Genomic DNA, 57,671 nt, shown 5'->3' with positions numbered 1-57,671 from the left:
TGCGCTTAAATCCATGATGAAGTAATAGATATATGCAAGATCGTCTTATTAGCGGAACAGAAAAACCTGAAGATCATTTTGATCGTGCCATTCGTCCGACCTCATTGGCTGACTATATTGGTCAGCCTGTGGTTCGTGAGCAAATGGAAATCTTCATTGGTGCAGCGCGTGGTCGTGGTGAAGCACTAGATCATACCTTGATATTCGGCCCTCCTGGTTTAGGAAAAACCACGTTGGCCAATATTATCGCAAGAGAAATGGGCGGTAATTTAAAATCAACTTCTGGCCCTGTATTGGAACGTGCGGGTGACCTAGCTGCCATGCTGACCAATTTGGAAGAAGGTGATGTGCTGTTTATTGACGAGATTCATCGTCTTTCACCCGTGATCGAAGAGATTCTCTATCCAGCCATGGAAGACTATCAACTCGATATTATGATTGGTGAGGGCCCTGCTGCTCGTTCAATCAAGCTCGATCTACCCGCCTTCACTTTAGTCGCTGCCACAACACGTGCAGGTCTACTCACCTCTCCGTTACGTGACCGTTTTGGGATTGTACAGCGTTTAGAGTTCTATTCAGTTGAAGACCTGACCCATATCGTGACGCGTTCAGCTAACTTGATGGATGTCCCGATTACCAAAGAAGGCTCAACAGAGATTGCCCGTCGTGCCCGCGGCACCCCACGTATTGCCAACCGTTTATTACGTCGTGTGCGTGATTATGCGCAAGTGAAAGGTACAGGCGAAGTGACTCAAGATATGGCACAACGTGCTTTAGACATGCTTAATGTCGATAAAGCTGGTTTAGATACACTCGATCGTCGTTATCTCAGTATGTTATTGGAACGTTTTGAAGGCAGACCAACAGGTGTGGAAGCTTTGGCCGCAGCCATGGCTGAAGATAGTGGAACGCTTGAAGATGTGATTGAACCCTATTTAATCCAGCAAGGTTATGTGATGCGTACTGCACGTGGCCGTATTGCAACCAATATGGCGTATTTACAATTTGGGATGACGCCACCTGAGTCATAGTCGGATAAATAATGAATCCAACTGCTGATGAGTTACAACTTATAGAAAGAATCAAAGCATCGTATCATGATGTTATTTCTGATTTACCGCCTATCGAAGTATTACCTAGATATATTAAGTTCTCGGAATATAGCCAAGAGCAAAGACATTGTTTAGATGCGCTTATTAAAGCTCACTCTGCATTGTCACTCTCTTACCAACTTATCGATTCAAAACAACAGGCTGTTTCCCTTTCGAGTGAGCAGCTTGAACAATTCAACATCACTTCATATCTGGACTGGTCACTCACAACGCTTTCCTTTGACCTTACGAACGCTGCAATCTTTATTTCTTTATGCTTTCAAGATGATCTAAAGTAGATTGTCGAGACACACCGCCCACCTCGCAAACCTATATTGACCTTTAAAAACTTGGCAATTTTATTGATCAGTTGGTGTATGCTCGGCATTTCCTTTTACTTATTTAACCAAGCTCCTGAATGGTTAGTATTTATCATTTTTGCAGTTGGTTTTTTAGGTTTATGCATGCTATACGACAGCGTGAAAGATTATATTCAATACAATAAAGTAAAAGATGATCCGCTAAAAACCTTGATTGTTGCAGGTTATTTTGCCGAACATTTAGAAGATTACGCAACGCGGACTTTAATCTTAGATAAAAACTCAAGCAAATAGCTTGCTTGATCTGTTGTGCCATTTGCCCCAAAAATCAATATGCTAAACTGCGACATTCATCAACACCTCGTTTCAAGAATGGATTTTTATCATGGCAAATCATTTTGAGTTCAACATTCGCGTTTATATCGAAGATACAGATGCAGGCGGTATCGTTTACCATGCCAATCATATCCGTTTTATGGAGCGTGCCCGTACCGAATGGCTACGTGCAGCTGGTGTTGATCACTACTGGCACCAAAAAGATTACAGCTTCGTTGTACATCAAATCGCTGTTAAATATGTACGCCCAATATTAATGGATGATTTAATTACCGTTACAGCACGTGTTATTTCGTGTAAAGCCGCATCTTTTGTGTTGCAACAAAATATTTATCGTGGTGAAATCTTGCTGGCTTCAGGTGAGGTTGTGTTGGCATGTTTAAACAAAGAGTTAATGCCACGTAGACTTCCTGATGAAATTCGTGATCTGATTCAAAAAGAATTAGCACAGGACTAAAATAAACTTTCGGCACAGCAACTTATGGCAACTAACTTAGAATCTTCCCTGCATATTTCTGACCTAATTTTACAAGCAAGTCCTGTTGTACAACTGGTCATGCTGATCCTGCTACTCTCTTCAATTTATAGCTGGTATCTGATTGCCAAATTATATATGGGCTTTAAAAAAGCAGGACAAGAGGATGAGCATTTTCAAAAAATGTTCTGGTCAGGTGCCGAATTAAACACGCTTTATAATAATGCACAATTGAACTCTAAACGTCGTGGTCTAGAAGATATTTTCTACCAAGGCCTAGGTGAGTTCTTTAAGTTGCAAAAACGTAAAGCAGACACCAATCAAACCATCGAAGGAACTGAACGTATCCTGCGTGTTGGTTTAAGCCGTGACCAAGGTGGTTTAGAAGTCGGCTTGGGTGCACTTGCTAGTATTGGTTCAGTTGCACCTTATATCGGCTTATTTGGTACGGTATGGGGGATTATGAATGCCTTTATCGGCCTTGCTGCCGTTGACCAAGTGACTTTGGCAACAGTTGCACCTGGTATTGCAGAAGCCCTCATTGCAACTGCGATTGGTTTATTTGCAGCAATTCCTGCGGTACTTGCGTTTAACCACTTTACCGCTAAAGGTGAATCAATCTATTCAGATCGTGCTTTATTTGCAGAAGAAATGGTTGCCCTATTACAGCGTCAAGCGATTGGAACGACACAGGAAGATGCATAATGGCGATTCAACGATCTGGACGCTTTGAGCGGATTAAAAAACCGCTCAAAAGTGATATGAATGTGGTTCCCTATATCGACGTCATGTTGGTGTTATTGGTCATTTTTATGGTGACCGCCCCCATGATTACCAGCGGTATTAAAGTAGATTTGCCACAAGCCAATAATCAACCTATCGAATCAAAAGATATGCCAGCAATGGTGACTTTAGGTAAAGATGGCAATATCTACCTTGAGTATAAAGAACATAAAAGTAGTGAACCACTTTCACTTGAACAGCTCGAAACTGTGTTAAGCGAAGCTCAAGTACAAGCTGAACAAGAAAATAAGAAGTTGATGGTATTAGTCAATGGAGAGGAATCTCGTCCATATGGTGAAGTTGTCGCTCTTATGTCTAGTTTACAAGAAGCTGGTCTTACTCAAGTCGGCTTACTCACGAAGTCTTTAAAATAAGCTATGAAAAAATTTCAAGAGCCACCTTTTAAGCAAAATGCGATTGCGCTGGGTTTTACCCTCGGTGTTCATGCAATCGCAATTGTTGGCTTGTTGTTTTTAGGCTTGAGTAAACCCCCTGAAGAACCTAAAAAACTGACCACTATTTTGGTGAAGCCAGAAGATTTACCACAGTCATTACAACAACCCGAACAACAAGTCTCTGCTGAACATCAGGCAGAAGAAGTGCAAAGCCCTATCGTGGATACAACACTTCCTGAAAATATTCCTGTAACACCTCCGCCGCCAACTGCACAACAACTTGCGGCTGAAAAGCAAAAAGCTGAACAGGCACAGCAAGCCAAACTTGCTGAGCAAAAACGCAAAGCAGATGAAGCTGCTCGTGCACAGCAAGTTGAAGAACAACGTAAACTTGCAGATGCTCAAGCACAGAAACAACGTGCGGACGCTGAAGCGAAACACCAAGCAGAAGCAGATGCGAAGCGTAGAGCTGAACAAAATGCCAAAGCCGAGGCTGAAGCCAAAGCACGCCAAAAAGCGGAACAAGATGCGAAATTAAGACAGCAAAAAGCTGCTGAAAATGCAAAACTTCAAGCGCAACAGGATGCCAAGCGCAAAGCTGAGGCAGATGCCAAGGCGCGTGCTGAAGCAGATGCAAAACGTAAAGCTGAGGCTGACGCGAGAGCAAAAGCCAACGCAGATACGAAGCGTAAAGCAGAAGCTGATGCCAAGGCACGTGCTGAAGCCGATGCAAAACGTAAAGCTGAGGCCGACGCGAGAGCAAAAGCCAACGCAGATGCGAAGCGTAAAGCCGAAGCTGATGCCAAGGCTAAAGCTGAGGCCGACGCGAAACGCAAAGCAAATGCTGATGCCAAAGCAAAAGCTGACGCAGATGCGAAACGTAAAGCCGAGGCCGATGCGAAGGCAAAAGCTGACGCAGATGCTAAACGTAAAGCAAATGCAGATGCCAAGGCAAAAGCTGATGCAGACGCGAAACGTAAAGCCGAGGCCGATGCGAAGGCAAAAGCTGACGCAGATGCTAAACGTAAAGCTGAGGCTGAAGCAGATGCCAAAGCTGCAGCCGCTAAAAAAGCTGAGCAGGAAGCTGCCCAGAAAAAAGCGGATGCAAAACGTGTTGCTTCAACTGCGAAACGTGATTTCGAACAAAAAATCTATCGTGCGTGGAATATGCCATCTGGCTCATCGGGTCAGCGTGCGAGTGCTCGTGTGACTTTAAGCGATAGCGGTGCCGTACTTTCTGTCGTTGTAACAGCGAGTGACCCAGACGTTAAGGCGAGTGTCGAAGCTGCGGTAAGAGCTGCTGCTCCTTACCCGATGCCAGATGATCCAACCGCCCGTCGTGAAGCAAGAAGCTTTACTTCAAGTTTTACTGCAAAATAGTAATGAATAGTTAACGTTACATGCTTTTAATAGCACAAAGCATGTAACTATGTTAAATAATCAACAGCCACAAAAATACGAACGCAAGTAATTGTAACTATGGACAAGACTCGTAAACACCTCCTCTCTTTAGCAGTATTTGCTGCGATTAGTACAGTTGTTCCAACAGCAACTTTCGCACAATTACACCTCGAAATTGCTAAAGCACCTGAACAAGCACCTAAAATCGCGATCATCCCATTTGCAAATGACAATGCGATCTATCCAATTGTGGAAAGCGACTTGAATCGTTCAGGTCGTTTTACCAGCGCATCTCAAAATTTGCCGGCTACTGCAAGCCTTAATCAGGTTCAAGCGGGTGATTGGCAGAATGCCGGTGTGCCGTATGTTGTCGTTGGACAACTTAAGGCGGTTGATGCCAATACTTTTGAGATTCATTACCAGTTATATGATGTACAGAAACAACAATACTTACTCAATGAAGTACTGACTGTACCAAGCTCACGTGTACGCCAAGCAGGCCACCTGATCAGTGATACCATCTATCAAGCTTTAACAGGTATTGCTGGTGACTTTAGTGGTCGTATTGCTTATGTATTGCGTAATCAAGCGACACCTGCCCAACGCTATACATTACAAATCGCCGACACAGATGGTGAGCAACCTAAAACAGTATTGTCATCACGTGATCCTATCTTATCTCCAGCTTGGACACCTGATGCTAAGAAAATTGCTTATGTATCATTTGAAACCAAACGCCCTGCAATTTACTTACAAGACTTAGCCACGGGCCAACGTGAAGTTTTAGCGAGCTTCCGCGGTCTAAATGGCGCTCCAAGCTTCTCTCCAGACGGAAAATCGATGTTATTCACTGCATCAATGCATGGTAACCCAGAAGTTTATCAAATGGATTTAAGCACACGTCAAGTACAGCGCATGACCAATGACTCTGCGATTGATACTGAAGCACGTTATTCTCCAGATGGTAAATCATTTATCTTTACTTCTGATCGTGGTGGTTCACCACAGATTTATCGCTATAGCTTTGATGATAGTTCTGTAAAACGCTTGACCTTCAAAGGTGCGTTCAATGCACGCGGTACTTTGAGTGCTGATGGTAAAAAGATTGCTTTAGTACATCGTCCAAGTGGCAGTAACTACAAAGTTGCAATCCAAGATATCAATACTGGTATCACCAATATTCTGACACCGACAAGTTTAGATGAATCACCGAGCTTCTCACCAAATGGACAGATGGTGGTTTATGCAACACGTGAAGGTAGTCGTGGTTTGTTATCCGTCATGTCGACTGATGGCCGTTTCCGCATGAATTTACCAAGCGAGCAAGGTGAAGTTCGTGAACCAGCTTGGGCACCAAAATAAGTTTAATCGATTGGAGAATCATATGAACATTAAATATCTAACGCTTCCACTGATTGCTGCAACACTTGTATTTACAGGCTGTGCAAGCCGTAAGCCTGCCGCTGAAATTACTACTGGCACAAATCCAAATGGCTCAACCACAGTCAGCACAGATGGTTTAAGTGAAGATGCAGCATTAAATGCGCAAAACTTGGCTGGTGCATCTTCTAAAGGTGTCACTGCTGCAAATAAAGCATTCTTGGCAAAACGCGTGGTGCACTTTAACTTTGATAGCAGTGATTTATCGAATGAAGATTATCAAACCCTACAAGCACATGCTCAATTCCTAGTTGCTAACGCTAACTCTCGTGTTGCTCTGACAGGCCATACGGATGAACGTGGTACGCGTGAATACAATATGGCACTTGGCGAACGCCGTGCAAAAGCAGTTGAAAGCTTTTTGATTACCAACGGTGTAAACCCACAGCAACTTGAAGCAGTTAGCTACGGTAAAGAATCACCGGTGAATGCAGGTCATGATGAAGCGGCGTGGAAAGAAAATCGCCGCGTAGAAATTAACTACGAAGCAGTTCCACCACTATTAAAATAATTGTGGTTTCGCTGTAAATAAAAATGCTCACTTCATGTGAGCATTTTTATTTCATTTATTAAGACGAAGATTGAGCATCAGGCTTGTTTTGCATTGATTCAATCAAATCGTGCTTATTAAACTCTTTATATTCTGGCTTAGCTTCATACTCTTTCCATGCATCCTTCACATTTTCTTTGGAAATCGTATCTAAGCTAATCGGCTCACTCGGCGTGGGCGTTGCCTCAAAATTCTTGGTTGACATCGGTAGCCTCCAAACATCCTGTTTAGTATCTATGCAACATAGCATGTAATGCTGCACTTGTAATCATAAAAGCAACATAAATAAAGTAAGATAATTTTTATTTTCGGACGATCTCATCTAGAATACCCACATTCTTTTTTTATCAATTTTTGACACGGCCAAATCGGAGCTATTCAATATGTCAAACCTTACTTTGACCCAATACCTAGAACAACAAAATGGGAATTTGACTCCAGAGTTGGCACAAGTCATCGAAACAATTGCGGCTACATGCCAAACCATTGATCAGGCACTTCAAAAAGGTGCTTTAGCTGGTATTTTGGGCAGTGCAGGCAACGAGAACGTTCAAGGCGAAACACAAAAGAAATTAGATGTTATTTCTAATGATTACCTGATTGATGCTTTAAAAGCACACCCACAAGTGGGTGGTTTGGCCTCAGAAGAGCTAGATGACTTCACCCCTGCCCAAGAAAATGGTAAATATCTAGTTTTGTTTGATCCACTCGATGGTTCAAGCAATATCGACATTAACATGTGTGTCGGTACAATTTTCTCTATTCTTCCTGCAAAGAATTCTGTCACTCAATCTGCAGACTTTATGCAAGCTGGTACAGCGCAAGTTGCCGCAGGTTATGTGCTTTATGGCCCGTCAACCATGTTAGCACTTACAGTGGGTGCAGGTGTTGCGTTCTTTACTTTTGACCCAATAACACAAAACTTCTTGCTAACGACAGAACAAGTGCAAGTCACAGCAGATACACAAGAGTTTGCAATTAACTCGTCGAATCAACGTCACTGGGAAAACCCTGTAAAACGTTATATTGACGAACTTTTAGCGGGTAAAACATCAGTCCGTGAAAAAGATTTTAATATGCGTTGGGTTGCATGTATGGTAGGTGATATTCACCGTATCTTATGTCGTGGCGGTATTTTCCTTTACCCTTACGATTTAAAAGACCCAAAAAAAGCAGGTCGCTTACGTTTGATGTATGAAGCAAATCCAATGAGTATGTTGATCGAACAAGCTGGCGGTGCATCAACGACAGGTCGTGCGCGTATTATGGACATCCAACCGACTGAACTACACCAACGTGTTCCTGTGATTATTGGCTCTAAAAACGAAGTGGAACGCGTAACAAGCTACCACTAATTAATTTTATAATCAGGGCATTATAAAATTATGATGCCCTTTTGGATGTTTATCTTATGGCGGTTATTTTCCTAGAATCAAAAGACAATGCAAAAATTAAACATTTGCGTGGTCTGATCGAGCTCAATAGTGCTCGAAAAAAACATCAGCAAACCGTTCTAGAAGGTACACATCTGTGCTTGGCTTGGTTACAACAGCAGAAAAAAATCTTTTCTTTATTTACCACTGAACAAGCATTAGAACACTCAGATTTACAAGAGGTGATCGAACTCCACCAAGGTCACATCTTCGTTATAAGTGAAGTCCTGTATAAGGATTTAAGTACATTAGGCACAACCCTGCCTTGTCTCGCGATTGTTGATCTACCCAAAACCGCTGCCACTATTGATTTTAAGGCCGATACTTTAATTCTAGAAAATGTTCAAGATCCTGGAAATGTAGGTACACTACTCCGCTCTGCTGCCGCTGCAAACATCAAGCAGGTGATTTGTACACAAGGTTCAGCTGCACTTTGGTCTCCACGTGTGCTTCGTGCAGGTATGGGTGCTCATTTTAGCCTTCAATGTTTTGAAAACTTCCAGCTCGCAGATATTCTTCCAAAATTTCAAATTCCAGTTTTTGTGACCAGTTCACATCGCTCAACCAGTTTATATAGCCAAGATTTAACTCAAGCGTGCGTCTGGATTTTAGGCAATGAAGGTCAAGGTGCAAGTGACTATGCACTTGAGCATGCTCAGGCAGTGGCGATCCCTCAACCTGGTGGACAAGAGTCCCTCAATGTCGCCATTGCAGGTTCTGTATGCTTCTTTGAAATGGTTCGCCAACGTCAGTAAAAACGTTAAATTATTTTAAATACGATTTTTTTACTGAGAAAATCAATTACACTACTAAAAATAATTGCTTAAGTTGTCAACGCGCCCACCATTTTCAACGTTATATGATTAATGAATTGGAATTAATGGTGGGTATCCATGACAGGATTTTCCATCTCTATGGATTTAGCACCGAAACAGGCTCGAACTGAAAACAGTACTGATCGTAGTACCGTTGAACAACGTCTGCGTTTTTTCATGCAAGACGTTACAGGTCGTGCCTTGGTTATGATGGAAAGTGCAACGCAAGGACAACAAGGCATTGCAATGGATTTAGTGCAAGAAGCATTTATTTCATTGCACAAGTCATATGCAGATAAAAGTACTGAAGAATGGTACCCCCTGTTCTACACCATATTAAATAACAAACTTCAGGATTGGCGACGTAAAGAAGCTCGCCGTGCGAGTCCATTTTCATTATTTAAAAAAATTAGTTTAGATGATGACGAAGAAATCATTGATGTTGTGGATGAATCGACCCCTAATCCGTTTGAATTTCTTGATCAAGAAGTCACGATGGAGGAAATTCAAGCTGCAGTCAATCAATTACCCGTCCGTCAACAACAAGCATTTATGCTAAGAGCGTGGGAAGGTTTTGATACGATGACCACAGCACAAATTATGGATTGCAGTGAAGGCAGTGTGAAAACACATTACCACCGTGCAATTCAGGGACTCCGAATTGCTTTAGAGCATTTAAACCCGCATACGGGAGGATCATCAGATGAAAAAAGATGAGTTCACTAAACAGGTGACTTCCAAACTTGACCAACTTGCGAAAGAACAGCACCACAATAAAATGATGGTGATGAATCATGTTCTCGATACTGTACAAAAGAAACCAACCTCTTATTACAGTGTTTGGAAAATGACTGGTTTTGCGTTTGCTGCTGCCCTCATGGGGATTGTGGTTCTGCCTAGTTCGTTGCAATTGGCAGATCAACCACAAAACCAAGTTGTAGTGAATCCAAAACTTTCACCGCAAATGGTTGAAGATATGGAAATGTTATTGGTCTTAGGTGAGGATAAAGTTCCACATGGCAGCTAAAAAATTAGCACTTGTTGTGTGTACACTCGGCTTATTACAAACCAGTTTTGCAGGTTCAGAACGTTTTTGGGTATTTTCCAAACCGAATAAACCAGCAACGGAAGAAGCATGGGATGACTTATCACCTGAGGAGCAACGCGTTTTAATCAAGCGCTATCAGACATTAAAAGAAGTACCGACCAATCAAAGCTCACAGCTTCAACAACGAATGGAGTGGTTCACGCAATTACCTGAAGAAGAAAAACAGAAAATGCGTGATGTATGGCAAAAAATGAGTATGCAAGAACGTAACATTCTTCGTAAACGCATGCTAAATGCCAGTAGCGAAGAGCGTGTAAATATCAGAGAAGAATACCTTAGTAAATACGCCGAACATTGAGTTTTAAATTTATAAGAATAAAAAAATAGCGCCTATTTAGGCGCTATTTTTACCTTTAGTCTACTTATTTTTAAAGCGGCGATAGGCCAATAGCCCCAATAAACCAAATACTGCATAGAAACTCATGCTCCCCCCGCCACTGCTCGCAGAACGAGTATCATCAGTCGTGGTAGCTGTACTAATGGTTCGCACAGTCGCTGAATTTGATGATATACCATCAGCATCATAAACTTGATAGTTAAATGAGAAGTTAAATGGGTTAAATGCATTGACTTCCTGAACGTAAATATTCCCACCGTAGCAAGTCTCTTTTTCATCTGGCGCAGGGCAAGCACCTTTACGATCAGCGGTAATACTTAAATCTTTGGTCGGAACATTCGTCAAACGAATTGGTAACTCAACCCCTTCTTCATTTTTCCAAAACTGAGATTTATTTGGATTCTTTTCTGGTCCAGCACCACCTTCACCCATATCACCATTGTCATTGGCAAAGTTTAATAAATTCAGGCTGAGTTTTTGCTTTTCTTTATATTTAAAAGTCAAGGATGTATCTGCTGCAACTGGTGCAATATTTGCAAAAGCTGCTTTCAATAAACCCGATGACGTAACATTAGAATTCACTTTAGAAGTAATTGTGTATTTACAGAAGTTTTTATCACCCGCCTGTGTAATCTCATCATCTTTGCGATAAATAAGGATCTGTTGCAGATCTGAATTCCAATTACATACTAGACCTTCATCTGGTTGAATATTCTCCACTGAATCACTAATTTGTCCAGTTCCCAAAGCCTCCACCTTAATAATATAATCATCTTGATTAAAGAACTTTAATATATGAGATCCATCAGCTTGCTCTATTTCTTCTGGTAATGGTAATTTATAGTTGCTTAGATCAACATAAATAGCACGATACTTTAAATTTCCTTTAGTCCCATCCAACAACCTCTTATATTGGGCTAAACGAGATTGATAGTAAGTTAAAAAATCAGGATCATTAGGATTTTTTACTAGATCATTAAAGAAATCATATTGTGCTTGATAACCTGAAATCAATTTACTAAGAGAAGTGTTAGTCAAATCTTCTATGTCACCCGCTGTAAATTTCATTAACTCTATAGAGCCAATATCACAGCTATTGCGCGCATCAGGATCGTAATAGAGCGTTCCATCTGTAATTCTAGCCAAACCACGCTGATCTGTAGAAGTACACCCTGTTTTGTCTATATCTACTAAATCTGTCTTTGTGCGATTATCTTTAGGATAATATATTGGTAAAAAAACTGTATATGCTGATGGGGCCTGAAGCGGACCTAATAAAGTACTAAAAGAAACCCCTCCCACATCAATATTAGTAGTATTTTCCTTTAATGACTCCTCAGGTAAATCACATTTATTACTACCTGTTCGCGAAATAGCATTATTTTGGATAGTTAACTTAACCTTTTCCTGCTTTTCTGCATCACCTAACAAATAACGACAAGCATAAGAATTATTATCACCATTATATGCAAGAATATTAAAATTTAATCTTTTAGTGCCTATTTTATCATACAAAAAAGTGGTAAATGATTGATTTTCAACAATTGTATTGCTAGTTAATATCAGACTACTTAAATTACTTAAAATACTTGAATCAATATTAGACTCAGTACCCGCTCTAGTATCACCAGAAAACTTAATTAAATTACCGATAGCCATATTGGCACTATTCTTAGCAATGGTATTTGCACTCATAGTAACATCAGGCTCTCCACAGAACTCCAGCATACTTCTTGAGCCATCAGAACCGTTACCAATAAGACTGTTCGCTGTAATATTTATCTCGCGTTTAGAATAACCTAAATCATTCTTACAACTCATTGATAGTACACTACCAATTTCTGCTTGGTTTCCTTGAATCAAACTATTGGTTAATGTCAATGATGCGGAAGGTCCAGCCAAGAAAATTGCGCCACCTTCTTTTGCTTTTGAGCCTAAGATCTGTGCATTCTGCAATAATAAATTCGCCCCAGCATAAATTGCTCCACCGCGTTCTGCAGTGTTTCCGCCAGACAAAATCAAACTATTCAAAGATAGGTTCTTTGCTCCCAAAGTCGTATTAAAAATACGAGAGTTTTCCGCTTTAATTGTCGTTTTTAATGCTGTCTGTGCAGGATATTGATTCACAATATCATTTGTTAAAACATTCTTTTCCTGCCAATTTACTGGATTTGCTCCTAAAATAGAGACATTCACATTAGGTGTTAACTCTCTTTTCAGATTATAAACACCTGCCTCCAATTGAATAACTTTTTGTGTGGTTGATAGAGTATCTGTAACAATACATCCACCATAAGATTTACGGGTTTCTGCAGTTACTAATGCTTCTCGTAGCGAACAAGCATTCATATTTTCATTATCTTCATCAGCAAACGTTGTAACCTTAATCGGTGTGCTGCTCGTTGCAGCAAGTAATGGCATTGTCGCCATGACCATTGTTGCCAATAATGTTTTTTTATAATTTTTCATCTCATCATCCCTGATTATGATTTAAAACGACGCAATCTAATTAAACCCAATAATACAAAAATTGCTCCTACACCAAAGGCTCCACCACTTACATTAACTGTTTTGCTTTGGAAGTTGTTTGGTGGATCTTGTACAACGGTAGCAGGAATATCAATATAATAATTAGATTCATCGTTGAAGCGAGTTGTTGTCGTCATTATTCGAAGATTAAATTTGTCAGCACCATGCCAATCGCTATCAGGTACGTAAGTTACATTGCCGTCCTGATCAATGGTTAACTTACCTTTTGATGGTGTCTGAGTTTGGACTACTTCCAAACAACCTGGCTGCCATGGTTGCCCTTTTGAATTTGTTTCTCTTTTAAAAATAAGTTTACAAGATTCAGGATCTAACAACTCCCCATCCTGTAAATTATTAGCAATACTAAACTTTGCAACTTGTCCGTATAGAATATCCTGACCTACAATTTGAATATCACTGCGATCTACCATGAGCTCCAATGCCCCTAAATCACACAACTCATCATAGCCACTCCGACTCTTCCCTCGTTGATCAGCAGACTCACAACTAGCTAAACTAAACGTTGAACCATCACTATAAATTCGCCCTTTATTTACAATCAAAGAATCAGATAGTTTATTATAAGACATCAATAAACGTGGCTTAAAAAAGCCTAACATTTGATCCTTTGGTGTATAGTAAGGACACAATAAACCTTCTACAGATGGAATATCACAGGTCTGCTTCTCATCTACATCACCAGCTATTAATTTATTATTTCCTAACATGAAGTTAGGTAGTGAATCTTTCGCATTCCGATCACATTCAGTTTCTGTTAGATTACTTTGTACAACAGTTTCATCATTTGTAGCCGCACTACAATTATTTTTCCCATTCGCAACAATAATACTATTTGAAATATAAGAACTTGCCGCCTCAGTTGTTGTTGTCTCACCATTACTAGTCGTTGTTGACTTCCATTTAGGAGATTGTAAATATAATCCAGCAGCATTTTTGATCATCGTTACATTATTAAAAAACATCCCTTCGCGAATATTTGCTACATAGCCACCTTTATTATGAAAAATTGTACTATTCTTAATCCCAGCAATACCACTTTTCAAGATATTTGAACCAATTGTTGGATCTTGGAAGCCAGTTTGAACATAAAACAATGCACCAGTTTCACCAACCATGCCTTCATTATCACGAATAACAGATTGTGTAATGTTGTATAATGGCATCTCAGTATAAATAACAGCTCCTTGGTCAGCTTTATTATTTTGCAAAATACTATTATTAATCGTCACCGCACTCGCTGTTTGCTGATTATTAGAAATTAAACCAGCATTATAAATTGCCCCACCTTTACTCGCCAACCCACCCGCTAAACGAGAATATTGTATTGTTAAAGCTTCGCGATTTAAAATTAGCCCACCATCATTTATTTTAGCTGAAGCGCCTTGCAAATTTAACTCTACTAAGCTTACAGAAATTAAAGCATTCTCAACACTACCATCATCAACTACCAAAAGACGATCTGAGCCAAGCATTTTAATCGTAGCGTTATTTAAGCCTTTTTTAGTGTCATTAAATTCATCACTATTTGCACTTCGAATTGTGGTTGCTGCTTTGATATTTAACGCTGAATTAAGATTATAAGTCTGATCACGTTGTAAAATGATATTACTCGTTGCATCTTTATTACCACATCCGTGATAACCATTCTCAAATTCTTTCTGGCTTCTTTTATTTAAAAACTCAACAGCTTCTCGTAATGAACAAACGGCATCATCTTTGTCTTCATCAGCCAATGTTGTAACTTGAATATCCGCAGAATATGCATGTCCAGTAATCGCAAATAAAGCGCAGGCAAGCGTCCGTTTGAGCATACCGATCTCCTTCTATTTTTCATTTTTCTTTGTATTGCAAACGCAATGTTTGCAACCACATTCCTTTGTGCGTACTTTGTCATAGCTCTCGAAATTACTCAAGAAATTTTATGCTATTGGCGATATTCATCAATCAAAGCATAAATCTGCTTAAGTGTTGTATTTGAAAGCTTAGTTTTTTCACCCTTTAGCATTTTTTCCAACTGAGCCAGTGTCTGTAATAAAATTGATGCCTGATGCGGACCATTGCTTAACAAGTAATCTACGATCTGTTGATCAAAATGAATACCACGTCGAGTCATAACCGATTGTAGTAAAGCATGCCGATCAATATAGGAACTACCATTCGGCACTTTTACACTGACAGCCTGAGTCAACCTTGACTGTAAATCTGGTAATTCAAGCTTTAGCTCAATTGGCGCAACACGAGAAGAAAAAACCAACTGCCCTTCATGATTATTCATTAAATGAAAAACGGCTTTCTGCCAATGTGGAACGCCACTAATCGAATCAATATCATCTAATGCAACTAAATCATAAAATTCTAAAGACGTGATTGCTTCGATGGGTGCATCTAATAATTCTAATAATGAAACTTTTATTGCAGGTCGACCTAACTCTAAATATGAATCACAGATCGCTGAAAGCAAATGACTCTTACCTGTTCCAGCACCGCCATAAACATAAAAGCGGCTCACCAACCCAGCATGTAGCTGTCGAACTGCATCAACCACAGGTCCCCAACCCGGCCCCGAAAAATCACTGATTCGAGCATCGAGTTGAGGTTCTATATCCAGTTGTAGTTGACGCATATACTTAATTTGTTCCTCAATTACTTTAAGTCATTCGAGTTTGAAGTCTCTGTATCTTGAGAGTTTTTAATTTGAATATCAAGCTCCACATGACCTGATTCAATATTTATATGCTGAGTTTCACCTTCTACCAACACAACTTCTGTTGGTAATCCATATAAGCGACTTTTTTCATAATTATCACGTGCGTGTTTTAATAATACAACAATGACAGCTGCCACAGGTAAGGCAATTAACATCCCAAGGAAACCACCAAGTTGTGCACCAGCCAATACAGCAAAAACAACGGCTACAGGAGATAAACCAATTTTATCTCCCAACAAGAATGGCTGAAGAATATAGCCTTCGACCATCTGTCCAATCATAAACACAACACCAACCAGAAGTAGCTGCGTCCAGTCCAAACCAAACTGAAACAGTGTTGCGATTACGGCAGCAATAATCCCGACACCAAAGCCTAAATAAGGAATAATGCTTGCTAAACCAGCAATCATTCCAATAATCAAGCCAACCTCAAGACCAATCAGTTGTAGACCAACAGCATAAACAATGCCTAACAGAAGCATGACAAGGAATTGGCCTTTTACAAAAGCACCTAATACACTATGACATTCACGAACGATGGTTAAAGTTGAAGCTTCATAAGGACGTGGAATTAAACGTCTAAAGCTTTGTAACATTCTCTCCCAATCAAGCAAAAAGTAGAATGAGATAATTGGAATTAAAATCACCACACCACCCAACTGAATAAAGTTTAATCCAGATTGAGCAACTCTTAATGCCATAGTTTGAATACTGTCAGCACTGTAGTTGGTCTGGATATAATCCATAAAAGCTTTGGTAATCTGCTCAGTATCAATTTCCATCGGAACTACATTAAAAGTATGTGATACCCACGGTAAAAAGGTTGCATTAATCCAATGAATTCCCGCAGGAATACTATCCCGCGCATACATCAATTGCTTCCAGATCAATGGTACTAGGAACCATAAAACCATGGTCAAAGTCACACCAATACCAATAAACACGATACTGATTGCGAGCCAACGAGGCAATTTAATTTTGACAAGAACATCCACAAGTGGGCTAAACAAGTAGGCAATGAAAAAAGCACCTACAAAAGGAATCACAATGGGCTTTAATAGATAGAGCACCCAAAGGAGTAATGCGAGCCCAGCGAGGATAAAGATACGACGTAGTACCTGATCTTGCATAAAATCTAGCCTTTTTTCGTGTAATCGTTATAAATGGAAAAAAATTTTAATTAAAGATAGCATTTTCGAGCATAAATAACATAAGAGTTTCGTATATTCAGGTTATAATCTGCCGCCACTGCGGAGACTTCACTATGAGCAACTCAACTTCTACCCCAAATACTGGTTTAAGCTATAAAGATGCTGGCGTCGACATTGAAGCGGGAGACGCATTGGTCGATCGTATCAAATCTGTCGCTAAACGCACCACTCGTCCTGAAGTAATGGGCGGTCTTGGTGGTTTCGGTGCCCTATGCAAAATTCCAAAAGGTTATGAAGAACCTGTTTTAGTATCAGGAACAGATGGTGTAGGGACTAAATTACGTTTAGCACTAAACCTCAACCGTCATGACACGATTGGTCAAGATCTCGTTGCAATGTGTGTAAACGACTTACTTGTTTGTGGTGCTGAGCCATTATTCTTCCTCGACTACTATGCGACTGGTCATTTAAATGTTGATGTTGCAGCAGATGTCGTAACAGGTATTGGTAAAGGTTGTGAACTTGCTGGTTGTGCATTGGTCGGTGGTGAAACTGCTGAAATGCCAGGTATGTATGAAGGTGAAGATTACGATCTTGCTGGTTTTGCTGTTGGTGTAGTTGAGCACAGCAAAATTATCGATGGAACTAAAGTGAAATCTGGTGACGTACTTCTTGGTGTAGCATCAAGTGGTGCGCACTCAAATGGTTACTCATTATTGCGTAAAATTTTAGATGTTAAGAATGTAGACTTAACTCAAATCGTTGATGGTCGCCCACTTGCCGACGTGGCAATGGAACCAACACGTATTTATGTAAAACCAGTACTCGAACTTTGTAAACAAGTTGATGTTCATGCCATGGCACATATCACAGGTGGTGGTTTACCGGGTAACTTACCACGTGTACTTCCAAATGGTGCTCAAGCTGTCATTGATGAATCAAGCTGGGAATGGTCTGAATTATTCCAGTTGTTACAACGTGAAGGCAATGTAGAACGCTTTGAAATGTACCGCACCTTTAACTGTGGCGTAGGTATGGTGATTGCAGTTGATGCAAGTGAAGCAGACAAAGCGATTGATCTCTTAAATGCTCAAGGCGAAAAAGCATGGAAAATTGGTTATATCCAAGAAAATGCTGAATCAGTTGAAGGCGCAGACGAAAAAATTCGCGTGATCTTTGCATAATGAGAATTGCTGTCCTTGTCTCTGGCAACGGTAGCAACTTACAGGCCCTGATCGATGCAAATCTTTCAGGGCAAATCATTGGTGTCTTATCCAACAAAGCTGATGCTTATGCATTACAACGTGCCAAAGATGCCAATATTGCGACCGCTGTTATTTCACATAAAGATTATCCAAATCGCGAAAGCTTCGATGACGCCATGCATCAACAATTATTAGCATGGCAAGTTGATCTCGTGATCCTTGCTGGTTTTATGCGGATTTTAACACCAAGTCTTGTTAGCAAATGGCAAGGCAAAATGTTAAACATCCATCCTTCTCTGTTGCCTTTCTATAAAGGTGTGAATACACATCAACGTGTATTAAATACCGGAGATCGTTTGCATGGCTGTACAGTTCATTTTGTCACAGCCGAACTCGATGCTGGACAAAGTATTGCGCAATCGGCAATTCAAGTTGGTTTGCAGGATTCGGTAACAAGCTTGGCGCAACGTGTGCATGAACTTGAGCATTTTATCTATCCTCAAGTTGCACAATGGTTCTGTACAGGTCAACTGACCTGGCAAAACGGTCAAGCCTATTTCAATCAGAAACCTTTAGAACGGCCGATTCAGTTTGCGCAATTCTAAAGAATAAAACGCATCCTAGGATGCGTTTTTTTATTGATTCAAACCACTAAACTTTTAATTTTCTCTACTGTTTCCATCGGATGTTCTAATGGGAACATATGCCCGCCATCCATAACAGAAAAAGGAATACCCAATTTCTTTTTCGCCACTTGCGGAAACTTTTCTTTTAAGAAAATACTGTCTTTTCCCACAACCAAATGTACAGGTACAGGAGGTTTTGGCATCGGTAACCACCACATGGATGGCGTAGTCCTAAACATTGCCACTTCATCCTCTTTAGTAATGGTCAGTGTGACACCACCATTTTGTGGGTCATCGGTCAGGGCATAATCGATATAAGCTTGAAAGCAATCTGGATCAAAGTGCTGATAAAAACCTCTAGAACCTAGCAGTTCCGCTGCTTGTTCGCGCGAATCCCAGTGATCACGACGACGCACAGACAAACCAGCTGGGGTGATTTTATCCACTAATTTAGGTTTAAAGATTTTAGCAAGATGAAAAACAAAAGAGGCCTTACCAATAATGAGTGGTGGATCAAGCATGATGACTTGTGAAAACAACTCTGGACGACGATAAGCAGCCATCAGTGTCAAAACTGAACCCAAGGAATGTCCCAAGCCAATCACTTTACGCCCTTGCGCTTGCTGCACAATGCTATCAATAATCTGATCGACCAAGTGTGTCCAGCCATGGGTAATTGGATAGCGCTTGTCATTTCCTATCTCGGCAACATAAATAATGTCGTATTGATCTTTTAATTGATCAAACAGCTTTTGATAAACTTTAGATGGAACACCATTGGCATGGGCAAAATGAATCAAAGGTTTCATAAGCTTGTCTTTTATTTTCACTGATTGGTCAATTATCCTGCTCTACCTATGTATTGCAAATTAAAAGGATAACTGTCCAGTTATTTTTAGCATAAAAAAGGCTGTAATATACACAGCCTCCTTAAAATCAACATAGTGCTTTGATCAAAGCCGATCTGCTATTGTATTTTCGCATTCTGCTGAGTTTCTAGCTGTGCCGCAAGCGAACTACTAATACCTGCACCAAGCTGCGCCCCCATACGTCCCAAGATAGACTCTAACGGATTACGTTGAACGGTATAATCTACTTTTTGCTCAATCTTCAGATCACGCATCAATGTCGTCAAACTACCACTACGGTCAGCAACACCTAAAGCAACAGCCTGTTCACCTGTCCAGAACAATCCAGAGAAAATAGCTGGGTCATTTGACTTCAAACGTTTACCACGCCCTTCTTTCACTGCATTGATAAAGTGAGTATGCACATTATCAAGCACCGACTGCACATGTTGTTTCTGTCCTAGATCAAGTGGCTTGGTCATACTTAAAATATCTTTATTACTACCCGCAGTCAGAGTACGGTCTTCAATGCCTAACTTCTGCGCCAAGCCACTTAAGCCATAATTCGGCATAATCACACCGATCGAACCCACTAAGCTTGATGGATTGACAATGATTTCATCTGCTGCTGAAGCAATATAATACGCACCCGATGCGCCCATATCCCCAATCACCGCATAGACTTTTTTATCTGGGTGCTGTTTTTTCAAGTAACGAATTTCTTGCCAGATTTCATCCGACTGCACTGGTGAACCGCCTGGTGAATTGATATTCAATGCAACTGCTTTACTGCCACTCGCTTCAAATGCACGTTTTAAAGCTTTGTTGGTATCTTCACTATTCACAGTAGACTGGCCAGCAGATGAATCGATGGTTCCCACAATATCAACAACAGCCAAGTGATTGCTGCTGATACTGGTGGTTGCTTTATCTGATGACGAGGTACAGCTCTTGGTCATTGCCAATAATACAATCAGCAAATATGCAAAACCCAAGCATTTAAAAAAGATGCTCCAACGGCGGCTACGACGTTGTTCTTCCACAGAAGCAAGAACAGCTTTTTCTAAAATTTGCCATTCTTTGCCTGTCACATTATTACTATTTGTAGATTCATTTTGTGGTTTTGGTGGCCAATCGGACATAAGATTCCAATCCAATATATTTTAAAAAGTGACTTTATTATATACGCGGATTTGAGTAAAACTGTTTAAATAACTTGTCTTAACTTATAATTATTTTTTGCTTTATACTTTCCTTTGTAATTTTTCTAATTTTGAATACATGACCCAGCCCAAATCAAACAATTCAAGTTATCGTCTTATCAAGCTTGTTAGTCATCAGCCACTCCAATTGGGACGGTTTTTTGCACGCTTGGTTGCAGCCTTAGTCAATACATTCCCGCTGTCTAAGCTTTCAAAAATTATCAGCTTGAATATACAAATTGCTTTTCCTGAAATGGAACAACAACAAAGACAAAAACTCACCAAACAAGCAATACAAAACGAACTGACCTCTTATTTCGAGTTTTTGAGTATTTGGGGTTCAACAAATGAAAAAAATATCAAGAGCATCCATCGCATTCAGGGTGAACATTATTTCCATGAAGCTGTTGCAGAAAAGAAAGGGTTGGTATTAGTCGTTCCTCATTTTGGTACATGGGAAGTCATGAACGCATGGTTATCACAATACACCCAAATGACGATCCTCTATAAACCAGTTAAAAATCCCGATGCTGACCAGTTTGTCCGTGATGCACGTAGTCGCGAACTAGCCCATCTGGTTCCTACCGATGAAAGCGGGGTTAGACAGATTTTTAAGGCCTTGAAACAAGGTGGAACTACTGCGATTTTACCTGACCATACCCCTGATCATGGCGGGGACATGATCAACTACTTTGGTATTCCGCTTGCCTCCAGTAGCCTCAGTGCCAAACTGATTCAAAAAACCAAGGCCAAGGCCCTCCTCATCTATACAAAAAGAAATGATCAAGATGGCTTTGATATGTATGTCGAACCGATCAATCCTCAAATCTATGAAGGTAATGCCGAAGATGGCACGTTAATTATCCATCAAACTTTAGAACAACTGATTCGACGTTATCCAGAACATTATCACTGGAGCTACAAACGTTTTCGCGCTAATCCCGCTTTAAAAAAAATCTACGATATTGATGAAAAAGAAGCACTGGCAAAAGTGACTGAAGTTCGTCAACAAACGCAGCAAAATAAAGAAGCTTAGACTATTCTCGCTGTAGCCACTTCCATTGCTGTCTTTGTTGCTTTAATTCAGTAACACCATTTTCAAATAAAAAAGTTAAACTGCCTGACTGTGCTGTATTCAGCAAAGGAATATTTAAGGATTGAAGACGACTTTGTAATTCTTGGCTTGGATGGCCGTAACGATTATCGAACCCAGCTGAGGCAATCGCTAATTTAGGGTTTAATGTCGCTAAAAAATCATAGGCAGAGCTATGCTTACTGCCATGATGCCCTAAAACTAGAACATCCACTTTTAAATCAGGATAGTGCTGCAATAGCTTATATTCGGTTTCCCACCCCGCATCCCCCATAATCAGAAAATTTTGATACGGTTGTGCATTTAAGAATTGCAGATATACCACACAAGACTGTTCATTTTGCTGATGTGTTGCAACAGCCAAACCCTCCTGATCGGGTGATAGAATCTCTATTTTTAGATTTGAATATGACCAAGTTTGACCTTGTTGGCACAATGAGAAATTTTTTTTAAATGGCATTTTTTCATTATGCTGATTGGACTGTACTTGAGTGATTGCAAAAGCATTTTGGATTGGTGCAAATGCACCACTATGATCTTGATCCAGATGAGACAAAATCACATGATCCAATGTCCTTATCCCTTGCTGCCTTAAAAAAGGGATAATCACTCGCTCACCCAAACTAAACTTAGTTTCATCATATGCCCCACCCGTATCGATCATTAAGCTCAGTTTCGGATGCTGTAAAAAAATTGCCTGTCCTTGCCCCACATCAAGAATAGAGAATACAGTTGATTGAACTTTTATCCCGAGAAAAATCGGTAAGAAGCACGCCAGCGACCAGATCTTGGGGACTATGCCTCTTGGCAGAAATAGAATGACGATACCAATAATAAAACCCAACATCATCAAGGGAGTGTAACTGACACCATATAACTCAGGTGAAATGCGCTGTAGGCTATTGAGTAGCCATAACAAAATAGCCAGTAATCCATCACTCAACTGAAATAGTAGTTGCCCAAGCGTAGGAATCAACAACCAAATACATGCTGCGATAATCCCTAAAGGCACCACTACGCCACTAAGCAATGGGATGGCAATCAAATTACTGATCGGCGCAAGCCATGAAATCTGCTGAAAGAAAATAAGTACCAAAGGGAGTAATGCAATGAAGATTTTCCATTGCGACTCAATCAGAAGCTTCACCGCTAGAAGTAGTTTTTGAGTCGTTGTGATGACTTGTTCTTGAGGTACATCCCTAATCGTTTGATAGATGCGCAGCAGAATAAAGCACGCCCCATAGGACAACCAAAATGCAGCAGACAAAATACTGAATGGATCAAAGATCAGCAATAAGCTTGCGCTATAAATCAATAATGCAAATGGTTGAATCGACTGTCTAAACCATAGAAAAATGCTGGCAATAATTACGGTTAATAAAGTTCGCAATGCAGGAATTTCAAAACCGACAAAGGCCACATACAACAGTACACTGAATCCAAAAGGCAACAGTACTAACACCTGTCGTGGTTGCCATAAATATAATTTTGGCGCATAACGCTGAACCATGCACTTTAATACCCAAGTCAGCATCAGCGCAAAAACCAAGACATGTGGCCCAGAGATTGCCAATAAATGTGAAAGACCTAATTGTTGGAATTGTTGCTTTAAACGATTTGATAACAAGCTTTCATCGCCTGTCAGCAACGCCAATAACAATCCTTTGTGCTGTAGCGTAGTACTCGCTTGCAGCATTTCACGGAATGACAAGCGCAGCATTTCAACATTGAGCAGAAATTTTTCTTGTAGTGTTTGTTGTTGCTTAAGATGCTGATGGTAGCCCAAACGATAGATCTGATCTTGACTTAAAGGCTGAATGTCGCTGACCTGATAAGCAGACATGATATTTTGTTGTAAAAACCATTTTTCCTTATCAAATGCACCTGCGACAGCATAGCTATGTGCAGGTTTTATCCTCCCAGATAGACGATAATAATGACCTAATTGCAACTCTTGCTGCTGAACAATTAGATTATTTTGTTGTTTTATATAAAGTACCCAATCAACGGGCTGTGTGTGCCGATTAAGTACTTCTGCGATTTGTTTCTGCCCATCGTCGCTTAACTCGTCAATCTTTTTGATATATAATGGCTTCAAAAGGCTGCACTTCAATTTCTTTGAGTTTTAGCCGTTGCTGCAAGGCTGAATCTGCATAATAAAAACCTGTACAGAACAAGGCCCAACTGACACTACATAAGAGTAACAACCTATAGGCAAGAGATTCAGAATATAACGTTCTTTTATATAGACCCAGACCAAATATCACGGCTGCTAATGTTAGCCAAATCCACCAAGTTTGTGCGGCAAAGCTAAAATCATGTCCCATCAGGGCAATACCAGCAATCCAGCTGATTAAAACAATTTTCAACATTTCTTAAAATTAGATTTAGTTTTTCTAAAGACAAAATTAAAGCCCTTTTTCAGGGCTTTAACAAGAGGTCTAATTCAATATTTATGCACTATTCATAACGTAATGCTTCCGCAGGTTGAACTTTAGCTGCACGTAATGCAGGATAAATTGTTGCGAGTAGGCTTAACAGTAGCGAGACACTCACAACAAGTAAGACATCTTGCCAGCGTAAATAGGAAGGCAGATAATGCACAAAATATGCATCGAGTAGATTCAAGCCAAAGGTGGTATTGATCCATGACACAATATTACCAATGCTTAAAGATAGAATAATGCCTAAAACAGTCCCTAAACACGTTCCAATCACACCAATAATCGTACCCTGCACCATAAAAATTTGGGTAATCAATAAGGGGGACGCCCCTAAAGTACGTAAGATTGCGATATCTGACTTTTTATCCGTGACCAGCATCATCAAAGATGAAATGATATTAAAAGTCGCCACGATAATAATCAGTAAAAGCAATAATCCCACCATATTTTTTGCCATTTGAATGGCGCTAAATAAATTACCTTGGGTATATGTCCAATTAGAAGCATAAAAATTACTTGGTAATTTTTTGATAATGCTCTCAGAAATTTCTGGTGCGGCAAAAATATCATCCAGCTTTAAACGTATGCCCTGCGCACCATCTGGTAAGCGTAATAAAGTTGATGCATCATTGAGTGCGATATATCCCACCATCGAATCGACTTGAGTCCCGATTTTGAATATTCCAACCACTTCAAAACGTTTAAATCGAGGCACAACACCTGCCGATGAACTCGTCGCTTCTGGTAAAACCAGAGTTACAGGATCATTAAGTTTAAGTCCCAAACTATCTGCTAAATCTTGCCCCAATACGATTCCATATTTCCCTTTTTTCAGCGCATCTAGACTGCCTGCTTTCATATAGTCATGAACAATAGAGACTTGTTTTTCATATTCTGGCTCAATCCCCGAGATCGAAATCCCAGTCACTTGACCATGTGCAGTTAGCATCCCTTGTAACTGGGTATAAGGCGCAACTGCAACAACATGAGGCTGTTTAGCGATATCTTTCGCCAGACCATCCCAATTGGTCATAATTTGTGTTGAGGCAATGGTCGCTTGCGGCACAATGCCTAAAATACGGTTTTTTAATTCCCGGTCAAAACCATTAATCACAGATAAAACTGTAATCAGTACCGCCACACCCAAAGTGAGACCAATCATGGTCATCAACGAAATAAAAGACACCAGACGGCTTTTTTTTCTCGCTTGTGTGTATTTCAGCCCAATATAAAATGAAATGGGTTTAAACATGCTCACCCACCCATATACCATCTTGCATATGCAAAATTGAATCTGCTGACTGTGCCAATTGTTCATCATGGGTCACGATCAACATTGCCATGTTGAGCTCTTTTTTCAAATCGGTGAGCAATTCAAAAATATTGAGCGCTGTTTTACGATCCAGATTTCCTGTTGGTTCATCTGCCAACACCACAGCGGGCTTGGTCACCAATGCACGAGCCAACGCCACACGTTGGCGTTCACCACCCGACAATTCGCCTGGTTTATGATCCATACGATGGGATAGACCTACACGATCCAGTAAATATTCTGCCTGCTTCTTCACGTCCTTAAAGTTGCTTTCTCTACGCAACATTAACGGCATAGCCACATTTTCTAGAGCTGAAAATTCAGGGAGTAAATGATGGAACTGATAAACAAAACCAAGGTATTGATTACGCTTGTAGCCACGCTCCGCCTCACCTAAATTATCAAAGCGTTGGCCTTGTAAAAATACTTGACCTTGTGAAGGTTGCTCCAAGCCACCTAATACATGCAATAAGGTACTTTTACCTGAACCACTTGACCCCACAATTGAAACGAACTCGCCAGCATTGACTTGAAGAGATAAGCCTTTGATCACTTCAACTTTACTTTTGCCATCATCGAAATGCTTAAAGATATTTTTTGATTCTAGAACGATCTTACTCATAACGTAATGCCTCAGCTGGTTGTGTTTTCGCTGCACGAATAGCGGGGTAAATTGTTGCTAAAAAACTGATAGATAAAGATGCTGTCACAACAATCAGTACATCTTGCCAGCGTAAATAGGAAGGCAAATAGCCAATCACATAACCACTAAATAAATTCAGTCCAAAGGTATGATTTAACCAGCTCACCAAATCGCTGATGGTTAATGCAAAACTGCTACCTAAAATCACCCCGATCACAGTACCCACAACACCAATGATGGTGCCCTGTACAATAAAAACAGACGTGATAAATCTCGGAGAGGCGCCTAAAGTACGCAGAATTGCGATATCCGCCTTTTTATCGGTGACCACCATCACCAATGAAGATACGATATTAAATGCTGCCACGACAATAATCAGAAATAACAGCAAACCGACCAGGTTCTTTTCCATTTTTACTGCGCTGAATAAACTCCCATGCGTTTCCTTCCAGCTTGTTGCATAAAAATTATCAGGTAATTGTTTAACAATCTGGTTAACCACTTCGGGAGCAGCAAAAATATCATCCACTTTAAGGCGTACACCTTGTGCACCATCAGGTAAACGCAATAAAGTAGAAGCATCATTCAAGGCGATATAACCGACCATTGAATCCACTTCTGCACCGACACTAAAAATCCCCACGATTTTAAAACGTTTAAAACGAGGTACCACACCTGCGGGTGACGGTGTCGCTTCAGGCAACACCAAAGTCACACTGTCATTTAAGCCAAGGCCGAGTGCATCGGTCATATCCTTGCCGAGGACAATCCCAAACTCGCCTTTTTTTAATGCATTTAAATCACCTGAAACCATGTGGTTCTGGATAATCGAAACCTTCTTTTCATATTCAGGATCAATCCCCGTCACCATAATGCCTGCAACTTGCCCTTGCCCAGTTAACATCCCTTGCAATTGAGTAAAAGGTGCAGCACCAGTGACATGCGGATGCTTCTCAACTTTTTTTACAAGCTCAGGCCAATCTGTTAGAATTTGAGTAGAAGAAACAGTGGCTTGTGGAACCATTCCAAGGACACGATTTTTTAATTCACGATCGAAACCATTCATAACAGATAGCACTGTAATGAGAACAGCGACACCAAGCGTCAAGCCGATCATGGAAACTAAAGCGACAAAAGAAATAAAATGATTACTCCGCTGAGCACGAGTGTATCTCAACCCTATATACAGCGAAATTGGCTTAAACATACCATCTAGTCCGAGGTGATTTATTATGGAAAATTCACAACATCATCTTGTTGACGACAACACTGAACGTCGAGTGATGTCTCGTATTGATGCTGTGTTGAGAATCAACTATCAAATCATTCCAGATGATGTTGCGTTGAATGACCCGTATGATTCTCATTTCGTTTTGCCACGCTATTTTCTACTACTTGCAGAATTAGATCAATTTGATCATGCGTTTCGCTACGAATTAGAACAATTAAATGAAAAAGATCAACAAATTGCTCGCATCTTATCCCTTTTTAACCAAAAATTGAATCTGATTACAGGCTCTTTTTACGACAATATCGTGCAATCCTTATTGCCCGTTCCTGAACAAGTAAATTTTTCGGAGAATGGTTTAAGTTTTTATAGTTCGCAAGATATTATTGAAGGTACATATATCCATATTACCTTGAGCCACCCAGAAAATTTCTTCCATATTGCAGCAACAGCACAAGTGGCACATAGCACGGCAGACGAACAAGGTAAGTTCCGTATCGGCGCGTATTTCATTACTTTAAATCCGCAAGATCGGGCTAAATTAGCGGCCAGTATTCAACAAACACAACAAACGGAAAGTAATTAATCCCCACATTTTCTTATATTTTTAAACGGCGATATGCTCTTAAATCTTTAAAGAAATAAAGGAGTAGTCCAAATAAAATAATACTCGCCCCAATAAAGACCTGAGCGGACAATTGTTCGTGATTCAGGTATGCCCCGATCAAGATCGCCAACATTGGCGTCATCACCGTTGTTAATGACAATGTGGTTGCTTTTAGATTTTGCACCAATTTAAAGTAGCAGAACATGGCGATCAACGATGCCATAATCACCGTATAAGCCAATGCCAATAATGATTTGGCTGATGGGAAATGTGTTGGAACATATTGCCAGATCCATGGGATTAACATGGTTGCCAATATTGTTGAAACCAGAATTGAACCCGTTGCCTGTGCCATGACAGGCAAATCTGCATTAATCCTCTTCACTAGAAAAATTGACAATGAATAAGAAAAAACACTAATCAGCATTAAAATAATACCAATCGGCTGCACATGTTGCTGGCTACCACTCAGGCAGATCATGGCCAATCCAACAATCGAAGTTGCCATACCTAACCACTGTAAACCCGCCAGTTTTTGCTGGAAGCCAAAGCGTCCAATCAATCCCGCCATAATTGGCGCCAAACCAAACATCAGCGCAATCAATCCAGAACTTAAATAAGCTGTTGCCGCATAGGTAAAGATTTGTGACCCAATCAGGCTTAATGAACCCGCAGCATAACTTAATACTGCAATTTTATGGACTGGGAACTTAACCTTCAACAGCAATAACACCGTCACAGCCAAAGGCAAAGCAATAAAAAAGCGGATCACCAATGCCCACATGGGATGCAGGTCGGAGACGCTCCATACAATCGCTAAAGGTGTAGTTGCCCAAATAAAGACTAATAGTCCATAAGTAAGCATGAGGTTAATACGTGATGGCATAACCGACTCAAGAAGCTGTCTTACGTTTCTGTTTTAAAATGGTCTGATCCAGTGAACTGGAAAACTCTCGCTTGTCTCGTTCTGAGATCGGAGGTGGCCCACCGGTTTGCACCCCTGCACCACGTAAAGTATCCATAAAATCTCGCAAATGCAGACGCGCTTTCACATTGGCTGTGGTATAAATTTCACCGCGTGGATGAATCGCAATCCCACCCTTTTCAATCACTTGTGCTGCAAGAGGTATGTCCTGTGTAATAACAATGTCATTTTCTTGCATCCGATCTACAATTTCTTGGTCAGCCTTATCGGCGCCACTCATCACTTGAATGGATTTAATCCGCAGTGACGGCGTAATACCAACATTTTGATTGGCAACAAAAATAACTTCAAGTTGATAACGATCAGATGCACGTAGAATCACTTCACGTAAAATTTTAGGCAAAGCATCAGCATCTACCCACAATTTGAATGGCAGCACGTTGGCAAAAGCTCATGAAAGTAAAAAATATAGTGTAACAGATTACTGGAAAAGTAGAATTAAGATCATCTAACTATTCACATGGATAGTTCTGGTCCGACACACTGAAGCAGCATATTGATATTTCGAGCTAAAAATTAAATTAATTGTAGAGAATTACAGATTCAGACTTGAAATATGACAGTTACCCTCGATTTAATAGAGTAAGTTCAATCTTTTTAGCATTACGCTTTATGAAAAATCAAAACAGTCCAGAAATCATTAAAATTCAAGATCAAAATTTCGGTAATCATGTCGAGCATTGGAACTTACTGACAGATACCCCCGAAACAGATGTTCCCAAATGGTTAGGATTGGCTCTTGATGCACCGGTAATGCCGATGGGTCTCTGTCAGGACGAACATGAGATGGATCAATCATTCTGGTTGATTCAAGGTCCGAGTGGTGAAGCTGTTTCGATTAATCAAATTATTGCGGTTGAAGATCAAAAACCTCGTGCATTGAAAACAGCATTTCCAAGTTTTGATAGCCCATATAAATATGATGCGCAAATCGAGCGAATTATTACCTGTGATTCTTCAACTCAGGCAGTATTACGTTTGAACTTAAATAAAAATACCATTATTTATGCATTCGATAATTTATTCAGTGTAAATAGCTGTCAATATGACAAGAATCAAACCTATCAAGTTCAATTTAATGCTTGGGCATATGAATTAGAAACGGTTTCGGCTGATGAGAAAATCATTGTTGATGACCCAGCTTCAATTAAGCATCACCGCGCATTAAATGCGATTTTGACAGAGCATAATGGAATTGCCCCTGACAATTTACAAGAATTGATTAATGACTGGCAACCAAAAACACCAGAAGATCAAGAACCTGTCACTGTCGACTTTTCTAAAATGGTGGCTTACTTATTTGGTGAAACATTAGGTCAAGAAGATGAGGCTTGGTTCCAAGGTAATATCGTCGGCAAAACTTCTATGCAGTTTATGCAAGAAGAATATACCCTTTATGATGTGACACTGGTATTAGAAGATGATTTACCTGCAATCTTGATTCGTATTGCAACCAAGAATGAATTGTATAAAAACTTTAACATTGGACAATATATTCGCGGTAACCTATGGATTCAGGCCAATATTTATGCTAAAACTGCACATAAGTGACAAAAAATCACATAAATGGCATTTTAGGCGTTCTAATGAAAATTATACCAGAACAAACGACCACCAGTCTGATTCATTCGAGTGATCAAGGTCTTAAACTTGATGTTGGTGCTTTTTGCTTTTTTTTACTTGGTATGTTTTTAGCAGCACTCATGTTTCATCGAATTGGCTTTTTTTAAACTTTTTGACCACTACCCTATTCGCACATAAAAGCCCTCAATGTTGAGGGCTTTTATTTTAGCAACACCTTATGGCTTAACCATGACGTTTCGCAAACTCATCCATAAAGTTCACCAATGCTTGAACACCTTCTAAAGGTACAGCATTGTAAATACTTGCACGCATACCGCCCACTGAACGGTGGCCTGCCAAGTTCAATAAGTGATTTTGTTCAGCTTCTTGCAAGAATGTCTTTTCCAGTGCTTCATCCGCTAATGTAAAAGGTACGTTCATCATTGAACGGTTTGGAATGGCAATGGGGTTGTTATAGAAATCGCTTGAATCAATATAACCATAAAGCAGTTTTGCTTTCTCTTGATTGACTTTATAGATCGCATCTACCCCACCCTGCTCAAGCAACCACTCAAATACTAGACCAGATAAATACCACGCATAAGTCGCAGGCGTATTCACCATTGAACCATTCTTGGCTTGATCGGCATATTTTAAGATGCTTGGAATCTCAGGTTTTGCTTGATCTAACAAGTCATCACGAATAATGACGATAGTTAAGCCTGCTGGACCAATATTCTTTTGCGCACCCGCATAGATCAGACCAAACTTGCTGACATCCAATGGCGCAGACAAAATGCTAGATGAATAATCACAAACCAACGGTGCATTCACATCTGGAATAGCCGCGAATTGTAAACCACCAATAGTCTCATTATCCGCATAATGTACATAAGCAGCATCGTTTGAAAGGTTCCAAGTACTTTGTTCAGTAATTGCATGTTTACCATCAATTAAAGTCCCCGCTTCAACGATATTAATATCGCCATAGCGCTTGGCTTCTTTAAGTGCTTTCTCAGACCAGATGCCTGTATGGATGTAATCAGCCTTGTTGTTTTTACCCAATAAATTCAGTGGGATCGCTGAAAACTGCAGCGATGCACCGCCTTGTAAAAACAAGACTTTATAATTTTCAGGAATGTTCATGAGCTTACGTAAATCAGCTTCAGCCTTCTCTGCCACAGCAACATAGTCATTGCTACGATGACTCATTTCCATGATCGACAGACCTTTGCCCTGCCAATTCAACAATTCTTGTTGAGCTTTTTCTAAAACGGCAGTAGGTAATGCAGCAGGACCAGCGCAGAAATTATAAGCACGCATGAGTTTTTCCCTTGTTAAAGTGGAACAAATTGGAATGGGAATTTAACCATAGATTGACGAAGCTTGCAGCAGCTTATCACCTAAATATTTCAATTTAACCGAGAAAATAATATTAATTTTTCACTCCTGTTGGGTTCATAAATGATATTTTAGGCCAAGTCTCAATAGTGGATTTAAACAGCACATTTTCATATTTTTTCGGAGATTTATTTAGATTAAAAACTCTACTTTTTACAATTTCACTACACCAAAAGTGTCGATATAACTATTTAATTAAAAACATATTATTTTAATTTTATAAAAAGAATTTAGACTTACTCAGGATATTATTAAATTGCGACATAACCAAATGTTGAAACGACATGATCGACCGAGTTTTAAGGTCCAGTGCTTTCCTAAAATGTTAAGTTTGAGTATAGGCTTAATCAGCTGTGCCCTATTGCCTACGGTCCTATTTGCACAAACATTGAGTTATAGCCAAGCTGAACAATATGTTGTGGAAAATGCCTATTCAACACAAGCTCAACAGGCCTTACAACAGGCCTCCCAACTTGAAATGGAAGCTGTCAAACACCTCGGTTTACCCCGTATTGATTTAAATGCTCGCGCCTATTCATTTCATAGCGAAACCAGTGTGCCCTTAGAATCGAGTAAACGTCGACTCGAAAACTCACTCACTCGTGGATTTGACGACAAATTATCACAATGGGGTAATGTGCTTCCACCAGAAGTGATTGATCAAGTCAGCCAAGGTTTTGATCAAACTGTCCAAGAAGGCTTAAATCAGGTACCCAATAATCTGGATGTTACGGTGAAAGACCATGATGTGCGCACTTCAATTTCAATGGTGATGCCACTCTATACTGGCGGGAAAATTAGTAGTGCCAAACAGATTGCAACGATTCAATCGCAACGCTCAAATATCAGCGAAAAACAACAACAAGATTCACAACGCTTTGAAATGATTCAATCCTATTTTAATGTGCAATTACAACAACAGTTACTCAACGCTAGCCTGTTTAATTTAAATGCCATGCAAGAACACTATAACAATGCACTTAAATTAGAGAAACAAGGTTTTATTAATAAAGGCCAGCGCATGCAGTTTGAAGTGGCGCGGAATAACGCAGAACGCAGCTATCAAAATGCGCAGTCGAATCTGCAAGCGAGCCAGTTTAGCCTAAAAAATCTATTACAGACTAAAGAAGGCCTAAACCTCACCACCCCACTATTTGTAAATAATGCACAAAATCATTCTTTGGATAAACTACTTGCAAATTATGATCAAAACTCCAGTTTGATTAAAAAGCTGCAAATGGATACCCAACTTGCCAATGAAAATGTCAAAGTTCAACAATCTGCGAAGAAACCAAGTGTTTTTGCCTTTGGTGAATATGGGTTAGACAATAAAGAGAATTGGATTGTCGGCGTGATGGCGAAATACAATTTATTCTCGGGTATTGATAACAACAAAAATATCCGTGCTGCCGAACTGAAAAAATATGCTGCTGAACTCATGACCGAACGCACCAAGCAAGAAGTCGAAAACGTGCTGTACAAATCTTATAGCGAATTAAATGCGTCTCAGACCAGCCATCAACTGCTAACCCAAAACACCAAAGCCGCACAAGAAAACTTACGTATCCAACAGCTTTCATTTAAAGAAGGTATGGGCACGGCGACTCAAGTGATTGATGCACAAAATGCCTTCAGTGCATTAAGAAGTGAGATGGCGATAAATTCATATAAATACATCTTATCTTTAGCCACCTTATTACAAAGCTATGGTTCGATTGATGAATTCAAGCTTTATGTTAATCAACCACGTACAGACTATATCCGTTAATTGGAGAATTTTATGAGCCAAGATCAATCATCATCCAATTCAGAACGCGATACAGATCAAGTGGGAAATAAGACTGAGACTCAAGCGTCTGAACCATCTCAAGCACAAGTGACCTCTACAGAAAAAGTAGAACAGCCGAGACCTGAGACCTCAAACTCGAATATACAGCAACCACCCACCGAACCAGCCAAAAAAGGCAAGGCAAAAATCATCGGCCTGATTATTTTAATTTTGCTGTTAGGTCTGATTGCATTTGGTTTATGGAAAGCCTATCAGCCACAAGCGATTGAATTACAAGGTCGGGTTGAGTCAGAAACGGTACATATCAGCACCAAAGTCCCGAGTCGTATTGAAGAGTTTTATGTGTCTGAAGGTCAGTCCGTTAAAAAAGGTCAGGCCTTAGTTCGTTTTGTCAGCCCAGAATTAGAAGCGAAAAAGGAACAGGCACAAGCCGCTTTACAAAGTGCAACTGCTTTCCATTCAACCGTGTATCGCGGTGCACAACAAGAGAATATCGAGACGCTATATGCCAATTGGCAAGCAATGAAAACTCAAGCGGAGTTAGCAGCAACAACCTACAAACGTGGTGAAACTTTATTTCAACAAGGTGTAATTTCACGTCAACGCCGTGACGAAATGCTTGCAGCACAAACCTCTGCACGTGAAACAGCCGAGGCAGCTTATCAACAATATGCACGAGCCAAACGTGGCAGTACTGAACAGCAAAAATCAACTGCCGATGCGCAAGTTGCGATGGCACAGGCGGCAGTGAAAGAAGCCAATGCTCTGACTGAAGAAACCAAACTGTATTCACCAACAGATGGAACTGTGTCTAAGACTTATGGTAAGCCAACAGAATTGGTGGCAACTGCGGTACCTGTGGTCAGTATTATCGAAGATCATGATTTGTGGGTCAGCTTAAATGTCCGCGAAGACATGTATAGCTCAGTCTATAAAACCAAAACTTTAGAAGGCTTTATACCCGCCCTCAACAAAAAAGCCACGTTTAAAGTCAAAAATATCGATGCAGAAGGTGACTTTGCGACCATCAAAACCACACGCCAAACAGGCGGTTATGATATTCGCAGTTTTAAGTTTCATTTAGTCCCAGAGCAAAGTATTCCAGATTTAAAAGTCGGTATGAGTGTATTGTTTAAAATTGAAGAGGCAAAATAAGCGATGTTTGCAGTGATGCTGCGGGAATTGCGCTATTTAAAACGCCATAAAGTTGATTTGTTTATGGCGGTCATTGCCCCTTTGCTGGTGATTCTATTATTTGGCAGTATGTTTTCCGCGGGTAAAGCGGAACATTTACCCATTGTGGTGATTGATCAAGATCAAAGTGAAATGAGTCGTAAAGTGATTCATGCACTTAGCATCAATCACACCTTGAAGGTTAAAACGATTACCGCTAGCCAAGATGAAGCCGAACGACTGATCAATAAAACCGAAGCTTGGGGATTCGTGATGATCCCTGAGGGGGCTGAGCAACGTCTGGTCAAAGCCCAAGATGCGCAGATCAGTATCGCCTATAACCAGTCTTTTTTTAGTATCGGTAATACCATTTCTTCAGCCATGTTGATCAGCACCTTGAATGGGATGGCGGATTATATGGGGCAAAGCTATTTAGCCAATACTATTCCCTATTTAGACATGCCAACACCGCATATCAAGATCTCAACTCTATACAACCCAAGCATGAGTTATGAACTGTTTCTGGAACCTTTTATGGTGCCAGCAGTCTTACATTTATTACTATGCTGTTGCGTGGCTTTTGCTATCGGGCAGGAATTTAAACGCAAGACTGTCGGTGAATGGGTCCAATCAAAACAAATTATCTCTAGCCTACTTGGTAAAGTCCTGCTCTATGTCTTTATTTTTTGCGCTTGGACTTGGTGCTGGATGTTCTGGCTCGCACATATTCGTGGTTACTTTATCGCAGGTTCACTTATACTGATCCTTGTTGCACAGTTTTTGCTATATTTTGCCTATGCCGTGATCAGCAGTACTGTGGTTTTAGCCACCCAGAATTTGCCCAAGACCTTTGGTTTTATCGCACTCTACGGTGGATCATCGCCAAGCTTTTCAGGGATTACCCTGCCCTTGAATAATGCACCCGCATTTACTCAATTTTGGTCGATGATTATTCCCTACACCCCTTATGCTAAATTGCAGACCGAACAATGGATTATTGGCAGTGATCTGTATGTTTCATTGGTTCCATTTGGGATATTGTTGATCTTTGCAGGGTTATTCTTTGCACTAAGCGTGCGTCTGTTAAAGAAAAATACTCAGGAGCTATGCTCATGAAATCATTTTTCAATTATTACCTACAGACCTTCAAAAACATTTTTGCCAATAGCTCGGTGTTTACCACGCTCATTGCCGCAATCCTGCTCTATAGTTTTTTCTATCCAACTGCCTATAAAGCACAAACCGCTGAAGATATTCCAATTGTGATTGTGGATGAAGAACAGAGCATTTTGACCTCAAAAATCATTAGCCAAGCGTCTAATAGTCCTCACATCAAAATCATCACCGTGACAGATAACTTTCTTGAAGCACAGCGCATGGTGAAAAACCAGCAAGCTGAAGGTATTTTGCTACTTCCTGAAAACCTGACCAATAGCTTAAAACGCGGTGAAATGGGCGGTATTGGCTTATATTTGAGTACAGCCTATTTCATCCGAACCAAAGAAGTCGGAGTCGGTTTAGCTGGTTCGATCGAATATACCCTGAAAGAGCATCTCGAAAAGTTTGGCAGTGCCTCTGCTTTTGAACCAGAAATTTCGATCCATCAGATTCCTCTGTTTAATACCATGTCGGGTTATGGCAGTTATATCTTCCCTGCTGTGGCCAGTTTAATTATTCATCAGACTATTCTACTTGGTCTGGCGATGCTGATTGCCAGTTACCGTGAACAAGGCTGGGTGGCGAAACCTGTAGAGTTCTGGGCCACTTTTGCAGCGATCTTTACCACAGGTTGTTTAGGCTGCCTGTATTTATTTGGCTTTACCTTCTGGTTATATGAATATCCACATGGTGGCAATTTCTGGGGCATGCTGCTTGCCGTGCCGATCTATGTCAGCTGTGTGATTGGTTTGGGTATGTTGGTCGGTTCACTGGTTGATATGCCAGAACGGGTTGGTCATTTAATTGTTGTGACTTCTGTACCCTTGTTTTTGCTGACAGGTACCGCATGGCCACATGAAGCCATGCCGCATTGGATGCAATGGTTTGCATGGACACTGCCTTCAACCCATGGAGTACAACTCTTTGTACAACTCAATCAGATGGGTGTGCCCACCTCAATTGTGGTGCCAAAACTGATTTATCTTGCGACAGTCGCTGCAATATTATTGGCAATTTCTTATTATCGTCTGGTTAAAAAATAGTATTTTTCGCTTTAAGTTGATATTAAGGATCTCTTGGCATATTGCTTCAATCGTAGACATTAAAAGGTAAGACTGAATTTGGCTTACCTTTTAATCCATCTGAATTGAGGCATGGATATGGCTAAAGTATGCTATTGCGCTGATGACTTCGCAATGAATCCTGAGATTTCAGATGCGATTTTATTGCTCATCAAAACAGGTGCTTTACATGCAACTTCTTGCATGACACAAGCGGAGCATTGGCCTATTGCAGCACAACAGCTCAAGCCAATCTCCAATAATATTGATGTCGGCTTACACCTAAATTTCACCCATAGATTTAGCTCAGCAACCACAATATTCTCATTGCCAATATTAATGCTTAAAGCATGGAGCCGACAGTTAGACAGCAAACTTATTCAACAAAATATTGAACAACAGTGGAATGCATTTGTTGAAGTCATGGGAAAACAACCTGATTTTATCGATGGACATCAACATATTCACCAATTCCCCATCATTCGGGATGTTTTGGTTACTTTCCTTAAGCAACAAAATTTTCAAGGCTGGGTTAGGAACCTACAACATCCAATCACGGCCCCGCACTATTTGATCAAAACTCGCTTACTATCACGACTAGGCGCAGCTACGCTAGCCTCAATATGCCAGCAACAGAACATTCGGCAAAATCGATATTTTGCAGGGATCTATAATTTTGAATCTAGCAACTATGCCCTTTTAAATCAACAGTGGTTGCAGCAGGCTCAAGATAATTTACTGATCATGTGCCACCCTGCCACGCAAACAATTGATCAACATGACCCCATTTCAGTTGCACGCGTTCAAGAATTCCATTATTTGAATTCAGCTCAATTTCACTCTGACTGTCAGCGCTATCACATCACACTGAGCCCAATGGATACATTATTATGATAAACAGTCCATTTCTTTCTTGCGTAGTCCCTGCCTACAACGAAGCAGAAAACCTTAAAAAGTTTATCCCAGCTTTGGCGCAGCAGTTAGAACAACAAAATTTACGCTATGAAATCATCATTATTGACGATGGGAGTAAAGATAATAGTATCGCGGTCTTACAGCAAATGCTCGATGACTATCCTTTGCGCATCCTTACTCTATCACGGAATTTTGGCAAAGAAGCAGCCTTAAGTGCAGGTCTGGACTACGTTACAGGCGATGCGACCTTATTGATCGATGCCGATTTTCAGCATCCCCTCAATGCCATTCCGACCATGATTCAACTCTGGAAAGACGGCTATGACATGGTGTATGGCATTCGGGATCGAAGCACAGAATCATGGCTCAAAAAAATCTTTACTCAAGGCTATTACCACATTTTGAATTTAAGCTCTTCGGTCGACATCCCTGAAAATGCGGGTGATTTTCGCCTATTAGATGCAAAAGTCGTTGAGGCAGTAAGAAAACTTCCTGAAAAGAACCGTTATATGAAAGGGCTATATGCATGGGTTGGTTTTAAGAGTATTGGGATTCACTTTACTGAACAACAGCGTCAATTTGGCCAATCCAGTTTTAATTTTAAGGCCCTATTTCAATTGGCAATGTCAGGATTGACAGGCTTTTCCGATTTACCACTACGCTTATGTATTTATCTCGGCGCACTGCTTGCACTCTTTGCAATGAGTTACGGCATCTGGATCATTATTGAAACGATGATTGAAGGTATCAGTGTCCCTGGTTGGGCTACGTTAGCCGCTGGAATGACACTCTTAGGTGGTATCCAACTGCTCTGTATTGGGATTTTAGGTGAATATATTGGGCGTATTTATGCGGAAGTTAAAAACCGACCAAAATATATTGTTGCTGCTGAGTATTCACATAACCACGCTAAACCATTGGTTCATGACAAGCAAAACAATGTAGTTTCTCTCTAATGCAAACCCATATCCTACAATTTTTTCGTTTTGGTATTGTTGGCTTAATTGCAGCACTTACACACTACTTTCTTGTGATATTGCTGATTCAACCTCAATACCAAGTCTCACTAAAATATGCAAACCTCCTCGCCTTTCTCATGGCTTTCTGGGTCAGCTACTTTGGTCATCGTATTTTTACTTTTCAAGCCACACATCTGCAGCACAGAGAAACACTGAAGAAGTTTATCGTCGTGGCTGGGCTGGGGTTCATGTTGAATGAATCTGTTTTATTAGTCAGTCATCATTACCTTGATATCCCGATTTCCATCCTAGTTATTTTTAGTATTGGCATTACCTCAATTTTTACTTTTTTACTCAATCGTTATTTTGCATTTCAATAATAGGGATTCGATATATGCAACAATGGCTACGATCATCTAAATTTTTACTTGTCTTTTTACCCATTTGGTTATTGATTAGCTCATGGATTCGTCCACTTTCTGTGCCTGATGAAGGACGATATGGGGATATTAGTCGCGCGATGCTTGAATCAGGAGACTGGCTGATTCCACGGATCAATGGCTTACCTTTTATGCACAAACCCCCTTTATTGCATTGGCTCTCTACAGCATTTATGGAGATATTTGGTGTACACATTTGGGTACTGCGACTGGTTCCAACCTTAGCCGCCTGCATGATGCTGATCAGTCTGTTTATTTTTTTAAAGAAATACGTTTCAGAGCAGATCGCCCAACTAAGCATCATTATTCTGGCAACCAGTTTATTATTTTATGGTAGTAGCGAATATGTCAACCATGATCTATTAGTCGCTTCATGGATGACCGTTTGTATTCTGAGTTTTGTTGACTTTAGCCTTTCAGGCAAAAAAACCGTTCTATTTTTAGGCTATTTCGCAGCGGCAGCAGGTTTCCTCAGCAAAGGACTCATCGGTGTCTTGATCCCAGGACTGGTACTATTGCCTTGGCTACTCTACACGCGACAATGGAAAAAAATTCCAACCCTGCTCAACCCTTTCGGGATTCTCTTTTTCCTCGCCTTAACAGCCCCTTGGGTTTATCTGGTTCAATTAAAATATCCACAGTTTCTGCATTATTTTTTCATTGATCAACAATTTAGTCGTTTTAGTTCGAATGAATTTAATAATAAACAACCTTGGTTTTTTTATTATCTCATTCTATTTGTAAGCTTTTTACCGTGGTTCTTTGTGAGTCGTTTTAGATTCTCAAAACGTATTTTTCAAACATCACTCTCTTCTTCTTTACTCGCGCTATGCCTTTGGTGGTTTATATCGGTGAGTATTTTCTTCTCGATTCCACCTTCAAAATTAGCAGGCTATATCTTACCTGCGGTAGCACCAATCGCTATCTTACTCGCTGTTGCTGTACGTTCTGCATTGGAGAATCCTGATAAAAATAAACTGCAAATATGGGGGACTGCATTTTTTATTTTTGTATTAGGACTAGCAATTACTTTAGCACCGCATTTTATCAAGAATGCGCATGCTTTCTATCAAGCACATATAATTCAAATTTACATCATTGGCACGATTCTATGCATTGTTCCTTTTAGCTTAATGCTGTTATTTAAACTGAAGAAAATAGATTATTTAAGCGCAATTTTCTTAAGCTTAATTCTGTTTTGCACCTCTATTTCAGCTGCAGTCCGCGTTCTCGATACCAAGAACAATGCTGACCAAGTCGACTTTGCAAAATCAATGAATCCCAAATCGGATGTGGTCTTTTATTACAATTACTTCTACGACCTGCCTTATTTATTAGACTTTAAAAAACCAGTCTATATTGTCAATGATTGGGATAGTGTGAAGACAGATAATTCATCACTAGAACTTAAAGATGGACTATTATTTGAGCCTGAGCATAAACAATATCTATGGAATAAACAGCAACTCCAAGACATATTAAAACAGAACCAGCCCGTAGTTGTTGTGAGCAATCCTGGAGGTTACAAACCAGATCACCCCAACGTCAAAGTTCTGCATTACCGCAACTATGATGTATTTCTAATCAATCAAAATTAATAAAAAAAGGAAGCTGATCAGCTTCCTTTTTATCATCGATTGCCAAATTGCTTTTTGACGATGTTTACTAAGTTTTCTTTAGCTGAGTTTTCTAAAACTATGCCATGTGCTGCAACTAAATGCTGAAAATCCAATTGTAGTAGTCGATCAAAATCATTTTTTAAGCTAGCAGATTTTGGTGTAACTCTTTTCAACCAAGGCCCACCAATAAATAAGCCCAACCGAAATCCCATGAGGTAAATAATAATTTTGCTTAGGAAACTAAAATATTTCCAATCACTCCAGTATTGAATACTATCTGTCGTGATTAACAGCTTTTTATCCTCTATATATAAAATTGCTTCAGGACAAGTTGCTTGTTCAAATATAAAAAATTCAGCATTTTTAATTGGTGGAATGACATCTGATTGAATGGTCTTTGTCGGAAATAAATTTGGATAATTCACATGATGAGATTGGCTCCAAAAAGTTGCCTGATATGTATCGATATAAAATTGATCATCAATACCATGAAAATCACCTAAACGAATGACATGTTTAACGGCCCCTAAGGCTTCCAATTTTTCTAATTCAGCTTCAGACATCCGAACTGCATTGATTAGAGTCAGCTCATTGTTTTGTTTGATAATAATCATATTACGATTCATGGAGAGACCAAATCCAAGCTTGATACTGCCCCTTAGTAAGTAAATATTTTCAAAAATTTCAACAATCGGATCATGAGGATAGATGGGTGCATAGCTTTTTTGCATTTTATATTCCCTTTATTTTTATCAATATATCTTATACATTCAAATTAAAAATATTAGATTGACCAATATATAAAAAACAAAGTCAATTTCGTAATAAACATAAAAAAACCCAAAGATCACTTTGGGTTTTTTAAAAAATTATTGCTTACGCTTCTGGCGTATCATCTTTCGGCTCGGCAGCCACTTCTTCAGAAGTGATTACTTCTGCCTCAGTGTTTTCTACTTCTTCTGTCGAATCTAATAACTCTTCATCATCTTCTACAGCTTCAATAGATACAACACCAACCAATGTCTCAGCATCACTTAAACGAATCAAACGAACGCCTTGTGCATTACGGCCTGTGGTTGCAACTTCCGCAGCACGCGTACGTACCAATGTACCGCCATCAGAAATCAACATGAGTTCTTTAGCTTCATCAATCGATACCGCACCGACAAGCTCACCATTACGTTCGCTAGTCTTAATCGCAATTACACCCTTACCACCACGTTTCTTGGTTGGGAAATCATCGACTGGGGTACGCTTACCATAACCGTTCGCACATGCACACAGCACTTCGCCAGTTTCAGGTACAACAACCAAGGAGACAATACGGCTAACAACATTCGAATCTGATGAATCATCATTATCATCGCTGTCATCATTTTCAATGTCAGTATCTTCTGTCCCAATGGTATTGCTTGCAAAGCTTACGCGCATACCACGGACACCTTTGGCAGTACGACCCATGGCACGAACATCAGTTTCAGCAAAACGAATTGCCTTACCTTCATTCGAGAATAACATGATCTGCTGATTACCATCGGTAATCGCAACGCCAATCAAGGTATCTTCTTCATTTAACTCAATCGCTCGTAAACCATTTGAACGAACATTGCTAAATTGTTCAAGTTCAACACGTTTTACTGTGCCTGATGCGGTTGCCATGAAGACATAGTGATTCTGAGGGAATTCAGTCAAAGGTAAAATTGCGGTCACAGTTTCATTCGCATCCAATGGAAGCAAATTAATAATTGGACGACCTTTTGCACCACGAGACGCCTGAGGTACTTCAAATACGCGTAAGCGATAGACTTTACCTACATTGGTAAAGCACAGTACTGTTGCATGGTTCGAGGCAACAATTAAATGCTGGATGATGTCATCATCTTTCATTGCTGTTGCAGACTTACCGCGACCACCACGACGTTGCGCTTGATAATCAGAAAGTGGTTGAGTTTTTGCATAACCAGTTTGAGAAACAGTCAATACAACTTGCTCTTCAGGAATCAAGTCTTCACGGCAGAAATCAACACCAGACTCTACAATTTCGGTACGACGACCATCACCATATTGCTGCAAGATCAACGCAAGTTCTTCACGAATCACATTCATCAACAAGTTAAAGTCATTCAGAATTGCAGTTAATTCAGCAATTTGACCTAAGATTTCAGTATATTCTGCGTGTAACTTGTCTTGTTCTAAGCCCGTTAAACGGTGTAGACGCAACTCTAAGATCGCGCCTACTTGTGTAGGTGACAAACGATAGACATCACCAGACAAACCAAATGGACGCGCCGGGTCTTCGCCTTCGATCTCATCTGGACGAACAGAAATCGCACCTGCTTTTTCAAGCAATGCAACCACACCACCGCCTGACCACTCACCTGCTTGTAATCGCTCACGCGCTTCAGCTGGGTTGGCAGAAGTTTTGATAGTTTCAATAATGGCATCAATATTGGCTAATGCAACCGTTAAACCTTCTAAGATATGACCACGTTCACGCGCTTTACGCAATTCGTACATGGTACGGCGCGTCACCACTTCTTGGCGGTGACGAATAAATGCCGCAATAATATCTTTCAGGTTCATCAACTTTGGCTGACCATTGTCTAGACAGACCATGTTGATGCTGAACGAGTTTTGCAATTGCGTATGCAAGAATAAATTATTTACCGCTACTTCAGCGTTTTCACCACGCTTCAAGTCAATCGCGATACGCATACCGTCTTTATCAGACTCGTCACGTAGCTCAGAAATACCTTCAAGTTTCTTTTCTTTGACTAACTCAGCAATACGCTCAATGGTTTTTGCTTTGTTGACTTGATATGGAATTTCAGTAAAGACGATCGTGGTACGACCAGTTTTCTGGTCTTCTTCGAAGTGATACTTACCACGAATATGCAAACGACCTTTACCCGTACGGTAAGCATCTACAATGCCTGATTTACCGTAAATAATACCGCCTGTAGGGAAATCTGGGCCCGTAATGTGCTCCATCAAACCTTCAATCGAAATATTCGGGTTATTGGCATAGGCCAAACATGCATTGACTACTTCAGTCATGTTGTGTGGCGCCATATTGGTCGCCATACCTACCGCAATACCTGTCGTACCATTAATCAAAAGATTTGGAATACGCGTTGGCATCACCTGAGGAATACGCTCAGAACCGTCGTAGTTATCTTCCCAATCAACCGTATCTTTTTCTAGATCAGCCAAGATTTCATGGGTTAATTTTTGCATACGAACTTCGGTATAACGCATTGCTGCTGCGCTATCCCCATCGACTGAACCGAAGTTACCCTGACCATCAACTAACATGTAACGCAAGCTGAAGTCCTGCGCCATACGAACAATTGTTTCGTATACTGCCCTGTCACCATGAGGGTGATATTTACCGATCACGTCACCGACAACACGAGCAGACTTTTTGTACGCTTTGTTATAATCATTGCCCAATTCGTGCATCGCATATAATACACGACGATGAACAGGTTTTAGACCGTCTCTAACATCTGGCAATGCACGAGATACGATTACGCTCATCGCGTAATCTAGATATGAATGCTTGAGTTCGTCCTCAATGGCAATCGGTCTGATTTCCGATACGCTCATGCATACTCCTTGTTTACAGGTAGAGAGTTGTACCTGTTTTTATGTCTTCAATCTTGCAAAATTTTAGCTCAAGGGCTTGAACTAAAAATAAAAAATACAGCGAAAAATTATAGCACAAAGCACTCACTAACTGTGAGTTTACGCATCTAAAAATAGCATTTTTTTACAATAAAAAGATTATATAAATTAATAACTTAAAATTATCAAATCAAAACTCAATAGATAAAAGTTGAATCTTTCTTGTTTTGGGTAAAAGATCGTCAAGTAATAGAATAAAAGTGTTGAATTAAATGAGATTTATCTTTTTCTTAAGATCAACGTCATGACCACCCATAAATATAGAAATAAGGATTCCTATTCAGAGAATGCGTTGAAGATCCCGCGGTTTAGTTCGAGGAAAAAAATATCAAATAGAGTAAAGCACTTCCACTAAAAGAAAAATATAGTACATCTTTAATAAAAATCCTACGCACCCATAAGTCATCCCCCGAATATTCACAACTATTTATTATATCCCCCATATAAGGCCATTCCTTTTCATCTGCTAATGATTTTGACTATGTCAGCGGTGGCGCGTATAGGAAGCCCTGTATCGCTCGTATAACTTCAATGCAATACACATGAGAGTCTATATGCACCCTCTTCAATGAAGACAAGAACAAAACTAGATAGGTGTGCCAAGTGAATACAACTTAGCTTTTTAAGATCTCCAGATATTAATAAAGCAAAAGTGGTGTCTTATATTAAATCAACTATCTCAATCTTTTTTAATCGTATAAAAAAACGCCCCTTTCGGAGCGTTTTTCAAACTTCATTCACAAAGAATTAAAGTTTAGATACCAATTCAGGTACAACAGTGTTCAAATCACCAACTAACCAGTAGTCAGCAACACTGTTGATTGGCGCTTCTTCGTCTTTGTTGATTGCAACAATAACTTTAGAATCTTTCATACCTGCCAAGTGCTGAATCGCACCAGAGATACCAATCGCCATATAAAGATCTGGAGCAACGATTTTACCAGTTTGACCCACTTGGAAATCGTTTGGTACGAAGCCAGCATCTACCGCAGCACGTGAAGCACCTTGAGCAGCACCAAGCTTGTCTGCTAATGGGTCAAGTACTTTGTGATAGTTCTCACCAGAACCTACACCACGACCACCAGAAACAACGATACGTGCAGCAGTTAACTCTGGACGATCAAGTTTCACGATTTCTTCGTTTACAAAGGTAGAAATACCAGCGTCTTTCGCTTCTGCAACAGCTTCAACCGCAGCAGAACCACCTTCAGCAGCAACTGCATCAAATGCTGTACCACGAACTGTACCAACGATGATTGCTTCGTCAGATTGAACAGTTGCAATCGCGTTACCCGCATAGATTGGGCGTTTGAAAGTATTTGCAGATTCAACAGCAATGATGTCTGAAATCATGCTTACGTCAAGAAGTGCAGCAACACGTGGAAGAATGTTCTTACCTGTCGTTGTAGAAGCAGCTAATACGTATTTGTAACCGCCTTTCGCGATGTCAGCAACTAAGCCAGCAACGTTTTCAGCCAATTGGTTTGCATAAGCAGCATTGTCAGCAAGTAATACTTTGCTCACACCAGCAACTTTAGCAGCAGCGTCAGCAACTGCTTGAGCGCCAGAACCAGCAACTAATACAGTAATATCACCACCGATTTTTTGAGCTGCCGCAACAACGTTTAAAGTTGCACCGTTAAGTGTCTGGTTGTTGTGATCAGCGATAACTAAAATACTCATGATTTTATCCTTCTGTATTAGATCACTTTCGCTTCGTTTTTCAATTTTTCAACAAGCTCGTCTACAGACTTCACTTGTACGCCAGCTTTACGTTCAGCAGGAGCTTCAACTTTAATTGTTTTAAGCTTAGTGCCTGTTGCAACGCCATAATCAGCAGGTGACTTCGTATCAAGCGGTTTTTTACGCGCTTTCATGATGTTTGGAAGAGCAGCATAACGTGGCTCATTCAAACGTAAGTCAGTAGTGATAATTGCTGGAAGTGCAAGCTCAACAGTTTGCAAACCGCCGTCAACTTCACGAGTAACCTGAACTTTACCGCCGTCAACTTTAACTTCAGATGCGAAAGTACCTTGACCAGCACCAAGTAAAGCACCAAGCATTTGACCTACTTGGTTAGAGTCGTCATCAATTGCTTGTTTACCAAGAAGAATAAGTTCTGGTTTTTCAGCATCAACAACGCCTTTCAAGATTTTAGCAACTTCTAGAGCGCCAACTTCATCAGCAGTTTCAACTAAAATACCGCGGTCAGCACCTAAAGCCATTGCAGAACGAATTTGTTCTTGAGCGTCTTTAGAACCCACTGAAACAACAACGATTTCAGAAACTGTTCCTTTTTCTTTTAAGCGAACCGCTTCTTCCACTGCGATTTCACAGAATGGGTTGATTGACATCTTAACGTTGGTAAGGTCAACCCCACTATTGTCCGGCTTAACACGAACTTTAACGTTGGCATCAACCACACGTTTTACAGCGACAAGAGCCTTCATGTAATCCTCGGCTGTTCTAAGCAAGTAAATGTAATGAAGAGCATTCTAACTCTTCGATTGAAACTTTTTAGGTGCCCTATCTTGCAATGTATTTGGCATTTCGGTCAAGTCACAATTTCCGCTACAGCCATAAAAAAGATGAAACGCTCAGTTCACATATTGAAAATAGTTATTGATGCAACAAATTTAGTTTATAAACTTGATGAATATTAAACTTTGATTTTTTTAATATTTTATAAAATTCAATGATCTAAAACAGGCACTTTTATTTAAATAGGGATGATCTGTAACGGATCGTTTCTGATAAATTTACATGTCTTTTCACTTTCAAAAAAATGCGTCAATTAAGTAAGAACATCAATTCAACAAATCTCATAAATAAAGTGGAAAAGTCATCGACGATTAAATGTTCAATTTTGCAACATAATATATCAAAATTTAGCTTTTTTGCGCTCTTGGGTGGGTTTGATCATACACTTTTGCCAGTTGTTCAAAGTCAACATGGGTATAAATTTGAGTGGTCGACAAATTACTATGCCCCAACATCTCCTGCACAGAACGTAAATCGCCACTGGCAGATAGCATATGACTGGCAAAACAATGACGTAATAAATGAGGATGTAAATCGACATTGACACCTGCACGCTGTGCTTGCAGTTTGACTCGATTTTCAATTTGCCGCGGCGTTAAGGCATTACCACGTTGTGAAATAAAAACCGATGAATCCGCATTAAAGCCGCCTTGCCAAATTCGATAGATTTTCAACCATTCAACCAAGCTGTCTTTGGCCTTCAAGCCAAAAGGAACAATTCGGGTTTTATTGCCCTTACCCGTAATACGTAAAAGCTGTCGGTTAAAGTCTACATCTTTAACACTCAGTCCTTGTAATTCAGCCAAACGTAAACCACTGGAATAAAGCAGTTCGAGCATGGCTTTATCACGTAACCATAATTGTTGTTCAATCGGCTTTTCTGGCGCTGCTTGATCTAAAATTTGATGTACAGTCTCAATATCAACCATGCCCGGTAAAGGTCGTGGTTGACGCTTTAATTTAAAATCCTCGGATGGATTTTGCTCCAGATATTGACCTTGTTCTGCCCACTTCATAAATTGGCGAATCGACGTTAAATGACGTTGTAAACTACTGGAGCTTAACCGGTCTCTTTCGACACGGGCTGCCAAATATTCCCTTAAATCAGATGCTTCGACATCTTGGAGTTGCAGTTTTTTGTATTCGCAGAACTTAAAGAAATCGGTTATATCACGTTGATAAGCCGAGATGGTATGTTCAGATTGATTTTGAATCATCCGTTCTTTTAACCACATGGATAGCAGTTTTTCAGGGTTTTCCAAGTTGCTCTCCAGCGTTATGCCTATAAACAGCTACAGTCTAACAAACTTTACTGCGATTTATCGCTAAAGCGATATCGAAGAATTCATGCCTGTGTAATACAATCAATTTCAAGTTTTGAGTGGCGCCATCATCATGACAACAATGCTTATTCCCTATCTCATCGCAATCACTCTCTTGACCATTACTCCTGGTCTAGATACCACGCTGATTATTCGCACTGCGACCTTGGAAGGCAAAGCCAAAGCATTTCAAGCTGCTTTAGGGATTAATCTCGGCTGTATTGTATGGGGAATGATTGTGGCCTGTGGTTTAGGCGCATTGTTGATGGCATCTGATCTTGCCTTCAATGCCTTGAAATGGATGGGGGCAATTTATCTCACATGGTTAGGACTTAATCTTATTCTAAAACCTCGTAACCAGCTCGCAGGTTTAAATGACGCTACAACGACTCAAAACTGGTTTATTAAAGGGTTTTGGGGCAATTTACTCAATCCGAAAGTCGGTATTTTTTATATTTCTTTCTTGCCCCAGTTCATTCCACAGTCTTCATCTCCAGTTGTTTGGACCATGGGACTGGTGATGATTCATGTGCTCATCGGGTTGATCTGGTCAATTTTTCTGATCGCTGCAATGCAGTCCGTTTCAGCTTATTTAAAGCAGCCCAAATTTATTCGCTACATGGATCGCATCACAGGCAGTATTTTTATTTTGTTTGCATTGAAACTGGCATTCAGCAAACGATAAACAATAAAAAAGCGTGCTGTGATCAGCACGCTCAATTTCAATTACGCTCTAATTTTTTTAAATAATCGTTTATCTGTATGCAGACTTCATCAGCGCATTGTTCTGCCAACTGATGATCACCACCTTCAACAATATAGAGTTCAGATTTTTGTAAGATCTGATTTAAATATTGTCCAACCTCAATCGGACTAATCGGATCTTGATTGCCCCAAATCAATAAAGTGTTCACATCGATATCTGGTAAATTTTGCTCATAGTCGACTTTCGTTGTTACAAACCAGTCAGGATATTCAATATATTCTTGCTGATAAAACTGCCGCCAATCTTGAACTTGAAATCGGTTTAAATTAATTCCACCCGAAGTTGCAATCAAGACTAAACCTTTCACCAAATCTGTTTTTTGTAATGTCGCAGCGATGGCAAAGATTCCACCCATGGATTGAGCAATCAGAATAGAAGGTTGTTGAATCTGTTCAAGCACATAATTGCTTAGATCATTAAAACTGTGAATATCAGGATCTGTTGCCATCCCATGAAAACCTGGATAAGCAATCACTTGCTTTTTATAATGATGAGGAAGCTGTGCAATCAGAGGATTCCAAAATTGTGTATTTCCTGACGCACCTGCAAGAAAGACTAAATGATTCATTCTTATCCTTTAAAATTATAATTTTCTTTTTAAAGATAAACACCCCTATTTAGGAGTGTTTACTGGTTTCAACTTTAGCCTTGAAAATATCTAAGATCCAAACGTGCATCATAAACATGCGTGGTTGGACCCGTCATCCAAACTACATCACCTTCACGCCAAGCAATATGTAACTTACCACCTGCAAGCTGAACTTCAACCTCATTAGCAAGTAAACCACGGCGCATACCACTGACTGCTGCTGCACAAGCCCCTGTACCACAGGCTAAAGTCTCACCTACACCACGCTCAAACACACGTAAACGGATATGCTTTTCATCCAGAATTTGCATAAATCCAGCATTCACACGTGCAGGAAAACGCGCATGTGATTCCACTTGTGGACCAATACGCTCAACATCAACGGTTAGCACATCTGGTACGATAGTCACAGCATGCGGATTACCCATATTCACAACATCAATATTAATGCTCTGATTATCTGCAAGTTCCAGTGCGTATAAACCTTCAATATCTTCATGCTCTTGCGTAACAAACGGAATTTCTTCTGGAAGAAATTTCGGGGGCCCCATATTGACGCGAACCCAACCATTGGCACCCAATTCAGGTTCGACAATCCCTGCTTTGGTTTGCACACGGATTTTGGTTTTGGTCGTGAGTTGACGCTCATGTACAAAACGAGCAAAACAACGTACCCCATTACCACACTGCTCGACTTCAGAACCATCGGCATTAAAAATTCGATATTTAAAATCGACATCTGGAAAATCAGGTGGTTCAACAATCAATAGTTGATCAAAACCCACGCCAAAATGACGATCGGCTAAACGCTGAATCGTCACTGTATCTAAATAAGCACGCTGGGTCACAAGGTCAACGACCATAAAATCATTGCCCAACCCATGCATTTTGGTAAATTCTAAATACATCTTAATTTACTCCTCAGGCAACAAATGCTCTTTTTCCCAGAGTGATTCTATGGTTTCACGCTCACGAATTAAATAGGCTTGATCACCACTGACCATAACTTCGGCAGCACGACCACGGCTATTATAATTAGAGCTCATTACGAAACCATAAGCACCTGCACCCAACACTGCTAAGACATCATTTTCCTGAAGTGCCAACTCACGTTCTTTACCCAAGAAATCACCAGTTTCGCAAATGGCACCGACTAAATCCCAAGTTTTAACTTCAACATCAGGATTTGGATTGACCGACTGAATATCCATCCACGCTTCATATAGAGCAGGACGAATAAGGTCATTCATCGCGGCATCAATAATGGCAAAGTTGCGATGATTGGTCGGTTTGAGTAAATCTACCTTGGTGACTAATGCACCTGCATTGGCAGAAATACTACGCCCCGGTTCCATATATACTTTGAGACCCAACTTTTCTAAAGCTGGACGCATTGAATTGGCATACTCTTCAACACTTGGTGGCGTTTCATCTTTATAACGCACACCTAAACCACCACCGATATCAATATGTTTGAGGTTGATACCCAAGCTTTTCAATTGCTCAATCATTAAAATGACACGATCAAGTGCGTCCACAAAAGGTTTAGTTTCAGTCAATTGTGAACCGATATGACAATCAATCCCGACAATCTCAAGATTCGGTAACGATGCAGCATATTGATAAGTTTCATCAACCGTATCACTTGGAATACCAAACTTGTTTTCTTTCAAACCCGTTGAGATATAAGGATGGGTTTTGGCATCTACATCTGGATTTACACGTAACGAAATTGGTGCTTTTTTGCCAAGTTTTGCTGCAACTTTTTGAATACGATCTAGCTCGGCATGTGATTCAACATTAAAGCAAGCTATCCCAACATTTAAGGCTTTTTCGATATCAGCTTCAGATTTACCTAGACCAGAAAATACGATTTTCGATGGTTCACCGCCTGCTGCCAGTACACGAGCCAGTTCCCCACCAGTTACGATATCAAAACCCGCACCCACCTTTGCCAATACACTCAGAACAGCCAAATTTGAGTTTGACTTCACCGCAAAACAGATTTGATGATCAATAAAATCAAAAGCACGATGCATATCCAAATAATGCTTTTCAAAAGTTGCTTTTGAATAAACATATAAAGGCGTGCCATATTGCTGTGCGAGCTGATCCAGTGAACATTGCTCAGCGTGCAATACTCCATTAATGCGAGTGAAACTCATGAAGATGTCCTTATTTACAAACTTAAGGTGAGATGGTCTGTGATTGAGTCGTTGACGATGTTGCTTGGCGTTCTACCTCTGCTTGATCTGCTTTTGCGTCAGATGAAGCCTTAGCCTGAGCTGCTTCATTTTTATAAAGCAGATATTTTGCGCGCTTATCCTGATTTTGATCAGACGGTAATTGCAATGCACCTGACTGACCACATGCAGTTAAAATAACGCTGCTCAGCAACACACTGATAGAACAAATGACTTTAAGCATCTGTGCACCTAACTTTTACAATTCGGAGCAGTATAGCGTGATCATTAGATCGGCTAAAGTCTAAACTTGAATGAATCAAACAATAACCATAAAAAAACGCCGACTTTGAAGTCGGCGTTTGGTGTTAAATCGGCTAAAGAATTACTTTTTCTTATAGAAGAAATAACCAATGGCCAAAATGATGAACCAGATTGGACTAACTTTGAGTGATTCCAACGTAGTTTCATCCAAGGCAAGGAAGTAGATCGTTGCAAGGAAGAAAATGATCACCACCCAACAGGTAAACACACCACCCGGTAATTTAAATGTTGATTGCGCATGCAGTTCAGGACGATTTTTGCGGTAGTTAATATAACTCCACATAATGATCATCCATACACAGATGAACAGAATCGTTGATAAGGTTGTCGCTAAAGTAAACGCCGTCACTTCATCATTGGTGCCTGTTTGTAATTTATAAACAAACTGAACAAATGCGCCAATAAAGATACAGATTGATGAGAAAATCAAAGCTTTTGCAGGAACTGCAGACTTAGATAATTTACCAAATAGCTTCGGTGCTTGTTGATCCCCTGACAAACCAAACAACATACGACTGGTCGAGAATACACCACTGTTCATTGATGACATTACTGATGATAACACCACCAAATTCATAATGATCGCCGCAGAAGCAATACCTGCTTGCGAGAAGATATTTACAAATGGGCTGACTTTAGGATTGATCTGATCCCAAGGCGTTACACACATCACCACAAACAATGCCAATACATAGAAAATAATGATACGAATTGGAATCGAGTTAATTGCTTTCGGTAAGTTACGCTTCGGATCTTGTGTTTCAGCAGCCGTGGTACCGACCAACTCCACCCCGACAAAGGCGAAAATTGCAATTTGGAAACCCGCCAAGAAACCATCTAAACCTTTAGGGAACATGCCACCATGTGTCCAAAGATTCGAGACGCTTGCAACTGTACCTGTAGTGCTAGTAAACCCAGTAAAGATCATCCATAGACCAACAGCGATTAAGACAATAATTGCTGTAATCTTTACCATTGCAAACCAGAACTCCATTTCACCGAATAGTTTAACGGTGACTAGGTTCAAGCCAAGCACAAAAGCAATGGCAACGGTACTAATCAATAAACCACCTAATGGCGTAAATGACTCTCCGCCATTAAAGAATTCTAGATAGTAAATAATAGCGGATAAATCTGCGATACCAATCGTGACCCAACAGAGCCAATAGGTCCATCCGACAAAATAACCAGCCCACGGGCCAATTAAATCAGTCGATAAATCGATAAAAGATTTGTAGTTTAAGTTAGATAGCAATAACTCCCCTAATGCACGCATTACGAAGAACACCATCAAACCAATGGTCATATAAATAAACAGAATAGATGGTCCAGCCAAACTGATGGTTTTACCAGACCCCATGAACAACCCTGTTCCGATTGCACCGCCAATCGCAATCAACTGTAGATGTCGATTAGATAGACTACGGTGAAGTCCGCTTTGCTCAGCAGCCTCACTCAGATTTTGATTCGACATTTTACAAAAACTCTCCAGTGTTTTTAGTTCATTAGCTAAGATCAGCTCTCAATAACGATTCGTACCATTTTCGATATCTTTTTTCGTTATCTATAGATTGGCTAAATTCAGCTAAGCAATTTTTTACCTGTATTTTTCAAGTTAAATACAATTGAATTCGATCATACGCACAAGGCCAAAACAATACAATGAACTTATCAGGACAACGCAGGTAAGACAAAACCGAATTATAGAAAAGAACTGTGGACTCACTCAAACTGTTCTTTTCTATTCCCAAACATCCATCCAAAAAATTGATTTATAATTCAATCATTAGATTAAAATCTCTATTTACACTTAAAATGTTCTTTGCTGAATGTTGCATTTATAGCTAATCAATTTAATTGAATCATATATAAACGCTTTAACACCCATCTCTTGTCTCTCCTTATCCTTTTAAGCCTTTTATATATTTAGCGTCTACACAAAATAAGGCACAATCATGCCAATATTTCGATTACACTAAGCATGAGCAATATCTATGCCATTCGATCAAAACCTCATAACAACGAATAAGCGAACACACCAACACCATCCTTGGAAAAAGTGAATTGAACAAAAAAAGCGATTGCTAAAAACACACTGTCTATAACTTGTAAAAGTTGTATATCATGTTATTTTCCTGAGCACTTCCCTTTAACCAATCTGCGACGAAATCATGCCGTCTTCGTTTTGTTATTCCTTAAAGAACGATCAGCATTGTTAGAAATTTTCGTCCTGACTCTTTTTTATCTAATTTTAAGAAAGTTTTCAATTTTATCTTATGGCAAAAATTAAATCCGTTTACAGATGTGAACAATGTGGTGCAGATCATCCCAAATGGACAGGTCAATGTACTGAATGTGGCGAATGGAATAGCCTGCTTGAGGTTCGAATTGAGCCAGCAGTAACACATCGCGGCCAAGCTAAAATAGGCGGCTATGCGGGGCAAGCAGCCAGTATTACCACGCTCAATCAAGTCACCGTCTCCAATGAAACCCGCGTTCCGACAGGAATTAGCGAGTTCGATCGCGTGCTTGGTGGTGGCCTAGTCATTGGTTCGGTGGTGCTGATTGGCGGTGATCCCGGGATTGGTAAATCCACCATCCTGTTGCAAACCGCCACCCATATGGCCAGTAAGAAAAGTACAGCCCTTTATGTCACAGGTGAAGAATCACTTTCACAAGTGGCCTTACGAGCTCAACGTTTAGATCTACCTACAGACTCACTCAAAGTGATGGCTGAAACCTGTGTCGAGCGTATTTGTGAAGTGTTGGCACAAGAACGCCCTGTAGTAGCCATCCTCGACTCGATTCAAACCCTCTATACCGAAACGTTACAATCTGCCCCAGGGGGTGTTTCACAGATCCGTGAATCCGCAGCTTTGCTGACCCGTTTCGCCAAGAATAGCGGTACAGCTTTATTCATTGTCGGCCACGTCACCAAAGAAGGCTCACTGGCAGGCCCGCGTGTTTTAGAACATATGGTCGATTGTGTACTATATTTTGAAGGTCAATCAGATTCTCGTTATCGCATGATTCGTGCGGTAAAGAACCGTTTTGGTGCAGTCAATGAACTCGGTGTGTTTGGCATGACCGATAAGGGTTTACGTGAAGTGGCCAATCCATCGGCGATTTTTCTGAGTCGTTATGATGAAGCCATTCCAGGTTCTATCGTAATGATTAGCCGTGAAGGGACGCGCCCGCTCTTGGTCGAAGTACAGGCACTGGTTGATGATGCGCATGGACAACCCCGTCGAGTTGCTCTCGGCTTGGAACAAAACCGTTTAAATATGCTACTGGCAGTGATGCACAGACATGGTGGCGTACAAACCTCAGGACAAGATGTCTATGTCAATGTGGTCGGTGGTTTAAAAATTACCGAGACGGGTTCTGACTTAGCGGTACTACTGGCTTGTGCTTCCAGTTTAAGAGGCAGAGCCTTACCACAGCAATTGGCGGTCTTTGGTGAAGTCGGGCTCTCAGGTGAAATTCGTCCTGTACCGAATGGTCAGGAACGTCTAAAAGAAGCAGCAAAACATGGCTTTAAGTATGTGATCTTACCTCGAGGCAATGCACCACAAAAGTCGATTGATGGCGTACAAATCATTGCGGTAGCGCGTTTGCACGAAGCCCTGACTGAAGCCATGCAGCTAAGTGATGAGTTGGGTTAATGGCTTGACATAAAAAAACATACTTTTGTTATTGAAATTCCATCGAAATACATGCATAAATACATTTACAAATTGGATTTAAATAGGAATTTTCGATGCAAGTACACCAGCGTGGCTTGATGGCAGCTCTTTTAATGGCAACTTTGGTTGCTGCACCGCTTGCGGAAGCAAAACGTGCAGGTGGCGGTAAAAGCCACGGCATGAGCAGATCTAGTTCATCTAGCCAATCTTACCAACCATCACGCCAAGCAACTCCAGCACCTCAACAACAAACTGCACCACAGAAATCTGGTCCAGGTGTTGGTACGATGGTTGCTGCGGGTGTAGCTGGTGCTGCAGTGGGTGCAGTTGCTGCCAATGCATTAGCAGATGACAAGCAACAAAATCCAACAGCAACTGAGCAACAGGCTAATGCTCAAGCACAGCAACAGGAAGAAAAAGGTGGCATTCCTAGCTGGCTTTGGGTTCTTCTTGCTGCAGCGATCGCCTTCTTTGTTTTCCGCAAATTAGGCGCAAAAAAAAAATTAGCAGCCAATAACCCATACGCACCAAACAATGGCGGTCAAAATAACTTTGGCCGTCAAACTCCACCTCAGCCTGCAGCTCGCCAAACAGGTGATAACACCAACATCTTTGGTCAATCTGTAGCTGGTGGCGCTGCTGCTCCACAAGCGCCATTTGGTGCTGCATCAATGAGTAGTGGTAACCAATTACCAGATGGTACTGAACCTGCTGCATTCTTGCGTATCGCACGTCAACGTTTTAACCACATTCAGTCGGTAAACAGTGCGAGCAATGTCGAAGAAATTCGTCGTTATTTGACACCTGAACTTTATAATTCAATGTACAGCGACATTATGGCGAACCAAGACCAAGACGTTGCCGAATTCAGCAACCTCAATGCAATGGTTGTTGAAAGCACCACTGAGAATGGTCAATATCTTGTTAGCGTACGTTTTACTGGTACAGTTAGTGAAGACTTAAACAGCTTACCTCAACCATTTGCTGAAATCTGGCATTTTGTGAAGCCTGCTGGCTCACAACAAGATTGGGTTGTTGCGGGTATCCAGCAAGCTTAATTGCTTTGATTGGACAAAAAAAAGAGCTGTTCCGACAGCTCTTTTTTTATTGCCTCTGTTTTATCCACATAAAAAAAGCCACTCTCTATATCGGAGAATGGCGGAGTGTAAATAGAACCAACATTACTTATTATTAGAATAAAGAACACAACCTAGCACAATCTGTCTATTGATACTAACGGATAAGCTTAAAGAAAAACCATTCCTCTTTTGGGGAATAAAAGCAATTTTATTGCGATCATTTATCCCAAGCTAACACCGCATTCAGCCATTCAGCCATTCAGCCATTCAGCCATTCAGCCATTCAGCCATTCAGCCATTCAGCCATTCAGCCATTCAGCCATTCAGCCAT

Annotated in this window: 55 protein-coding genes and 1 pseudogene (1 of these 56 only partly in view); 32 read left to right on the top strand and 24 right to left on the bottom strand. The window is 40.4% G+C overall.

The features are described from left to right. The 10 genes from ruvA to pal all read left to right on the top strand — a co-directional run. Positions 1-25: the 3' end of a Holliday junction branch migration protein RuvA gene (gene ruvA / locus F885_RS03480; protein ID WP_005322025.1), read on the top strand. Its footprint begins 581 nt before the window's first position; 25 of the gene's 606 nt are visible here — the last part of the coding sequence; its start codon lies off the left edge, out of view; its stop codon occupies positions 23-25. Between the two features lie 7 nt (positions 26-32). Beyond that, complete coding sequence (gene ruvB, locus F885_RS03485) at positions 33-1,031, top strand: Holliday junction branch migration DNA helicase RuvB (protein WP_005204887.1); 999 nt, start codon at positions 33-35, stop codon at positions 1,029-1,031. An 11-nt stretch (positions 1,032-1,042) separates the two neighbouring features. Next, positions 1,043-1,390, top strand: coding sequence for a hypothetical protein (locus F885_RS03490; RefSeq protein ID WP_005322024.1), 348 nt, complete (start codon positions 1,043-1,045; stop codon positions 1,388-1,390). Between the two features lie 36 nt (positions 1,391-1,426). After that, the gene (locus F885_RS03495; RefSeq protein WP_157188073.1) at positions 1,427-1,705 is read left to right on the top strand and encodes a hypothetical protein; all 279 of its coding nucleotides are present in this window, start codon (positions 1,427-1,429) and stop codon (positions 1,703-1,705) included. A 91-nt stretch (positions 1,706-1,796) separates the two neighbouring features. Beyond that, positions 1,797-2,204: a tol-pal system-associated acyl-CoA thioesterase gene (gene ybgC / locus F885_RS03500; RefSeq protein WP_004805671.1), complete on the top strand. Its 408-nt coding sequence runs from the start codon at positions 1,797-1,799 to the stop codon at positions 2,202-2,204. A 24-nt stretch (positions 2,205-2,228) separates the two neighbouring features. Continuing rightward, positions 2,229-2,927, top strand: coding sequence for a protein TolQ (gene tolQ, locus F885_RS03505; RefSeq protein WP_004805668.1), 699 nt, complete (start codon positions 2,229-2,231; stop codon positions 2,925-2,927). Continuing rightward, positions 2,927-3,379, top strand: coding sequence for a protein TolR (gene tolR / locus F885_RS03510; RefSeq protein ID WP_004805667.1), 453 nt, complete (start codon positions 2,927-2,929; stop codon positions 3,377-3,379). Before tolQ ends, tolR begins: the two co-directional genes overlap by 1 nt. 3 nt (positions 3,380-3,382) lie before the next feature. Continuing rightward, positions 3,383-4,780 carry a cell envelope integrity protein TolA gene (gene tolA / locus F885_RS03515; RefSeq protein ID WP_005322022.1) on the top strand — a complete coding sequence of 466 codons (1,398 nt, stop codon included), beginning with the start codon at positions 3,383-3,385 and terminating at the stop codon, positions 4,778-4,780. 99 nt (positions 4,781-4,879) lie between these two features. Further along, entirely contained in the window at positions 4,880-6,163 is a 1,284-nt protein-coding gene (gene tolB, locus F885_RS03520) for a Tol-Pal system beta propeller repeat protein TolB (protein WP_005322019.1), read from the top strand. Between the two features lie 22 nt (positions 6,164-6,185). After that, positions 6,186-6,752 carry a peptidoglycan-associated lipoprotein Pal gene (pal, locus tag F885_RS03525; protein WP_004805662.1) on the top strand — a complete coding sequence of 189 codons (567 nt, stop codon included), beginning with the start codon at positions 6,186-6,188 and terminating at the stop codon, positions 6,750-6,752. 58 nt (positions 6,753-6,810) lie between these two features. On the opposite strand, the gene F885_RS03530 is transcribed toward pal, so the two are convergent. Then, positions 6,811-6,996, bottom strand: a complete 186-nt coding sequence (locus F885_RS03530) for an NF038105 family protein (RefSeq protein WP_004805661.1) — start codon at positions 6,994-6,996, stop codon at positions 6,811-6,813. A 178-nt stretch (positions 6,997-7,174) separates the two neighbouring features. Between F885_RS03530 and F885_RS03535 the strand changes: the two genes are divergently transcribed. The 5 genes from F885_RS03535 to F885_RS03555 all read left to right on the top strand — a co-directional run bounded on the left by F885_RS03535 (position 7,175) and on the right by F885_RS03555 (position 10,445). After that, positions 7,175-8,146: a class 1 fructose-bisphosphatase gene (locus tag F885_RS03535; protein WP_005322017.1), complete on the top strand. Its 972-nt coding sequence runs from the start codon at positions 7,175-7,177 to the stop codon at positions 8,144-8,146. Positions 8,147-8,202: 56 nt separating this feature from the next. Continuing rightward, positions 8,203-8,979, top strand: coding sequence for a TrmH family RNA methyltransferase (locus F885_RS03540; protein ID WP_005322016.1), 777 nt, complete (start codon positions 8,203-8,205; stop codon positions 8,977-8,979). 159 nt (positions 8,980-9,138) lie between these two features. Next, positions 9,139-9,756: an RNA polymerase sigma factor gene (locus tag F885_RS03545; protein ID WP_004805654.1), complete on the top strand. Its 618-nt coding sequence runs from the start codon at positions 9,139-9,141 to the stop codon at positions 9,754-9,756. Beyond that, entirely contained in the window at positions 9,743-10,066 is a 324-nt protein-coding gene (locus F885_RS03550) for a hypothetical protein (protein ID WP_005322015.1), read from the top strand. The genes F885_RS03545 and F885_RS03550 overlap by 14 nt, the downstream gene beginning before the upstream one ends. Next, entirely contained in the window at positions 10,056-10,445 is a 390-nt protein-coding gene (locus F885_RS03555; protein WP_005322014.1) for a DUF3106 domain-containing protein, read from the top strand. The genes F885_RS03550 and F885_RS03555 overlap by 11 nt, the downstream gene beginning before the upstream one ends. A gap of 60 nt (positions 10,446-10,505) precedes the next feature. Here the strand turns inward: F885_RS03555 and F885_RS03560 are convergent, their stop codons facing one another. From F885_RS03560 to cxpE, 4 genes are all read right to left on the bottom strand, one after another. Then, a complete protein-coding gene (locus F885_RS03560; protein ID WP_005322013.1) occupies positions 10,506-12,953 on the bottom strand; it encodes a CSLREA domain-containing protein in 2,448 nt (815 codons plus the stop codon). Between the two features lie 14 nt (positions 12,954-12,967). After that, on the bottom strand, positions 12,968-14,845 hold the full coding sequence (gene rbtA / locus F885_RS03565) for a rhombotarget A (RefSeq protein ID WP_005322012.1): 1,878 nt from the start codon (positions 14,843-14,845) through the stop codon (positions 12,968-12,970). Positions 14,846-14,958: 113 nt separating this feature from the next. Further along, positions 14,959-15,657, bottom strand: a complete 699-nt coding sequence (locus F885_RS03570; protein ID WP_004805642.1) for a DnaA ATPase domain-containing protein — start codon at positions 15,655-15,657, stop codon at positions 14,959-14,961. Positions 15,658-15,677: 20 nt separating this feature from the next. Beyond that, entirely contained in the window at positions 15,678-16,871 is a 1,194-nt protein-coding gene (cxpE, locus tag F885_RS03575) for a chloramphenicol efflux transporter CxpE (protein WP_004805641.1), read from the bottom strand. Positions 16,872-17,005: 134 nt separating this feature from the next. Here cxpE and purM point away from each other — a divergent pair, with 134 nt between their 5' ends. Beyond that, entirely contained in the window at positions 17,006-18,076 is a 1,071-nt protein-coding gene (gene purM, locus F885_RS03580) for a phosphoribosylformylglycinamidine cyclo-ligase (protein WP_004805639.1), read from the top strand. After that, complete coding sequence (purN, locus tag F885_RS03585; protein ID WP_171068232.1) at positions 18,073-18,702, top strand: phosphoribosylglycinamide formyltransferase; 630 nt, start codon at positions 18,073-18,075, stop codon at positions 18,700-18,702. The genes purM and purN overlap by 4 nt, the downstream gene beginning before the upstream one ends. 38 nt (positions 18,703-18,740) lie before the next feature. Here purN and F885_RS03590 read toward each other — a convergent pair whose 3' ends face one another. Both F885_RS03590 and sppA read right to left on the bottom strand, forming a co-directional pair. Further along, positions 18,741-19,532 carry an alpha/beta fold hydrolase gene (locus F885_RS03590; RefSeq protein WP_005322009.1) on the bottom strand — a complete coding sequence of 264 codons (792 nt, stop codon included), beginning with the start codon at positions 19,530-19,532 and terminating at the stop codon, positions 18,741-18,743. A 158-nt stretch (positions 19,533-19,690) separates the two neighbouring features. Further along, positions 19,691-20,713 carry a signal peptide peptidase SppA gene (sppA, locus tag F885_RS03595; protein ID WP_005322006.1) on the bottom strand — a complete coding sequence of 341 codons (1,023 nt, stop codon included), beginning with the start codon at positions 20,711-20,713 and terminating at the stop codon, positions 19,691-19,693. 139 nt (positions 20,714-20,852) lie between these two features. Here sppA and F885_RS03600 point away from each other — a divergent pair, with 139 nt between their 5' ends. Further along, positions 20,853-21,809, top strand: coding sequence for a lysophospholipid acyltransferase family protein (locus F885_RS03600; RefSeq protein WP_005322003.1), 957 nt, complete (start codon positions 20,853-20,855; stop codon positions 21,807-21,809). A gap of 1 nt (position 21,810) precedes the next feature. On the opposite strand, the pseudogene F885_RS03605 reads toward F885_RS03600, so the two are convergent. From F885_RS03605 to F885_RS03620, 4 genes and pseudogenes are all read right to left on the bottom strand, one after another. Further along, a pseudogene (locus F885_RS03605) lies at positions 21,811-24,238 on the bottom strand (DNA internalization-related competence protein ComEC/Rec2). 88 nt (positions 24,239-24,326) lie between these two features. Beyond that, positions 24,327-25,562, bottom strand: a complete 1,236-nt coding sequence (locus F885_RS03610; protein WP_005321997.1) for a lipoprotein-releasing ABC transporter permease subunit — start codon at positions 25,560-25,562, stop codon at positions 24,327-24,329. Further along, entirely contained in the window at positions 25,555-26,244 is a 690-nt protein-coding gene (lolD, locus tag F885_RS03615) for a lipoprotein-releasing ABC transporter ATP-binding protein LolD (RefSeq protein WP_004654642.1), read from the bottom strand. Before lolD ends, F885_RS03610 begins: the two co-directional genes overlap by 8 nt. Beyond that, positions 26,237-27,472 (bottom strand): lipoprotein-releasing ABC transporter permease subunit, encoded by a 1,236-nt coding sequence (locus F885_RS03620; protein ID WP_004805624.1) that lies wholly within the window; start codon positions 27,470-27,472, stop codon positions 26,237-26,239. Before F885_RS03620 ends, lolD begins: the two co-directional genes overlap by 8 nt. 25 nt (positions 27,473-27,497) lie before the next feature. On the opposite strand from F885_RS03620, the gene F885_RS03625 reads away from it, so the two are divergent. Continuing rightward, entirely contained in the window at positions 27,498-28,079 is a 582-nt protein-coding gene (locus F885_RS03625) for a PilZ domain-containing protein (protein WP_005204919.1), read from the top strand. Positions 28,080-28,092: 13 nt separating this feature from the next. Here the strand turns inward: F885_RS03625 and F885_RS03630 are convergent, their stop codons facing one another. Together F885_RS03630 and F885_RS03635 are read right to left on the bottom strand one after the other, a co-directional pair. Beyond that, positions 28,093-28,986, bottom strand: coding sequence for a DMT family transporter (locus tag F885_RS03630; RefSeq protein ID WP_005321996.1), 894 nt, complete (start codon positions 28,984-28,986; stop codon positions 28,093-28,095). Between the two features lie 7 nt (positions 28,987-28,993). After that, positions 28,994-29,464 carry a YaiI/YqxD family protein gene (locus tag F885_RS03635; protein WP_005151751.1) on the bottom strand — a complete coding sequence of 157 codons (471 nt, stop codon included), beginning with the start codon at positions 29,462-29,464 and terminating at the stop codon, positions 28,994-28,996. Positions 29,465-29,697: 233 nt separating this feature from the next. Between F885_RS03635 and F885_RS03640 the strand changes: the two genes are divergently transcribed. Further along, positions 29,698-30,636, top strand: a complete 939-nt coding sequence (locus F885_RS03640; protein ID WP_005211446.1) for a hypothetical protein — start codon at positions 29,698-29,700, stop codon at positions 30,634-30,636. A 35-nt stretch (positions 30,637-30,671) separates the two neighbouring features. Continuing rightward, on the top strand, positions 30,672-30,815 hold the full coding sequence (locus tag F885_RS21070; protein ID WP_004654651.1) for a hypothetical protein: 144 nt from the start codon (positions 30,672-30,674) through the stop codon (positions 30,813-30,815). 76 nt (positions 30,816-30,891) lie between these two features. Here F885_RS21070 and serC read toward each other — a convergent pair whose 3' ends face one another. Then, on the bottom strand, positions 30,892-31,971 hold the full coding sequence (gene serC, locus F885_RS03645) for a 3-phosphoserine/phosphohydroxythreonine transaminase (protein WP_004805613.1): 1,080 nt from the start codon (positions 31,969-31,971) through the stop codon (positions 30,892-30,894). A gap of 349 nt (positions 31,972-32,320) precedes the next feature. On the opposite strand from serC, the gene F885_RS03650 reads away from it, so the two are divergent. The 8 genes from F885_RS03650 to F885_RS03685 all read left to right on the top strand — a co-directional run bounded on the left by F885_RS03650 (position 32,321) and on the right by F885_RS03685 (position 41,142). Continuing rightward, positions 32,321-33,817: a TolC family protein gene (locus F885_RS03650; RefSeq protein ID WP_005321993.1), complete on the top strand. Its 1,497-nt coding sequence runs from the start codon at positions 32,321-32,323 to the stop codon at positions 33,815-33,817. A gap of 12 nt (positions 33,818-33,829) precedes the next feature. Then, on the top strand, positions 33,830-34,993 hold the full coding sequence (locus F885_RS03655) for an HlyD family secretion protein (protein ID WP_005321991.1): 1,164 nt from the start codon (positions 33,830-33,832) through the stop codon (positions 34,991-34,993). A gap of 3 nt (positions 34,994-34,996) precedes the next feature. Beyond that, positions 34,997-36,127, top strand: a complete 1,131-nt coding sequence (locus F885_RS03660) for an ABC transporter permease (protein ID WP_005321990.1) — start codon at positions 34,997-34,999, stop codon at positions 36,125-36,127. Then, positions 36,124-37,212 (top strand): ABC transporter permease, encoded by a 1,089-nt coding sequence (locus F885_RS03665; protein ID WP_005321987.1) that lies wholly within the window; start codon positions 36,124-36,126, stop codon positions 37,210-37,212. The genes F885_RS03660 and F885_RS03665 overlap by 4 nt, the downstream gene beginning before the upstream one ends. 117 nt (positions 37,213-37,329) lie before the next feature. Then, complete coding sequence (locus F885_RS03670; RefSeq protein WP_005321986.1) at positions 37,330-38,124, top strand: ChbG/HpnK family deacetylase; 795 nt, start codon at positions 37,330-37,332, stop codon at positions 38,122-38,124. Continuing rightward, entirely contained in the window at positions 38,121-39,101 is a 981-nt protein-coding gene (locus tag F885_RS03675) for a glycosyltransferase family 2 protein (protein WP_005321985.1), read from the top strand. Before F885_RS03670 ends, F885_RS03675 begins: the two co-directional genes overlap by 4 nt. Continuing rightward, complete coding sequence (locus F885_RS03680; RefSeq protein ID WP_005321984.1) at positions 39,101-39,484, top strand: GtrA family protein; 384 nt, start codon at positions 39,101-39,103, stop codon at positions 39,482-39,484. The genes F885_RS03675 and F885_RS03680 overlap by 1 nt, the downstream gene beginning before the upstream one ends. Before the next feature lie 14 nt (positions 39,485-39,498). Continuing rightward, positions 39,499-41,142: an ArnT family glycosyltransferase gene (locus F885_RS03685; RefSeq protein ID WP_005321982.1), complete on the top strand. Its 1,644-nt coding sequence runs from the start codon at positions 39,499-39,501 to the stop codon at positions 41,140-41,142. A 32-nt stretch (positions 41,143-41,174) separates the two neighbouring features. Here F885_RS03685 and F885_RS03690 read toward each other — a convergent pair whose 3' ends face one another. The 5 genes from F885_RS03690 to xerA form a co-directional block, all read right to left on the bottom strand. Beyond that, entirely contained in the window at positions 41,175-41,894 is a 720-nt protein-coding gene (locus F885_RS03690; protein ID WP_005321974.1) for a hypothetical protein, read from the bottom strand. 145 nt (positions 41,895-42,039) lie between these two features. Beyond that, the gene (gene gyrA, locus F885_RS03695; RefSeq protein WP_005321956.1) at positions 42,040-44,772 is read right to left on the bottom strand and encodes a DNA gyrase subunit A; all 2,733 of its coding nucleotides are present in this window, start codon (positions 44,770-44,772) and stop codon (positions 42,040-42,042) included. 825 nt (positions 44,773-45,597) lie between these two features. Continuing rightward, entirely contained in the window at positions 45,598-46,533 is a 936-nt protein-coding gene (locus F885_RS03700) for an FAD-binding protein (RefSeq protein WP_004771288.1), read from the bottom strand. 17 nt (positions 46,534-46,550) lie between these two features. Next, positions 46,551-47,300, bottom strand: coding sequence for an electron transfer flavoprotein subunit beta/FixA family protein (locus F885_RS03705; RefSeq protein ID WP_004654672.1), 750 nt, complete (start codon positions 47,298-47,300; stop codon positions 46,551-46,553). Positions 47,301-47,738: 438 nt separating this feature from the next. Further along, positions 47,739-48,626: a site-specific tyrosine recombinase/integron integrase gene (gene xerA / locus F885_RS03710; RefSeq protein ID WP_171068231.1), complete on the bottom strand. Its 888-nt coding sequence runs from the start codon at positions 48,624-48,626 to the stop codon at positions 47,739-47,741. A 160-nt stretch (positions 48,627-48,786) separates the two neighbouring features. Here xerA and F885_RS03715 point away from each other — a divergent pair, with 160 nt between their 5' ends. Next, positions 48,787-49,398, top strand: a complete 612-nt coding sequence (locus F885_RS03715; RefSeq protein ID WP_005321948.1) for a LysE family translocator — start codon at positions 48,787-48,789, stop codon at positions 49,396-49,398. A 37-nt stretch (positions 49,399-49,435) separates the two neighbouring features. Here F885_RS03715 and F885_RS03720 read toward each other — a convergent pair whose 3' ends face one another. The 5 genes from F885_RS03720 to F885_RS03740 form a co-directional block, all read right to left on the bottom strand. Continuing rightward, positions 49,436-50,047, bottom strand: a complete 612-nt coding sequence (locus F885_RS03720) for an alpha/beta fold hydrolase (RefSeq protein WP_005321946.1) — start codon at positions 50,045-50,047, stop codon at positions 49,436-49,438. 74 nt (positions 50,048-50,121) lie between these two features. Beyond that, positions 50,122-50,976, bottom strand: a complete 855-nt coding sequence (dapF, locus tag F885_RS03725; protein WP_005321943.1) for a diaminopimelate epimerase — start codon at positions 50,974-50,976, stop codon at positions 50,122-50,124. 6 nt (positions 50,977-50,982) lie between these two features. Beyond that, on the bottom strand, positions 50,983-52,233 hold the full coding sequence (gene lysA, locus F885_RS03730) for a diaminopimelate decarboxylase (protein WP_005205045.1): 1,251 nt from the start codon (positions 52,231-52,233) through the stop codon (positions 50,983-50,985). Between the two features lie 22 nt (positions 52,234-52,255). Next, the gene (gene lptM, locus F885_RS03735) at positions 52,256-52,495 is read right to left on the bottom strand and encodes an LPS translocon maturation chaperone LptM (RefSeq protein ID WP_005321941.1); all 240 of its coding nucleotides are present in this window, start codon (positions 52,493-52,495) and stop codon (positions 52,256-52,258) included. A gap of 141 nt (positions 52,496-52,636) precedes the next feature. Beyond that, positions 52,637-54,049 carry an amino acid permease gene (locus F885_RS03740; RefSeq protein ID WP_004805575.1) on the bottom strand — a complete coding sequence of 471 codons (1,413 nt, stop codon included), beginning with the start codon at positions 54,047-54,049 and terminating at the stop codon, positions 52,637-52,639. An 802-nt stretch (positions 54,050-54,851) separates the two neighbouring features. Between F885_RS03740 and radA the strand changes: the two genes are divergently transcribed. Continuing rightward, complete coding sequence (gene radA, locus F885_RS03745; RefSeq protein WP_005321938.1) at positions 54,852-56,240, top strand: DNA repair protein RadA; 1,389 nt, start codon at positions 54,852-54,854, stop codon at positions 56,238-56,240. Between the two features lie 95 nt (positions 56,241-56,335). Then, positions 56,336-57,319, top strand: a complete 984-nt coding sequence (locus F885_RS03750) for a Tim44 domain-containing protein (RefSeq protein WP_005321936.1) — start codon at positions 56,336-56,338, stop codon at positions 57,317-57,319. The last annotated feature ends 352 nt before the right edge of the window (positions 57,320-57,671 follow it).

Origin of the sequence: Acinetobacter higginsii (assembly GCF_000369845.1) — a bacterium.
In the GTDB taxonomy this organism is placed as follows: domain Bacteria; phylum Pseudomonadota; class Gammaproteobacteria; order Pseudomonadales; family Moraxellaceae; genus Acinetobacter; species Acinetobacter higginsii.
Note: the sequence above shows the minus strand (reverse complement) of the source record. Positions and strands in the feature narration are given on the sequence as shown.

Bases quoted from the DNA above. Each gene is read 5' to 3' on its own strand.
- ruvB (WP_005204887.1), top strand. From the start codon at position 33: ATGCAAGATCGTCTTATTAGCGGAACAGAAAAACCTGAAGATCATTTT.
- F885_RS03490 (WP_005322024.1), top strand. From the start codon at position 1,043: ATGAATCCAACTGCTGATGAGTTACAACTTATAGAAAGAATCAAAGCA.
- ybgC (WP_004805671.1), top strand. From the start codon at position 1,797: ATGGCAAATCATTTTGAGTTCAACATTCGCGTTTATATCGAAGATACA.
- tolQ (WP_004805668.1), top strand. From the start codon at position 2,229: ATGGCAACTAACTTAGAATCTTCCCTGCATATTTCTGACCTAATTTTA.
- tolR (WP_004805667.1), top strand. From the start codon at position 2,927: ATGGCGATTCAACGATCTGGACGCTTTGAGCGGATTAAAAAACCGCTC.
- tolA (WP_005322022.1), top strand. From the start codon at position 3,383: ATGAAAAAATTTCAAGAGCCACCTTTTAAGCAAAATGCGATTGCGCTG.
- tolB (WP_005322019.1), top strand. From the start codon at position 4,880: ATGGACAAGACTCGTAAACACCTCCTCTCTTTAGCAGTATTTGCTGCG.
- pal (WP_004805662.1), top strand. From the start codon at position 6,186: ATGAACATTAAATATCTAACGCTTCCACTGATTGCTGCAACACTTGTA.
- F885_RS03530 (WP_004805661.1), bottom strand. From the start codon at position 6,996: ATGTCAACCAAGAATTTTGAGGCAACGCCCACGCCGAGTGAGCCGATT.
- F885_RS03535 (WP_005322017.1), top strand. From the start codon at position 7,175: ATGTCAAACCTTACTTTGACCCAATACCTAGAACAACAAAATGGGAAT.
- F885_RS03540 (WP_005322016.1), top strand. From the start codon at position 8,203: ATGGCGGTTATTTTCCTAGAATCAAAAGACAATGCAAAAATTAAACAT.
- F885_RS03545 (WP_004805654.1), top strand. From the start codon at position 9,139: ATGGATTTAGCACCGAAACAGGCTCGAACTGAAAACAGTACTGATCGT.
- F885_RS03550 (WP_005322015.1), top strand. From the start codon at position 9,743: ATGAAAAAAGATGAGTTCACTAAACAGGTGACTTCCAAACTTGACCAA.
- F885_RS03555 (WP_005322014.1), top strand. From the start codon at position 10,056: ATGGCAGCTAAAAAATTAGCACTTGTTGTGTGTACACTCGGCTTATTA.
- F885_RS03560 (WP_005322013.1), bottom strand. From the start codon at position 12,953: ATGAAAAATTATAAAAAAACATTATTGGCAACAATGGTCATGGCGACA.
- rbtA (WP_005322012.1), bottom strand. From the start codon at position 14,845: ATGCTCAAACGGACGCTTGCCTGCGCTTTATTTGCGATTACTGGACAT.
- F885_RS03570 (WP_004805642.1), bottom strand. From the start codon at position 15,657: ATGCGTCAACTACAACTGGATATAGAACCTCAACTCGATGCTCGAATC.
- cxpE (WP_004805641.1), bottom strand. From the start codon at position 16,871: ATGCAAGATCAGGTACTACGTCGTATCTTTATCCTCGCTGGGCTCGCA.
- purM (WP_004805639.1), top strand. From the start codon at position 17,006: ATGAGCAACTCAACTTCTACCCCAAATACTGGTTTAAGCTATAAAGAT.
- F885_RS03590 (WP_005322009.1), bottom strand. From the start codon at position 19,532: ATGAAACCTTTGATTCATTTTGCCCATGCCAATGGTGTTCCATCTAAA.
- sppA (WP_005322006.1), bottom strand. From the start codon at position 20,713: ATGTCCGATTGGCCACCAAAACCACAAAATGAATCTACAAATAGTAAT.
- F885_RS03600 (WP_005322003.1), top strand. From the start codon at position 20,853: ATGACCCAGCCCAAATCAAACAATTCAAGTTATCGTCTTATCAAGCTT.
- F885_RS03610 (WP_005321997.1), bottom strand. From the start codon at position 25,562: ATGTTTAAACCCATTTCATTTTATATTGGGCTGAAATACACACAAGCG.
- lolD (WP_004654642.1), bottom strand. From the start codon at position 26,244: ATGAGTAAGATCGTTCTAGAATCAAAAAATATCTTTAAGCATTTCGAT.
- F885_RS03620 (WP_004805624.1), bottom strand. From the start codon at position 27,472: ATGTTTAAGCCAATTTCGCTGTATATAGGGTTGAGATACACTCGTGCT.
- F885_RS03625 (WP_005204919.1), top strand. From the start codon at position 27,498: ATGGAAAATTCACAACATCATCTTGTTGACGACAACACTGAACGTCGA.
- F885_RS03630 (WP_005321996.1), bottom strand. From the start codon at position 28,986: ATGCCATCACGTATTAACCTCATGCTTACTTATGGACTATTAGTCTTT.
- F885_RS03640 (WP_005211446.1), top strand. From the start codon at position 29,698: ATGAAAAATCAAAACAGTCCAGAAATCATTAAAATTCAAGATCAAAAT.
- F885_RS21070 (WP_004654651.1), top strand. From the start codon at position 30,672: ATGAAAATTATACCAGAACAAACGACCACCAGTCTGATTCATTCGAGT.
- serC (WP_004805613.1), bottom strand. From the start codon at position 31,971: ATGCGTGCTTATAATTTCTGCGCTGGTCCTGCTGCATTACCTACTGCC.
- F885_RS03650 (WP_005321993.1), top strand. From the start codon at position 32,321: ATGTTGAAACGACATGATCGACCGAGTTTTAAGGTCCAGTGCTTTCCT.
- F885_RS03655 (WP_005321991.1), top strand. From the start codon at position 33,830: ATGAGCCAAGATCAATCATCATCCAATTCAGAACGCGATACAGATCAA.
- F885_RS03660 (WP_005321990.1), top strand. From the start codon at position 34,997: ATGTTTGCAGTGATGCTGCGGGAATTGCGCTATTTAAAACGCCATAAA.
- F885_RS03665 (WP_005321987.1), top strand. From the start codon at position 36,124: ATGAAATCATTTTTCAATTATTACCTACAGACCTTCAAAAACATTTTT.
- F885_RS03670 (WP_005321986.1), top strand. From the start codon at position 37,330: ATGGCTAAAGTATGCTATTGCGCTGATGACTTCGCAATGAATCCTGAG.
- F885_RS03675 (WP_005321985.1), top strand. From the start codon at position 38,121: ATGATAAACAGTCCATTTCTTTCTTGCGTAGTCCCTGCCTACAACGAA.
- F885_RS03680 (WP_005321984.1), top strand. From the start codon at position 39,101: ATGCAAACCCATATCCTACAATTTTTTCGTTTTGGTATTGTTGGCTTA.
- F885_RS03685 (WP_005321982.1), top strand. From the start codon at position 39,499: ATGCAACAATGGCTACGATCATCTAAATTTTTACTTGTCTTTTTACCC.
- F885_RS03690 (WP_005321974.1), bottom strand. From the start codon at position 41,894: ATGCAAAAAAGCTATGCACCCATCTATCCTCATGATCCGATTGTTGAA.
- gyrA (WP_005321956.1), bottom strand. From the start codon at position 44,772: ATGAGCGTATCGGAAATCAGACCGATTGCCATTGAGGACGAACTCAAG.
- F885_RS03700 (WP_004771288.1), bottom strand. From the start codon at position 46,533: ATGAGTATTTTAGTTATCGCTGATCACAACAACCAGACACTTAACGGT.
- F885_RS03705 (WP_004654672.1), bottom strand. From the start codon at position 47,300: ATGAAGGCTCTTGTCGCTGTAAAACGTGTGGTTGATGCCAACGTTAAA.
- xerA (WP_171068231.1), bottom strand. From the start codon at position 48,626: ATGTGGTTAAAAGAACGGATGATTCAAAATCAATCTGAACATACCATC.
- F885_RS03715 (WP_005321948.1), top strand. From the start codon at position 48,787: ATGACAACAATGCTTATTCCCTATCTCATCGCAATCACTCTCTTGACC.
- F885_RS03720 (WP_005321946.1), bottom strand. From the start codon at position 50,047: ATGAATCATTTAGTCTTTCTTGCAGGTGCGTCAGGAAATACACAATTT.
- dapF (WP_005321943.1), bottom strand. From the start codon at position 50,976: ATGTATTTAGAATTTACCAAAATGCATGGGTTGGGCAATGATTTTATG.
- lysA (WP_005205045.1), bottom strand. From the start codon at position 52,233: ATGAGTTTCACTCGCATTAATGGAGTATTGCACGCTGAGCAATGTTCA.
- lptM (WP_005321941.1), bottom strand. From the start codon at position 52,495: ATGCTTAAAGTCATTTGTTCTATCAGTGTGTTGCTGAGCAGCGTTATT.
- F885_RS03740 (WP_004805575.1), bottom strand. From the start codon at position 54,049: ATGTCGAATCAAAATCTGAGTGAGGCTGCTGAGCAAAGCGGACTTCAC.
- radA (WP_005321938.1), top strand. From the start codon at position 54,852: ATGGCAAAAATTAAATCCGTTTACAGATGTGAACAATGTGGTGCAGAT.
- F885_RS03750 (WP_005321936.1), top strand. From the start codon at position 56,336: ATGCAAGTACACCAGCGTGGCTTGATGGCAGCTCTTTTAATGGCAACT.